The sequence below is a fragment of the Paenibacillus sp. Soil724D2 genome, from assembly GCF_001427935.1.
GTDB lineage: Bacteria > Bacillota > Bacilli > Paenibacillales > NBRC-103111 > Paenibacillus_E.
The window spans coordinates 57,672-115,342 of sequence record NZ_LMRY01000007.1 but is presented as its reverse complement, the minus strand read 5'-3'; the positions used below and the strand labels follow the sequence as shown (position 1 = coordinate 115,342).

General features: G+C 43.9%; 46 protein-coding genes (2 of these 46 cut by a window edge). 40 read left to right on the top strand and 6 right to left on the bottom strand.

The window, feature by feature from the left end; translation table 11 throughout:
- The 10 genes from ASG85_RS09655 to ASG85_RS09610 form a co-directional block, all read left to right on the top strand.
- Positions 1–593: the final stretch of a molybdopterin oxidoreductase family protein gene (locus ASG85_RS09655; protein ID WP_057305568.1), read on the top strand. Its footprint begins 1,579 nt before the window's first position; only the last 593 of its 2,172 coding nucleotides appear in the window; its start codon lies beyond the left edge, outside the window; the stop codon is at positions 591–593.
- A complete protein-coding gene (locus tag ASG85_RS09650; RefSeq protein WP_060646095.1) occupies positions 590–1,153 on the top strand; it encodes a 4Fe-4S dicluster domain-containing protein in 564 nt (187 codons plus the stop codon). Before ASG85_RS09655 ends, ASG85_RS09650 begins: the two co-directional genes overlap by 4 nt.
- 25 nt (positions 1,154–1,178) lie before the next feature.
- Positions 1,179–1,715 carry a Rieske 2Fe-2S domain-containing protein gene (locus tag ASG85_RS09645; protein WP_060646094.1) on the top strand — a complete coding sequence of 179 codons (537 nt, stop codon included), beginning with the start codon at positions 1,179–1,181 and terminating at the stop codon, positions 1,713–1,715.
- Positions 1,705–1,893 carry a hypothetical protein gene (locus tag ASG85_RS09640; RefSeq protein WP_057305565.1) on the top strand — a complete coding sequence of 63 codons (189 nt, stop codon included), beginning with the start codon at positions 1,705–1,707 and terminating at the stop codon, positions 1,891–1,893. The genes ASG85_RS09645 and ASG85_RS09640 overlap by 11 nt, the downstream gene beginning before the upstream one ends.
- Positions 1,890–3,395 carry an MFS transporter gene (locus ASG85_RS09635; protein WP_060646093.1) on the top strand — a complete coding sequence of 502 codons (1,506 nt, stop codon included), beginning with the start codon at positions 1,890–1,892 and terminating at the stop codon, positions 3,393–3,395. Before ASG85_RS09640 ends, ASG85_RS09635 begins: the two co-directional genes overlap by 4 nt.
- Before the next feature lie 13 nt (positions 3,396–3,408).
- Positions 3,409–3,750, top strand: a complete 342-nt coding sequence (locus tag ASG85_RS09630) for a hypothetical protein (protein WP_060646092.1) — start codon at positions 3,409–3,411, stop codon at positions 3,748–3,750.
- On the top strand, positions 3,747–4,037 hold the full coding sequence (locus ASG85_RS09625) for a hypothetical protein (protein WP_060646091.1): 291 nt from the start codon (positions 3,747–3,749) through the stop codon (positions 4,035–4,037). Before ASG85_RS09630 ends, ASG85_RS09625 begins: the two co-directional genes overlap by 4 nt.
- Positions 4,038–4,068: 31 nt before the next feature.
- Complete coding sequence (locus tag ASG85_RS09620) at positions 4,069–4,500, top strand: universal stress protein (RefSeq protein WP_060646090.1); 432 nt, start codon at positions 4,069–4,071, stop codon at positions 4,498–4,500.
- A gap of 355 nt (positions 4,501–4,855) precedes the next feature.
- Positions 4,856–5,224, top strand: a complete 369-nt coding sequence (locus tag ASG85_RS09615) for a globin (protein ID WP_057305561.1) — start codon at positions 4,856–4,858, stop codon at positions 5,222–5,224.
- A 117-nt stretch (positions 5,225–5,341) separates the two neighbouring features.
- Positions 5,342–6,043, top strand: coding sequence for a Crp/Fnr family transcriptional regulator (locus ASG85_RS09610; RefSeq protein ID WP_060646089.1), 702 nt, complete (start codon positions 5,342–5,344; stop codon positions 6,041–6,043).
- Between the two features lie 97 nt (positions 6,044–6,140).
- Here ASG85_RS09610 and ASG85_RS09605 read toward each other — a convergent pair whose 3' ends face one another.
- The gene (locus ASG85_RS09605; protein ID WP_060646088.1) at positions 6,141–6,656 is read right to left on the bottom strand and encodes a hypothetical protein; all 516 of its coding nucleotides are present in this window, start codon (positions 6,654–6,656) and stop codon (positions 6,141–6,143) included.
- 566 nt (positions 6,657–7,222) lie between these two features.
- On the opposite strand from ASG85_RS09605, the gene ASG85_RS09595 reads away from it, so the two are divergent.
- The 7 genes from ASG85_RS09595 to ASG85_RS09565 all read left to right on the top strand — a co-directional run bounded on the left by ASG85_RS09595 (position 7,223) and on the right by ASG85_RS09565 (position 16,655).
- Positions 7,223–8,227, top strand: a complete 1,005-nt coding sequence (locus ASG85_RS09595; RefSeq protein WP_060646086.1) for a LacI family DNA-binding transcriptional regulator — start codon at positions 7,223–7,225, stop codon at positions 8,225–8,227.
- Positions 8,228–8,312: 85 nt separating this feature from the next.
- The gene (locus ASG85_RS09590; RefSeq protein WP_082562398.1) at positions 8,313–9,227 is read left to right on the top strand and encodes an ABC transporter permease; all 915 of its coding nucleotides are present in this window, start codon (positions 8,313–8,315) and stop codon (positions 9,225–9,227) included.
- 12 nt (positions 9,228–9,239) lie between these two features.
- On the top strand, positions 9,240–10,136 hold the full coding sequence (locus ASG85_RS09585; RefSeq protein WP_156390162.1) for a carbohydrate ABC transporter permease: 897 nt from the start codon (positions 9,240–9,242) through the stop codon (positions 10,134–10,136).
- A gap of 119 nt (positions 10,137–10,255) precedes the next feature.
- Positions 10,256–11,920, top strand: a complete 1,665-nt coding sequence (locus ASG85_RS09580; protein WP_060646085.1) for an extracellular solute-binding protein — start codon at positions 10,256–10,258, stop codon at positions 11,918–11,920.
- Between the two features lie 23 nt (positions 11,921–11,943).
- Entirely contained in the window at positions 11,944–14,187 is a 2,244-nt protein-coding gene (locus ASG85_RS09575; protein WP_060646084.1) for a GH32 C-terminal domain-containing protein, read from the top strand.
- A gap of 40 nt (positions 14,188–14,227) precedes the next feature.
- The gene (locus ASG85_RS09570; RefSeq protein WP_060646083.1) at positions 14,228–15,196 is read left to right on the top strand and encodes a carbohydrate kinase family protein; all 969 of its coding nucleotides are present in this window, start codon (positions 14,228–14,230) and stop codon (positions 15,194–15,196) included.
- The gene (locus ASG85_RS09565; RefSeq protein ID WP_060646082.1) at positions 15,183–16,655 is read left to right on the top strand and encodes a glycoside hydrolase family 32 protein; all 1,473 of its coding nucleotides are present in this window, start codon (positions 15,183–15,185) and stop codon (positions 16,653–16,655) included. The genes ASG85_RS09570 and ASG85_RS09565 overlap by 14 nt, the downstream gene beginning before the upstream one ends.
- Positions 16,656–17,096: 441 nt before the next feature.
- On the opposite strand, the gene ASG85_RS09560 is transcribed toward ASG85_RS09565, so the two are convergent.
- Entirely contained in the window at positions 17,097–17,279 is a 183-nt protein-coding gene (locus ASG85_RS09560; RefSeq protein WP_060646081.1) for a helix-turn-helix domain-containing protein, read from the bottom strand.
- Between the two features lie 376 nt (positions 17,280–17,655).
- Between ASG85_RS09560 and ASG85_RS09555 the strand changes: the two genes are divergently transcribed.
- Genes ASG85_RS09555 through ASG85_RS09535 form a run of 5 tightly spaced genes read left to right on the top strand, consistent with a single transcriptional unit; the run spans position 17,656 to position 23,123 of the window.
- Positions 17,656–18,549 carry a carbohydrate ABC transporter permease gene (locus ASG85_RS09555; protein WP_060646080.1) on the top strand — a complete coding sequence of 298 codons (894 nt, stop codon included), beginning with the start codon at positions 17,656–17,658 and terminating at the stop codon, positions 18,547–18,549.
- On the top strand, positions 18,546–19,394 hold the full coding sequence (locus tag ASG85_RS09550) for a carbohydrate ABC transporter permease (protein ID WP_060646079.1): 849 nt from the start codon (positions 18,546–18,548) through the stop codon (positions 19,392–19,394). The genes ASG85_RS09555 and ASG85_RS09550 overlap by 4 nt, the downstream gene beginning before the upstream one ends.
- A 35-nt stretch (positions 19,395–19,429) precedes the next feature.
- Positions 19,430–20,812 (top strand): ABC transporter substrate-binding protein, encoded by a 1,383-nt coding sequence (locus ASG85_RS09545; RefSeq protein ID WP_060646078.1) that lies wholly within the window; start codon positions 19,430–19,432, stop codon positions 20,810–20,812.
- Positions 20,813–20,839: 27 nt separating this feature from the next.
- Positions 20,840–21,826 (top strand): N-acetylglucosamine kinase, encoded by a 987-nt coding sequence (locus tag ASG85_RS09540; protein ID WP_060646077.1) that lies wholly within the window; start codon positions 20,840–20,842, stop codon positions 21,824–21,826.
- Entirely contained in the window at positions 21,819–23,123 is a 1,305-nt protein-coding gene (locus ASG85_RS09535; RefSeq protein WP_060646076.1) for a 6-phospho-beta-glucosidase, read from the top strand. Before ASG85_RS09540 ends, ASG85_RS09535 begins: the two co-directional genes overlap by 8 nt.
- Before the next feature lie 318 nt (positions 23,124–23,441).
- Here the strand turns inward: ASG85_RS09535 and ASG85_RS36635 are convergent, their stop codons facing one another.
- Positions 23,442–25,286 (bottom strand): carbohydrate-binding protein, encoded by a 1,845-nt coding sequence (locus tag ASG85_RS36635; protein WP_156396507.1) that lies wholly within the window; start codon positions 25,284–25,286, stop codon positions 23,442–23,444.
- A gap of 297 nt (positions 25,287–25,583) precedes the next feature.
- Here ASG85_RS36635 and ASG85_RS09525 point away from each other — a divergent pair, with 297 nt between their 5' ends.
- From ASG85_RS09525 to ASG85_RS09515, 3 genes are all read left to right on the top strand, one after another.
- Positions 25,584–26,594 (top strand): LacI family DNA-binding transcriptional regulator, encoded by a 1,011-nt coding sequence (locus tag ASG85_RS09525; RefSeq protein WP_060646075.1) that lies wholly within the window; start codon positions 25,584–25,586, stop codon positions 26,592–26,594.
- Between the two features lie 253 nt (positions 26,595–26,847).
- Positions 26,848–27,819 carry a Gfo/Idh/MocA family protein gene (locus ASG85_RS09520; protein ID WP_060646074.1) on the top strand — a complete coding sequence of 324 codons (972 nt, stop codon included), beginning with the start codon at positions 26,848–26,850 and terminating at the stop codon, positions 27,817–27,819.
- Positions 27,820–28,206: 387 nt separating this feature from the next.
- On the top strand, positions 28,207–28,851 hold the full coding sequence (locus ASG85_RS09515) for an FMN-dependent NADH-azoreductase (protein WP_060646073.1): 645 nt from the start codon (positions 28,207–28,209) through the stop codon (positions 28,849–28,851).
- A 72-nt stretch (positions 28,852–28,923) separates the two neighbouring features.
- On the opposite strand, the gene ASG85_RS09510 is transcribed toward ASG85_RS09515, so the two are convergent.
- A complete protein-coding gene (locus ASG85_RS09510) occupies positions 28,924–29,532 on the bottom strand; it encodes a TetR/AcrR family transcriptional regulator (RefSeq protein ID WP_060646072.1) in 609 nt (202 codons plus the stop codon).
- A 152-nt stretch (positions 29,533–29,684) separates the two neighbouring features.
- Positions 29,685–32,003, bottom strand: coding sequence for an alpha-xylosidase (gene yicI / locus ASG85_RS09505; RefSeq protein ID WP_060646071.1), 2,319 nt, complete (start codon positions 32,001–32,003; stop codon positions 29,685–29,687).
- 130 nt (positions 32,004–32,133) lie between these two features.
- Here yicI and ASG85_RS09500 point away from each other — a divergent pair, with 130 nt between their 5' ends.
- The 6 genes from ASG85_RS09500 (at position 32,134) to ASG85_RS09475 (ending at position 39,704) form a co-directional block, all read left to right on the top strand.
- Entirely contained in the window at positions 32,134–33,057 is a 924-nt protein-coding gene (locus ASG85_RS09500) for a helix-turn-helix transcriptional regulator (protein WP_060646070.1), read from the top strand.
- A gap of 41 nt (positions 33,058–33,098) precedes the next feature.
- Complete coding sequence (locus ASG85_RS09495; protein ID WP_060646146.1) at positions 33,099–34,847, top strand: sensor histidine kinase; 1,749 nt, start codon at positions 33,099–33,101, stop codon at positions 34,845–34,847.
- Positions 34,840–35,961, top strand: a complete 1,122-nt coding sequence (locus tag ASG85_RS09490; protein ID WP_057305545.1) for a response regulator — start codon at positions 34,840–34,842, stop codon at positions 35,959–35,961. Before ASG85_RS09495 ends, ASG85_RS09490 begins: the two co-directional genes overlap by 8 nt.
- Positions 35,962–36,121: 160 nt before the next feature.
- Complete coding sequence (locus tag ASG85_RS09485; RefSeq protein WP_057305544.1) at positions 36,122–37,840, top strand: extracellular solute-binding protein; 1,719 nt, start codon at positions 36,122–36,124, stop codon at positions 37,838–37,840.
- 71 nt (positions 37,841–37,911) lie between these two features.
- Entirely contained in the window at positions 37,912–38,802 is an 891-nt protein-coding gene (locus ASG85_RS09480; protein WP_057305543.1) for an ABC transporter permease, read from the top strand.
- Positions 38,803–38,819: 17 nt separating this feature from the next.
- Complete coding sequence (locus tag ASG85_RS09475; RefSeq protein ID WP_057305542.1) at positions 38,820–39,704, top strand: carbohydrate ABC transporter permease; 885 nt, start codon at positions 38,820–38,822, stop codon at positions 39,702–39,704.
- A 599-nt stretch (positions 39,705–40,303) separates the two neighbouring features.
- Here the strand turns inward: ASG85_RS09475 and ASG85_RS09470 are convergent.
- Positions 40,304–41,665 (bottom strand): MFS transporter, encoded by a 1,362-nt coding sequence (locus ASG85_RS09470; protein WP_060646069.1) that lies wholly within the window; start codon positions 41,663–41,665, stop codon positions 40,304–40,306.
- Positions 41,666–42,047: 382 nt separating this feature from the next.
- On the opposite strand from ASG85_RS09470, the gene ASG85_RS09465 reads away from it, so the two are divergent.
- The 9 genes from ASG85_RS09465 to ASG85_RS09425 form a co-directional block, all read left to right on the top strand.
- The gene (locus tag ASG85_RS09465; protein WP_060646068.1) at positions 42,048–43,715 is read left to right on the top strand and encodes an extracellular solute-binding protein; all 1,668 of its coding nucleotides are present in this window, start codon (positions 42,048–42,050) and stop codon (positions 43,713–43,715) included.
- Positions 43,716–43,738: 23 nt separating this feature from the next.
- Positions 43,739–48,553: a glycoside hydrolase domain-containing protein gene (locus ASG85_RS09460; RefSeq protein WP_060646067.1), complete on the top strand. Its 4,815-nt coding sequence runs from the start codon at positions 43,739–43,741 to the stop codon at positions 48,551–48,553.
- A 15-nt stretch (positions 48,554–48,568) separates the two neighbouring features.
- Positions 48,569–49,468, top strand: a complete 900-nt coding sequence (locus ASG85_RS09455; RefSeq protein ID WP_060646066.1) for an ABC transporter permease — start codon at positions 48,569–48,571, stop codon at positions 49,466–49,468.
- A 17-nt stretch (positions 49,469–49,485) separates the two neighbouring features.
- A complete protein-coding gene (locus tag ASG85_RS09450) occupies positions 49,486–50,376 on the top strand; it encodes a carbohydrate ABC transporter permease (RefSeq protein WP_060646065.1) in 891 nt (296 codons plus the stop codon).
- A gap of 20 nt (positions 50,377–50,396) precedes the next feature.
- The gene (locus tag ASG85_RS09445) at positions 50,397–51,551 is read left to right on the top strand and encodes a Gfo/Idh/MocA family protein (RefSeq protein WP_060646064.1); all 1,155 of its coding nucleotides are present in this window, start codon (positions 50,397–50,399) and stop codon (positions 51,549–51,551) included.
- A gap of 156 nt (positions 51,552–51,707) precedes the next feature.
- Positions 51,708–52,676: an ABC transporter permease gene (locus ASG85_RS09440; RefSeq protein ID WP_060646063.1), complete on the top strand. Its 969-nt coding sequence runs from the start codon at positions 51,708–51,710 to the stop codon at positions 52,674–52,676.
- A gap of 14 nt (positions 52,677–52,690) precedes the next feature.
- The gene (locus tag ASG85_RS09435) at positions 52,691–53,560 is read left to right on the top strand and encodes a carbohydrate ABC transporter permease (protein WP_060646062.1); all 870 of its coding nucleotides are present in this window, start codon (positions 52,691–52,693) and stop codon (positions 53,558–53,560) included.
- A gap of 28 nt (positions 53,561–53,588) precedes the next feature.
- Positions 53,589–55,142 carry an ABC transporter substrate-binding protein gene (locus tag ASG85_RS09430; RefSeq protein ID WP_060646061.1) on the top strand — a complete coding sequence of 518 codons (1,554 nt, stop codon included), beginning with the start codon at positions 53,589–53,591 and terminating at the stop codon, positions 55,140–55,142.
- Positions 55,143–55,187: 45 nt separating this feature from the next.
- Positions 55,188–57,671, top strand: partial view of a glycoside hydrolase family 2 gene (locus tag ASG85_RS09425; RefSeq protein ID WP_060646060.1) — the 5' end (the start) only. Its footprint extends 5,349 nt past the window's final position; the window shows 2,484 of its 7,833 coding nt (coding positions 1–2,484); its start codon is at positions 55,188–55,190; its stop codon lies beyond the right edge, outside the window.

Genomic DNA, 57,671 nt, shown 5'->3' with positions numbered 1-57,671 from the left:
CAGACGAATTCCGTCTTGCCTCCAAAGGCGGATATGCCGACTATTACGGAGCCACTTGGGAGAAGATCGACAAGCAGGACGGTGTATTCTGGCCTTGCCGCGATGAAGCAGATCCGGGTACGCCGCATATGTTCCTAGATCACAAGTTCTACCATGCGGACGGCAGAGCGAAGCTATGCGCGCTTCCTTACAGACCGCCTGCCGAGGAGCCTTGCGAGCAATATCCGCTTCGTCTTACGACAGGCCGGGTTGTCTATCATTACTTATCCGGAAATCAAACAAGAAGAATTCCTTTCCTGCGTGACATGTGTCCGGAGCCTTACGTCGAAGTACATCCGGAAACAGCGGAGCGATATAACATCATACATGACGAAGTCATCAGGTTGTATACACGTCGTGGAGAAGCCTTTTATAAAGTGAAAATCATAGAAGCGATTCGTAAAGATACCGTCTTCGTTCCTTATCATTTCGGCCACGAGCAGTCGATTAATCTGCTTACGATAGCGGCGTTGGACCCCATGTCCAAAATGCCGGAGTTTAAGACTTGCGCAGCACAGATCGCAAAGCAACCTGAGAGGATGAACATCCGATGAAACAACATCTATACATTGAAATGGATAATTGCATCGGCTGTCGAAGCTGTTTGGCTGCTTGTACACAATGCGGAGGCCACGATGAACGAAATCGCAATTATGTATACGACGTTAATCCGCTTGTAACCCGCCAAACGATTCCTTTGATGTGTCTTCACTGTGTGAATCCAGCCTGTGCGAGAAGCTGTCCAGCCCAAGCCATTCAGATCACCGAAGAAGGTGCTGTGCTTTCAGCATTAGTTGAGAAATGTATCGGCTGCCAAAATTGTACCATTGCATGCCCTTATGGTATCCCTAAATTCGATGAAGAGCAGAATCTGATGTATAAATGTGATCTTTGCTATGATCGTACCAAAGAGGGCATTCCTCCCATGTGTGCATCCGTTTGCCCGACGAACACACTTCAATGGGTGACAGAGGAAGAACTAGCAGCGAAGAAAGCTCAGCATAAGCTGGGGAAATGGACGGCAAGTCATCAACCTTTCGATCCGCTAGAGGGTGAAACGAATGTGAAGATCAGCCTACCAGGCATTCTGCAAGGGAAACAAAAATTGTTCTAATCTACTTGTGATGGGGTGAGCCTGTATGGAACAGGACAACAAGCAAGGCAATAATCATAGTCCTTTTAAAGAAGATAATTATACCCACAATATAAGAAAAAATGATGAAAGAAAATTAGATCGACGCGGCTTTATGAAGACGCTGGTTGGGGCAGCCGGAGTGTTCGCTGTATCCACGTTGCCCTGGGGAGCTCTTGCTGCCAAAGAACTGACGGGACTATCGAAAAAGTCCTATCCCCAGCTGAAAATCACAGACATCAGCTCGCTTGCGGTTGGAGATGCGGTTGAATTCGCTTATCCGGGCGAGCACGATTCGGCTCTGCTCATTCGCCTTGGCGAGAATGAGTACAAGGCTTATCAAAATGCGTGTACACACCTCAAATGTCCCGTGTTTTGGAGCAAAGAGAAGGATGAGATGGTGTGTCCTTGCCACCACGGCATCTTCGATGCCAGAACCGGGTCGCCTACAGCAGGACCACCCAAGAGACCTTTGCCAGAGGTTCTTTTGAAGAAGGAGCAAGGCGTGATTTATGCGACGGGAGTGAAACGATATGAAGCGTAGCTACGTCGGTGTAATTTTGTTATGTATAGTCTTGTTTCTTAACATCGTTTGTACACAAAAGGCAGTGAATGCTTACTATTTCGAACATTACCGTACAGTTCTTGTTTATGCTTTATTGAACGGTTTGTTATTCCCTGTTGCAGCTTGGATCTATCGTCGGGAGCGTGATGTGAAATGAATATCAAAAAAGTACAATTGCCTCTTCAAACCGTCAGTCTTGTCCTAGGTTTCATGGTATGGGTAATCCTATCTTCATTAATGCCATTTATTAAAGAGACGATTAAGTTAACCCCCTCGCAGCTTACATGGGTAACCGCTATTCCTATCTTGTTCGGTTCCGTGATGCGGGTGCCAGTGGGGTATTGGACGAATCGATATGGAGCAAGAAAGTTATTTGCTATCAGTTTTATTCTATTGCTTGCGCCTGTTTATTGGGTTAGTCAAGCTCATTCCTTCGGGGATCTGATTATTGGGGGATTTTTCCTGGGGATTGGTGGCGCTGTGTTTTCCGTGGGAGTGACCTCTTTGCCTAAATATTATCCCAAAGAACGGCATGGTTTCGTTAATGGGATTTACGGGATCGGTAATCTCGGAACAGCACTTTCCACCTTTGGAGCACCCGTCATAGCGAATCAAATAGGTTGGTCCAAAACCGTTATGCTGTACAGCATTTTACTTATTGTTATGGCGGTATTGAACTTTTTGGCCGGGGATCGCAAAGAGCCTCCTGTACAAACATCCCTTGTCGAACAAGTAAAAGGGGTTTCCGGGAATTCCAAGCTATGGTTCTTATGCTTATTCTACTTTCTTACTTTCGGTTCTTTTGTTGCTTTCACGGTTTATTTACCGAACTTTATGGTCACCAGCTTTCATTTGTCCAAAATAGATGCGGGGATGCGTACGGGTGGCTTTATCGTGCTGGCGACAGCTATGAGGCCTATCGGGGGTTACCTAGGGGATAAATTTAACCCTTTCAAAATTCTTATGTTTGTTTTTGCAGGCTTGACGGCCTCAGGTATCCTACTCTCTTTTGCCCCATCGATGACTTGGTACACAGTAGGTTGCTTAACCATTGCACTGTGCGCCGGAACGGGCAATGGTACCATCTTTAAATTGGTTCCAATGTATTTCACCAAGCAAGCAGGTATTGCGAATGGTATTATTTCAGCGATGGGTGGTTTAGGTGGATTTTTCCCGCCTCTGCTGCTTACCTTCCTATTCAAGCTGACAGGTCATTATGCGATTGGATTCATGGCCTTATCACAGGTGGCTTTGGCCAGCTTGATTCTCATTGTTTGGATGTTTTATCAGGAGAAATTAGGTCTATCCGCTAAGATTATTGAAAATACGGTAGAGGGCATCATGGTGACCGATACAAAGGGAACGATTCGTTCCGTTAATGCTGCCTTTACAGAGCTGACTGGTTATGAAGCCAAAGAAGTAATGGGTTTGACACCTAGTGTATTGAAATCAGGGAAACAGGATCGTGCTTTTTACGATACCATGTGGGATAAAATTCGCGGTCAGGGCTTCTGGCAAGGTGAGATTTGGAATCGTAAAAAGAATGGCGATGTGTATCTGGAATGGCTCACGATAAGCGCAGTCAAGAATGATGCCGGAGATGTCGTCTATTATTCGGGAATGTTTAGCGATATTACCAAACAAAGAGGCTTTAAGTAGGAGGGAAAAGACCATGCCGAGTGAGTTTACTTTGGATTTATGCTTTATTCGTGAACATACACAGTCTCCCTTCTATACGATAATTGAACGACAATTAAATGGTCTTTTCGCTGGGAAAGGAACTTGGTATATAGATCTCAGAGAAGAAGAAGGGCTCGATATTGCTGTTGCTGAAATCAAAGGGATGGCGATTTGGGAAAGTGAAGTTGAGGTACTTCGTTATATCGAAGAGTCCGCCCAGTCCGATTTGACTTCTGAATACGATTGCTGGAATCATCTTCATGGGTATCAGGTGAAGGTTTCACCAAAAGCAGATGCAGGCTGCTGCCGCTTAAAGAAGGAGGCACATGTATGAAATGGGAAGAAAAATTATCACGGTGGCTTGGCACTCAGATTGAAGTGCACATCGAGGATCAGACAGGACTCGATCCTATAGCACCTCCGAAAAAAATGAAGCTTGAGAAGATACGCATTTCCGAGGACCAAGATTTTATGCAAATGTATATGAGTGAACATCAGTTTCTGGCCATACCCTTAAGGGGAGAAGAACATACGAGCTTAATAAGTTCAGAGCATGGTACGATTCTCAGATCAGCTGACATTGCGGCGCAATTGGTGTATAAAGTCCACTTCGGTTTTTAGAAAGTATATTGTGAAACGAGGTGAATGTGAAATGTTATATTCGAAAATATTAGTAGCTTACGACGGTTCCGAAGCATCAGATAAAGCGCTCGATTCTGCATTGAAGTTAGCTAAGTTGAACCATTATTCGAAACTGGATATTATTCATATTTTTAATCTTCCCACTTATGTACTAGGTTCTTCCGTTGTCATACCACCTATTGTCATTGAAAATAATTATTTGAATTACTCCGAGCAAGTCATTGGTAAAATCAATGAAAAAATTGCTGATTTTTCGAATATTCATATTGAAGTGAGAAGCGGTTCGATTACGAAAGAAATTCTGAAATATGCAGACGAAATTCAAGCGGATCTTATTATTGTTGGCAGCAGAGGTCTTAGTAGTATTGGTGAATTTGTTCTTGGTAGTGTCAGTCACAATGTTGTTCAGCATGCAAAGCTCCCTGTATTGGTCGTAAAATAAAAGGAATTCAGCATGAATAAAAGGGGCTTTCCCATAAATAATTTCACTTAGGAATATAAAAAAATGAGGAGGCAAGGTTATATTTGCCTCCTCATTTTTGTGTGTTCTTTCGCTGGCAAGGAAAAGTCACCCGATCACTAGTTAGCAGAACGCCGACCTACATAAGGCACCTTTGGGTACGCCATAATTGGCGGGGCTTTATTTGTCTCGGGAATTTATGCACTGATTTATCGTCATTCTAATTAGAGGTTAAAATTGACAAGTGTGATTTAGGTAACAGCTTTGGTTAAAGGTATCGTGTAAACTATAGGGAGTAATTGTTTGTAGATGAATCGAAAGGGAGCTGATTACAGTCATGGAACTGTATGATTATATTGGTGGAGAAACGACAATAAGAAATATTGTGGATGCGTTTTATCCAAAAGTGTTAGCAGACCCGTTGCTTGCACCTATTTTTCCAGAAGACATAGAGCCCTTGATTGAGAAGCAGTTTCAGTTCCTAACTCAATTTTTTGGAGGTCCTTCCTTATATACAGACAAACACGGGAATCCAATGATGAGAGCACGACATATGCCTTTCCCAATTACTAGAGAACGGGCAGATGCTTGGTTGGCGTGTATGCAAAAGGCACTGGAGGAAGTGGTTCCTTCAAATGAAGTGCGTATGATTATTTTAGACCGTCTGAAAGGTCCAGCCAACTTTTTTGTAAATAAAGAAGAGTAATGAGAGAAATGTGATAGCCATCACAATCTAGAGCTCCACATTACAGGTGAGCCGGAGTAAAGCCTGGCTCTTTTTTGCTTGTTTAACACAAATATGTGTACAGGAAGGGAGATGACAATGAACGAAAAAAGCATAGATCCCGGAGTGATCCTTCGCCAAGTTCCGTTGTTTCGAGATTTGTCCGATGGGGAAATGGAAGGGCTTTGCAGGATTATGATTCAACGATCGTATCGCAAAAAAACAATCGTATTTACGGAAGGCAGTGAGAAAGAAGCCGTATATTTTATCCAAAGTGGCTTAATTAAAACGTATAAGACCGATGAGAATGGTCATCAACAAATTGTTTCTTTTCTGAAAACCGGGGATATGTTTCCGCATACCGGGTTGTTTCATACAAATCATTATCCAGCTACCGCAGAGACCATTGTGCCAACGCTGCTGCTTGCGATGCCCATCAAGCCCTTCGAAGCTTTTCTTAGTAATGCCCCCGGCATAGCGGTTAAACTCTTACGTGTGATGAGCGAGAAAATCCTTGAACTGCAGGGAAAGCTGCAAGAACTGACAGGACAAGATGTGCAAAACAGAGGACAATTATTCTTGCTTAAGCTCGCAGAGACCAATGGAAGGGTGAAAAGCGGGAAACTGCTTATCGAGATTCCAATGACCCATCAAGATATCGCCAATGCGATCGGTACAACCAGGGAGACGGTTAACCGTCTGCTTAATCAGCTCCGCAAGGAAGGTATTGTAGAAACAGATCGTTCAGGGTTTGTGATTCATGATATTGAGGCGCTCCGGCATTGGAGAGAGAATTGTTAATTGTCCCGACCAATAACATGATGAAGGATGCTGCCTCGAATATACGTTCACCTCCATAGAAGCAAGCACGGAATGTTCACAGTTGCTCCGACACAGTTTACTGCAGCCATTCCAATATGGCTGGGTACCATTCCTTCTCTATTCGATCCATGTGATTTTCAATAGGTTGAATAGTCAACATTAAGCATCGGCTTAACTCTTTGGCTTCTTTTTTGTTTGGCAATGGGGTCATACGTAGAGTCTTTTGATAAAACATTCTTAACATGGTAAGAAGATACTCAACTTCTGATTCGAACGATTCATTCGTTTCTATATTAATTTTAGCAAAAGGAACAGACATAAGTAAAAGCATATCCCCCTCTTTCTTTTCAAAGAGAGAAAGTTCATCCAATAATCCTCTGACTTCATCAAGCATCTTTTTGATGAAATTTATCCGCGTTACCGAAGTTTTTTCGGACTCTATGTTGCTTGCAAGTCCATTGATAATCTTCAATTTCTGATCGATATCTGAGTGAAGTCTATGTAATGAACGAAACTGATTATCCAACATCCAATGCCAATGCATGTAATTGGCAATTTCATTACTAGCGGAAGTATCTGAATAGTACCCCATATATTAAACCTCCTATGTAGAGTCTGTTAAAAGTGTATTCTTTTTAATTGAACGAGGCAGTGAGATTGATCACAAAAAATAGAACAGATCTGTGACATATCTCATAGAGTATGAATTTGAAAAGATGTACTTTAAAAGCAGCCATTAGGAATGATTAGGAGTTGATGAAGCATGATTACTTGCGAACAATGTGGTACGACGAATGGATTTAGGAAGTTAGGAAACAGTTGGGTCTGTGAAGATTGTAAAATAGGGGATGTTAAAACAACCCTGATGAACAGTGGGGGCAGAGTTACTATTATTAAAGAGAAGATAACAGGCTGTGAAGTTGAAGGTGAACCATTGTCAAGACAATAAGTTCATCTGCAACATATTTTGAAGCTTCGAACATTGCGGAGTGGAAAAAGGTGTACTAAGGATAAAAAACGAAAACCCAAATTTCCCTCAAAGTGGGATTTTGGGTTTTCGTTTCAACAAAAAAGTCATTGACAACGCAAATAACTCGACCATATAATAAAAGAAAACGGTTACGTAAACGTTTTCTCGAGAGAAGAGGGTCGAATGTTATGCGATCGGGTATTAAGCAGGTAGCCGAGCAAGCGGGCGTTTCGATAGCATCAGTGTCACATGTAATTAATAACACCCGTTATGTGTCGGATGAAGTTAAGCGCAAAGTTTATGAAGCAATGGAAGAACTCGACTACCGCCCAAATTCGGCAGCCAGGAGCTTGCGCAGTCAGAAGTCTAATACAATTGGCCTCATCGTGCCAGTTCTCCCATCAGATACCTCTAATTTCTTCTTTATGATGGTAGCACAAGGTATTCAGTATACATTGAAGCAGCATGGCTATCATTTGCTGCTGAGCAACAATACAACGGAACAAATTGAAGATGAGAAAGAACAAATTAAATTGTTTAATTCCAAGTTAATTGACGGCTTATTTATTGCTTCAATCGCTGAAGATGTCGGTTATTTAAACGATATCGTGGGTTCTAATTATCCTGTCGTGTTCATCGATCGCAATCCGACAGGTTATATCGGGGATTGTGTGTTGGCAGACGGAATTGGAGGCGCTTACGAAGCAGTAAAAACGCTCATCCTGAAAGGTCATCGCCGAATTGGGCTGTTAACCGGCGAACTCGGTATTACAACGAGTAATGAGCGCTATGATGGGTACAAAAAAGCATTAGCAGATCACGATATTCCGTTTGATTCATCCATTGTGAGGATGGCGGAATCTAACGTTGAGAGCGGATATGAGAGCGCTAAGGCGCTGCTTGGCGAGCAGAAGATTACAGCTCTATTTATTGCCAATAACGTATTGACAATGGGCGCGATGAAATACATACAAGAACGACGGATTAAAATTCCAGCCGAGCTGGCAATTATTGGTTTTGACGATTATGATTGGACACAAATTACGTGTCCGCCTTTGTCGGTCATCCGGCAGCCTTCTTACGAGATCGGCGTGAAAGCAGCAGAGATCATGTTAGAACGGATCGAGAAGCCAAGCACAAAAAGCGAAGAATACAGACTTCCTACCTCGTTAATTCTACGAGATTCCTGCTAAAAAGCTGATCTGGCTTTTTTTTGAACATCAGAAAAACGTTTACGTAAACGATTTCCCGAAAAAGAAAGGGGCTGCATCACAACGAATGAACAAGTTCAAGGAACCACTTAAACAGATCAGAACCAACTATGAGTTATACCTTCTCATTCTGCCCACCGTGATCTACTTTATCATTTTTAAATATTGGCCAATGTATGGGGTTCAAATCGCATTTAAAGATTTTATCGCTTCCAAAGGTTTCTGGGGGAGTCCTTGGGTAGGTATGGAGCATTTTCAGCGGTTCTTCGATTCTTTCAACTTTTGGACCGTCATCCAGAATACGTTAGGGCTTAGTGTTTTCTCTTTAGTGGTTTCATTTCCTGTGCCAATCCTTATAGCGTTGATGCTCAATCAGCTGCTCCATGAAAGGTACAAACGATTTATCCAGACTGTCATTTATGCTCCATATTTCATCTCAACAGTCGTCCTCGTTGGTATGTTGTATGTGTTTTTATCGCCGGGAAGTGGACTAATCAATCACATCGTTCAACTTTTTGGAGGAGAGCCGATCTACTTTTTATCGAAGGCTGAATGGTTCAAAAGCCTCTATGTGTTCTCCGGTGTATGGCAAGAAACCGGCTTTGCTTCCGTTATTTACTTAGCGGCGCTAGCAGGTATTGATCCGCATCTTCACGAGGCGGCGGTAGTGGATGGAGCTACGAAATGGCATCGGATCTGGCATATCGATATTCCTGGCATCCAGCCGACGATTCTCATTTTGTTCATATTAGCGATTGGGAATCTCATGAATGTTGGCTTCGAAAAAGCTTTTCTCATGCAAAATGACCTGAACGTTAGTTCGTCTGAGATTATTGCTACGTACGTGTACAAAATCGGCTTGCAGCGAGCGGAATACAGCTTCTCTGCAGCAGTAGGTTTGTTCAACTCCCTGATCAATTTCGTTCTATTGCTATCCGTTAATCGCATCGTCAAAAAAATAAATGGCAGCGGCCTATTTTAAAAGAGAGGAGGTATTCGCCCCATGATTACAGCTAAGAGTACCGCTGATAAATGGTTTGACGCTCTAAATATCCTAGTGTTGAGCGGCTTTGCATTGTTGATTCTGTATCCTCTTTATTTCGTCGTTATTGCTTCCATCAGCGAGCCAGATCAAATCTATGCCGGCAATGTTTGGCTATGGCCCAAAGGAATTACACTCGAAGGCTATAGGAGAATTTTATCAGATCCTCAGATCTGGTCTGGTTATGGAAATTCGATCCTTTACGCAGCTGCAAGTGCCCTAATCAGTGTTTCTTTAACGATTGGAGCGGCCTATCCGCTTTCCCGTAAGGATTTTTATGGACGCAATGTGTTTATGCTGTTCTTCGTGTTTACGATGTTTTTCTCCGGCGGCTTAATTCCAACTTACTTATTGGTCAAAAATCTGGGCATGGTGAATACGATTTGGTCGGTCATCCTGCCATCAGCAGTCGATGCTTTTGGGATTATTATTGCCCGGACGTTCTTCCAATCAACGATACCGGATGAGCTCCGAGAAGCGGCTTTCATGGATGGCTGCAGAAATACGCGCTTTCTATGGAGTGTTGTAATTCCATTATCCAAACCCATCATTGCGGTGCTTGTGCTGTTTGCGGTTGTTCGCCAGTGGAACGGATTCTTCGATGCGTTAATTTATTTGGAGAATGAAAAGCTGTATCCGCTGCAGCTGGTCCTCCGTAATATTTTGATCCAAAGCCAGCCTATCGGCGACATGGTATCGGATATTGACTCTCTTTTAGCTAAACAAAGAGTCTCTGAGCTGATCAAATATGGGGTCATCCTCATTGCAGCGGCACCACTTCTCATTTTATATCCATTTTTACAACGTTATTTCGTTAAAGGTGTTCTGATTGGATCTGTAAAAGGTTAGAAAACGGAAGGTAAATATGAAGGGTGGTGGTAGGGGTCTTTCGGCGATATCAAAAGTGTGCATCCAAGGATCAGGCATAAATCGTAATGGGCTACATACAAAGAGGAGGGTATCGACAAATGAAAAAAAGACTAACGACAGTAACGATGGTAACGATGAGCTTAAGTTTGGTATTGGCAGCATGCAGTGACAAAGCACCGGCAGCGAAAGATGCCGCATCTGCATCCCCGCAAAACAGCGAGAAAGCATCCTCCAAAAGCTTCAACGAGAGCGGTTACCCGATTGTTAAGGATAAAGTTACGCTGAAAATGGTATCGCCCAAAGCGCCGCTTGCGCCTAATTATGGAGAAATGGAAATCTTCAAACGACTTGAAGAGCAGACGAACGTACACGTGGATTGGGATAATGTCCCAGAAGCGAACTATAACGATAAGAAGAACATACTGCTTGCCAGCTCCAATTTGCCGGATGTCTTCTATGGTGCTCGTTTCACGGATAACGATTTGATGAAATACAGCAAAGACGGTACGATCATCCCTCTGAATGACCTTATCGATAAGTATATGCCTAACGTGAAGAAACTGTTTGAAAAAAGACCGGAGTTGAAAGCGTTCGTTACCGCGCCTGACGGGAAAATTTATTCGCTACCTGTGGCGGAAGAGCTGGGTAAAGGGCAAGCCGGTATCGGCTCGAATCCGGATTTTCTCTTCCTGAACAAAGCTTGGCTGGATAAGTTGAGTTTGAAGATGCCGACGACCATTGAAGAGCTGCATAATGTGCTTACTGCTTTTAAAACGAAAGACCCTAATGGGAACGGCAAGGCCGATGAAGTACCGATGTCCTTCATGAATACCTTCTGGACCGGAGATATTGGTTACTTGTTCGGAGCTTTCGGCGTCCCAGACAAAACGTATCAGCCTGGCGATAACTCGTTTATCGAGCACTTGAATGTGAAAGATGGCAAGGTGAATTACGCCGCAATAGATCCGAAATATAAAGATGCAGTCGCGTATTTCCACAAATGGGTCGAAGAGGGCCTCGTAGATAAGGATTCATTTACTTTCAATAATAATCCGGCACCTTACTTTGCAAAAGGAAAAACGAAGGATGTAACGCTTGGATCCTACCTCTGGTGGGAAGAGACGGAAATTGTTGGACCAGATCGCTCCAAGGATTATGCACTTGTACCGCCCTTTAAGGATATGGTCGTGAAATACAACAATGGTTCTCCTTGGAGTCGCGGGGGTCCTGTCATTACGAAAGTGAACAAAAATCCAGAAATCACAGCCAGATGGTTAGATTTGCAATATGAGCCAAAGATGGCCGCCCAGCTTCATTGGGGACCGATTGGCGTCGTATTCGATGAAAAAGAAGGCAAACTGGTGCAGAAACCGCTTGATGCAGGTGTAGCAGCAGGCGAATTCCGTCAAAAAGTAGCGCCGAACATGACCGGCGTCATCTTGGCGGAGGATTTCCAAAATCTCGTCGCTCCTGAACCTCGTGCCTTGGAAAGAATGAATCGGATTAAAGATACTTTTGTTCCGCAAATGGAAAAAGAGAATTACCCAAGCATTTTCTTTACACCGGAAGAGCTGGATAAAATCAGTAAAATCAAACCCGACATTGCCAAGCTCACCAATGAAAAACGCTCCAAATGGTTGATGGAAGGCGGCGTTGAGAAGGAATGGGATACTTATTTAGCGACATTGAGGAAAATGGGATTAGATGACTTATTGAAAATCTATCAGGATGCATTGGACCGTTACAATAAAGCGGCCAAGTAACGGGAAAACTGGAGGTATCGAGCATGGAACCTATTGCCTATTGGTCCTTCGATGAGGGGCAGGGGCGCATTGCGCATGATCCGTATTCGGGTAATGGGGATTCAATTCAATATGCCCTTACGAAAGGTCGGTTTCAACCGCCGCAAGATCCGGTTTGGCGTAAAGGGATCCTTGGAAGTGCGCTGTTGTTTGATGGTTATTCAACATGGCTGCAGCGCGCAGTAGACAAGAGTCCTCAGTTGTCGAGATCGTTGACGATTACCGCTTGGATTGCTCCGCGCAGCTATGACTTCGGAGATGAGCAGCGTCTTGCAGCCATCGTGAATCAACATGATAGAGAACGCTGCGAGGGGTACATATTCGGATTATCTCGTCATGGGTCTTGGTCCTTACAGCTTGCGATAGGTGAAGAGTGGGTGGAAGTTTGGTGCTATGATCATCCGCTCCCTAAGGGAGTGTGGTCCTTCGTCTGCGCTACTTACGAATCGGTAACTGGACTGCTGAAGTTATATGTAAACGGTAGTGAGGTAGCGGTAAAGCAGCATTCTCAGAAGAATACTTTGATTACTCCCAGTCAGGAAGATTTGATAATCGGGCGCAATAACAAGGGTGTTATTTTAGCAGAGTCCTTCACGATGAATATGTTCGACGGTTTGATGGATGAACTTTGTCTATATGACCTCGCGATGTCTGAGGCGGACATTGAGGGAACTTACCGGGATTATTTAACTGAACACGGCGGAGCTGCACCCGCTATTCCTTACGAAGACCTGGCCATATCTAGAGCTAACTTTGTTCAGGATCGGCATCGTCCGGTGTATCATTTAACTTCGCCGGGGCATTGGATGAACGAACCGCATGCGCCGATTTATTTCGATGGACAATACCATTTGTTCTACCAATTCAACCCAAACGGCCCATTCTGGCATTACATTCATTGGGGACATTGGGTGAGTGAAGATTTAGTTCATTGGCGGGACCTTCCGGCAGCTTTGGCGCCGGAGCCCGGCCTTGATCCGGATGGCATCTGGTCAGGAAGTGCAGCTTATGATGAACACGGTTATCCGGCATTATTTTATACAGCGGGGAATAACGCATGTTCTCCAAATCAATCGGTGGGTCTGGCTCGAACGACCTATCAGCGGGATGGAGACTTAGATTTGAAGACTTGGGTAAAGCATCCCGAGCCCATCGTGGTTCAGGAGTCTGGCGTTGGATACTTTGGTGAATTCCGTGATCCCTATGTATGGAAAGAGAATGAAGAATGGGTCATGCTCGTCGGCACGGGGATAGAGGGACATGGCGGAACCGCGATGGTCTACCGCTCTGCAAACTTGACCAACTGGACGTGTGAAGGCCCGCTGTATGTAAGTAATTATGAAAAATATCCTTACCTTGGCGTTGTATGGGAGCTGCCAGTACTGCTGCCGTTAAAGCGTAATGGTAAGGAAACAGGCAAACATATTTTGCTGATTAGCCCATGGGGGCCTGAGGCTAAAGTAGAAGTGAATTATTGGATAGGCGCATGGGATAGTGCGCGTTATCAGTTCATTCCGGATCATGAAGAGTCGGGACTTATCGATGTAGGTGATTTCCATTTCACAGGTCCGAGCGGCATGGTAGATCCCTTAACCGGAAGATCGCTTCTATTTACGATTGCGCAGGGTGAGCGTACGCCTGAAATCGATTATGATTGCGGGTGGTCGCACGGCGCTGGCATGCCGATCAGCTTGACTCTAAGGGAGGATGGGCTGCTCGGGATCGAACCCATTGAGGAAATGCGTCAACTCCGGGGGATGGAGCTTCTGAACGTACGGGATCTTAGTTTGGAAGAAGTGAATGAGAGCTTGCATCACATCCGGAGTGATACGTTTGAGATAGAGCTAACATTTGGTTCAGGGGCAGAGCACCAATACGGAATCTCGTTAAGACGAACACCAGACGGAGAAGAGGAAACTGTTCTCTTCTATGATAAGGATCGAGAGCGGCTTGGTGTAAATCGACATAAAACAACGCTAGATACGCGTGAACGAACGACTGGCATTCAAGAGGGGCTGCTTGAACTTCACGGTGAACCGCTGCAATTGCGGGTTTTCGTAGATCGTTCATTGATCGAGGTTTACGCTAACGGTCTAAAAAGCTTAACGACTCGCGCCTACCCGTCTAGGCTGGACGCGCTAGGGTTACTTTTGCACGGGGATCGAGACATTCGAATCACGTCCATGCGAATATGGGGGATAAAACCGGCATTTCAGGTGTCGGTGTAGAGAAAAAGCGGATAAACAAAATCGGGAGGTAGAGAGAGCGATGTATGATATCGTTGCATTAGGTGAAGTATTAATCGACTTCACACCAGCTGGAAACTCAGAGCTAGGTTATGCTTTATTTGAACGAAATCCTGGGGGTGCGCCAGCCAATGTGCTGGCTGCCTTAGCCAAATGGGGGAAACGAACTGGCTTCATCAGCAAAGTCGGATCGGACATTCACGGACATTATCTAGTGGATACGTTAAGGCAGTGCGGAATTGATACGCAGGGCGTAGTTATGAGCAATGAGGCAAATACGACGCTGGCGTTTGTTCAATTGGATGCGAGTGGCGACCGCTCCTTTAGCTTTTATCGTAAGCCTGGAGCCGACACCTTGCTGACGGAAAATGAGGTGCTCCTCGATATGATCGCGCAGTCGAAGTTATTTCACTTTGGCTCGTTGTCCATGACGAATGAGCCATCGGCCTCCGCGACAAGGAAAGCCCTCCTCTTCGCCAAAGAAAACGGCTGCACAATATCATTTGATCCCAATTTGCGAATTCCGCTTTGGGACGATTTGGAGCATGCCAAACGTATGATGGAATATGGCTTGGCGCATGCTGACATTGTGAAAATATCCGAAGAAGAACTCATTTTCCTAACGGGTGCTGCGGATCTTGAAGAGGGATCACGCATGCTATATGAATCCTTTGGCCCTTTTATCATTTTAATTACGCTGGCTGAAAAAGGTGCTTTTTACCGATTCGGCCAAGTAACGGGGAGCGTTAGTGGTCATACAGTAGATGCCATAGACGCTACAGGTGCGGGGGATGCGTTCTTTGGAGGCTTCCTTAACAGTTGGATGGATTCTAATCAAGACATTCAAACCATGAGTGAAACTGAAATTCGAAGGATGATCAGCTTCGCCAATGCAGCAGGCGCCTTAGCAACAACTCGAAGAGGAGCCATACCGGCGATGCCGAGCCTAGAAGAGATACGAAAGGTGACGAAGCATCATGATAACAGCTAACAATCAAACTAAATTCCGGCCGCAGCTTCATTTCACACCGAAAGATCAGTGGATGAATGACCCGAATGGGATGGTATTTTATGAGGGGGAGTATCATCTTTTCTATCAATACCACCCCGAAAGTACGGTTTGGGGACCTATGCATTGGGGTCACGCTGTCAGTCAGGATCTGGTTCACTGGGAGCATCTTCCTATAGCGCTTGCGCCTGATGAACACGGTGCTATTTTTTCAGGCAGCGTAGTGGTAGATAAGCACGATACGAGTGGCTTTTTTGGTGGTATGTCAGGTCTAGTCGCTATTTTCACACACCATGATACGAAGCCGGGGACTGATCTAACTAGGCAAAGACAAAGTCTTGCTTACAGCGCAGATCGTGGGCGAACATGGACAAAATATGCAAACAACCCTGTGCTTATAGAAGAAGCACTGCCTGATTTTCGTGATCCCAAAGTATTTTGGTTCAATCCTCAGCAAAGCTGGGTGATGGTCATTGCTGCGGGTGACGTCATTCGATTTTACAAATCACCGAATTTGATTGATTGGACCCATTCTGGTGAATTTGGGGTTGGACAGGGCTCCCATGACGGCATTTGGGAATGTCCAGATTTATTCGAACTGCCTGTAGATGGCGATACCATCAACAAGAGATGGGTGCTTATTGTTAGCATTGGAGAAGGTACCAACTTTGTGGAAGGATCACGCACGCAGTATTTCATTGGTTCTTTCAATGGGGATACTTTTGTCCCAGAAGAATCTCCGGCTCCACTTCTTTGGCTGGATCACGGGAGAGATAATTACGCGGGCGTCACATGGTCAGACGTGCCTGAACAGCAGGGAAGACGCTTGTTTATCGGGTGGATGAACAATTGGAAATATGCCAATGTGATTCCAACCTCCAATTGGAGAGGAGCGATGACGCTTCCTAGAGAGCTAACACTTACGGCGGAATTGGAGGGAGTTCGGCTCCTTCAGAAGCCTATTTGTGAGCTCCAGGCTCAAAGGCGGAGTGAACAGAATTGGGCAGCCTTTGAGCTGAGCAATTCAGAATTAACGATAACTCATGGCGATTTGCTTGAAATCATCGCTGAATTTGAGTTTGATGATGAGCTAGAATTTGGTTTGAAGCTAAGAGCCTCCGAATCAGAGGAAACAATCGTTGGATATAGCACTCATGAGCAACAGCTGTTTATTGATCGCAGTCGTTCTGGAGCTATCGATTTTCATAGTGATTTTGCTTGCAAGCACAACGCTTTATTAAAAGCGGAGACTGGAAACGTTAAACTGCATATCTTCGTGGACAGATCGTCCGTCGAAGCTTTTGCGAATGACGGGAAACTCGTCATGACTGATCAGATTTTCCCATTATCCTCGTCAACAGGCATAAAACTGTATGCGAAAGATGGGAGCGTTATGGTTAAATCCCTAACGATTTATATGCTTAATTCTATATTTGATTGATTCGCCACTCATTTTCTAAAATTTCATTTCGGGGCTAATATTTGATATACATTCTCTTTCTTATCCAGTAATGTTGTACTCTGTACAACAATAGGCAAGTTAATCCACGATATCCATGTGATTGTTGCAAAAAATACAACAATTCCAAGCCAAAGCAGCTCTACAGCTTATAATAAGGCTAAATTGTTGCACGCCATACAACATCTTCAGCTTATACAGGAGAAATCAAGGGAAATTGTTGTACATTTTACAACTTGCTTTCCTAATTCTCTACTTCTCTCAGAAGATGATAAGAGTCAGGGAAATAGGGGTAAGCTTCAGAAGTTTAGAGGAAAGGATTTTCCGATCGCGGAAAAGCCTTTTTTGCTTTATTTGTAGATCAAAACAGAAATCAGTAGTGGACTTCGTTATTTGCCGAAGAATTTCGTGAAACTACTTTTCTTATTTGTTTTTCCGGAAAGAACGCGTGGTTGAACCGACGACTTTTTTAAAGGAGCGACCGAAATTGGAAAAGCTGTTGAATCCTACTGCCTCGGATATTTCTAGGATCGGCATATTCGTATTGGTGAGCAGCCGTTTGGCGTGATGAATTCTCGTATGATTGAGCAAATAAAATGATTCCAATCAAAGTAACTCTTCAAGCAGACGGAACCGGTTCGGGAATTGCATCTATTGGTTACAGATGAGGCTGGAAACTCAGCCGTTGCAAGTGCTTATGTAGTAGTTCCACGCTAATGTTTAAGAGCTCATCCAATAGTCTACTTCACCATGACAGTTGGATGAGCTTATTAAATTTTTGTTAACAAAAACAATTGACACTTCCGCTGAATCCAATTAATATAAATATGTAAAGTATAAACGTTTATATATTTATAACTAAAAAATGCGTCGCGCATAACCGGTAAGTAAAAGTCCAATTAATCTTTTGGAAGTTGTAGGGAATAGTGGGTAATTTTTTTATATTTTAAATATAAACGCTTATATAATAAGGGGGATGTAAATGAAACGCAAACAACGAAAATTTCGAGGGAAAACCTTTTATTTTTTCATTTTTCCTTGGTTAATTGGCTCCATTGTTTTTACGCTATACCCCATATTGTCATCTTTGTATTTTAGCTTCACGGAATATGACATCACTCATCCGCCCAAGTGGATTGGTTTGGGTAATTATACCAAGATGCTGCATGATGAGCTCTTCTGGCGCGGTGTTAAGGCTACATTGATTTTCACCTTGTTTAGCGTTCCGCTGCAGCTTGTATTATCTTTGGTGTTAGCCTTACTGGTCAATCAAAAGCTTCCGTTTCAACGTTTTTTTCGCACCGTATTCTATTTTCCAAGCATGATTTCCGGTGTAGCCTTATCGTTGATGTGGCTCTGGGTATTTAACTCCAAGACGGGGATGTTTAATTATGTGCTAAGTCTGGTAGGTGTTGCTGGGCCCGGTTGGCTAGAGGATGAGAAATGGGCGCTTACGGCCATGATCATCATGACGATGTGGGGTGCCGGTGCGGGAATGGTCATATTTCTTGCAGGTCTTCAGGGAGTTCCGCCTATTATCTACGAAGCAGGTAAAATCGATGGTGTTAACCGCTGGCAATCTTTGTGGAATATTACCATCCCGATGATATCACCCGTTATTTTGTTCCAGCTCATTATGGGTGTTATTGAATCCTTTCAGGTGTTTACGCAGGCCTTTGTTATGACGAAGGGCGGACCTCATTATGCTACGCAGTTCTATGTTTATTACTTATGGCAGAACGGTTTCAAATTTTTCAAAATGGGTTACGCCTCTGCGATGGCATGGCTGCTGTTAATTGCCGTTATGTTCTTTACTTTTTTAATCATGAAATTCTCCAAAAAGTTTGTGCATTATGAAGCGGGGGATGGCGTATGAACACAGTTAAAAGCAGATCGTCCTGGTCAATCTTTCATGTAATTGTTTTCCTTATCCTGGTTGCCATAGCTGTAATCATGGTGATTCCATCTATTAATATGTTCTCTACGGCTTTGAAATCACAGTCCGATGTGCTGAGGTTTCCACCAGAGATCATTCCGAAGCATATCGCGTGGAGTAACTTTAGCGCACTTTTCAACAAATATGACTATGCACGCTGGTACCGTAATAGCTTGTTTGTGGCTTTCATAAGCGTGATCGGTACGGTGATTTCTTCTGCCTTTGTTGCATACGGATTCGCCCGTCATGATGCCAAGGCGAAAAATGCGCTATTTATCTTTTTGCTGGCGACGATGATGCTGCCTTATCCGGTCTTGATGATTCCCCAGTTTATTTTATTCAAGCAGTTGGGATGGATGGACTCCTTCCTGCCGATTACGGTACCCGCCTTTTTTGGATCCGCCTATATGATCTTTTTGATGAGGCAATTTTTTACCTCGCTTTCGAATGAATTGTTTGACGCTGCGAGAATAGATGGCTGCTCTGAGCTTCGTCAATGGTGGAATATTGCTTTGCCGCTAAGCGGACCTGTACTGGCTACGGTTGCAATTTTTTCCTTTATGGGCAGTTGGAATGATCTATTAGGGCAGGTGCTCTATCTTAGTTCTTCCGACAAATTCACGCTTACCATCGGCATGTCAGCGATGTATGGCTCAGCTACACGCCTAATTCCATGGAATTTGGTGATGGTCGCTGCCATTCTGGCCATGATTCCTGTTGTGTTTTTATTTTCAGTTGCACAAAAGTACTTTGTGGAAAGTGTTGTGCTGACTGGAGTGAAATAAATATTTCGTTACATATGACTAGGAGGGTTTAGGGTATGGGGAAAAACGGGAAAGTAGCTTGGAAACGTTCAATGGTAATGATTTCATCAATCGCATTGGTAATGACGGGCTGCACCAGTTCAAAGGATGCAACAAAGACTGACGGGACAAGCGGTGAAGTCGTCACCATTAACCAATTCGTTACGGACACCCCTGACAAAGTATATGTGGAGAAGCTAGTTCCCGATTTTGAAGCTAGTCACCCTAATATCAAGGTGAAGATCACAAAAGCGCCATATGCCGAGTTCGATTCTAAGCTTCAATCCATGATCGCCGCAGGGACAGCACCTGATGTAACCTCGCATTTCGGGCAGGCTGGCTTCATCGAGTTTTTGGATAAGGGTATGCTGCGCGATATGACGGATCTCATGGCTGCGGATCAGTTTAAAGCCTCTGATTATGGGATGCCTGACAATATGTTAGACACTTATAAGTCCGGTGGTAAAAACTACGGCATTCCGGTCTACAGCTATGTATCTCTCATGCTTTACAATAAAGACATGTTTGATAAAGCGGGAATCCCTTACCCGCCAGCGGATTATGAAGATAAGTCATGGACCTTCGACAAAATGGTTGAAATTGGGAAAAAGCTGAGCAAACCTAACACGGATATTCAAAAGGCAGAGTACGGCTTGGACTGGGGCTGGGCCGAGAAGGATATGAGACTGATCTATTTCGGACCGAAAATATATTCAGATGATACCTGGACCAATGGCGGCCATCCGACGGCATCGTATTTTAATACGCCTGAAGTGATCAAAGCGAATAATCGGGTCAATGATTTGATATGGAAAGACAAGGTTATGCCAGACAACCAGTTTAAAAAAGCGGTAGCAGGAGATGGCGGAGATCCTTTTGCAACAGGCAAAATAGGGATGTCAGTAGCTGGTGCTTGGATTTTGGCCTCCGTGAAAGAATACAGCTTCAAAGTAGGGGTTGCAGCAGTCCCGATTGGTTATAACAACAAAGCTCGCGATGTCTTGTATATCGATCCGCTCCTTATTCTTAAAGACTCCAAGCATCCGAAGGAAGCCTACGAATGGATTAAGTACCAGCTAAACAAAAGCGTGCAGGAGAAAGCAATCGAATTAAGCGGAGGCACCCCGCCGTCTAACCAACAAGCTGCCGAAAAATATTTCAATCTATTTGCGCCAGCGATCGATCCTAAGGATTTGAAGAAGGTTGTCGACGGCGGACTTAAATATGGGATCGAATCTTATAATCACTTGATTGCCAACTACACGGAAATTTTGAATATTGTTAATAACGAAATGGATCCACTTGATAATGGCAAGAAAACTGTGGAAGATGTGAGTCCGGAAATTGATAAAAAGGTAAATGCGTTGCTGAATGAAATAAATGCAAAGTATAAGAAATAAATTAACTTTCCGGATGGAGTGGCATACATGAACTACTATCTAGGTTTGGATGCTGGAGGAAGTAAAACCTTAGCGGTCATCACCGATGAAAAAGGCTTATTACTTGCAAGTGGAAATAGCGGACCCGGCAACCATCAGATCAATGTCGAGTTAGCTGAACGAAATATTCAAGAGGCGGTAAACCAAGCACTGAGCCAAGCGGGATTACAGCCGCACGAAATTGCTGTCGCTTGGTTCGGATTAGCAGGGGCAGATCGGGAGGCGGATTTCCAAATTCTGCGGCCGATGATCCAAAGGCTTCAATTTCCTCGATATAGCATTGTCTGCGACACGATGATTGCTTTGCGTGCAGGAACAACAAGGCCATCGGGTGTTGTGGTAATCTGTGGTACTGGGATGAATTGTGCAGGTGTAAATTCGCTTGGAGACACATTGCAGTGCGGAGGCTTTGGTTATCCATATGGCGATTTTGGCGGGGGGAGCGAACTGGCGGTAGAAGCCTTCCGTGCGGTCATCCGAGCCTGGGAGGGACGCGGTCAAGCGACTCTGCTAACTCCTCTGGTCCTTGAAGCGTTAGGCTATACGTCGGTGGAGCAGATGTTTCATCATTCTTTAGACCATCATAGGGAGATTCCTTCCAGTTTAACGAAGCTCTTATTTAAAGCAGCGACGAAAGGAGATCCGGTATCCCTTAACATTTTACAAAAACAGGGAACTGAATTAGGGCTATCTGCCAGAGCGGTTATCGAGAAGCTTGGTATGCATGCGGATACGTTTGATCTGGTCTTAGCTGGAAGTGTGATAACGAAAGGCGAAGGAAGCTATATTCACCCTTATATTGCTAAAGAGGTATTCAGGGTAGCGCCCGAATGCAGTTTGCAAGTGCTTACTGTAGAGCCTGTTGTTGGGGCTATTTTAAGTGCTATGGAAAACGATGGATTACTCATTTCGGATAAGATTTACGAGCAGGTCAGAAGCATTAACAACCTCAAAGGAGTTGTCACAGTTGAATAAACGCTTGAAAATCGTTGTTATTGGTGGGGGTTCCTCCTACACGCCTGAGCTGATCGAAGGCCTTATTCTTCATTATAAGGAGTTGCCCGTTACAGAAATTTGGCTGGTTGATATTCAGGAAGGGAAGCATAAGCTCGATATTGTCGGGAAATTGGCACAGCGGATGGTTGAGAAATCAGGCTTACCCATTGAGGTTCACTTAACGATTAATCGCCGAGAAGCACTAGTAGGAGCCGATTTTGTGTCTACCCAAATGCGTGTTGGACTTCTCCAAGCTCGGATATGGGATGAAACGATCCCCCTTAAATATGGCGTCATCGGTCAGGAAACTACCGGCCCAGGCGGTATGCTCAAAGCGTTTCGGACCATCCCTGCTTTGCTTGATATTTGTAAAGACATGGAAGAGCTTTGTCCAGATGCATGGATGCTTAACTTCACGAATCCAGCAGGTATGGTAACAGAAGCGGTTAATAAATACTCCAAAATTAAAGCTATCGGGCTGTGCAATGCACCTACGGGTGTATATAAATGGCTGATGGAGCTTTATAACGTTCCAGCCGAGCAAATCTATGCGGAGTTCGTTGGTTTAAATCATTTGCATTGGGTGACACAGGTTGTCGTGAATGGTCAATCCAAGCTTGAGGAGCTGCTGGGTAACAGCCAGGGATATTCAGCCAAAAATGTGCCGCAATCCGAATGGAATGAGAGCCTGATTCGTTCATTGGGGGCAATCCCTTCGTATTATTTAAAATATTTCTACCTCAAGCAGGAGATGCTTCAGGATCAACTGGAGTCGTCTGCGAAAGTAGGCACTCGCGCTGAGATTGTGAAGCAGCTGGAGGATGAATTGTTTGAGCTGTATAAGGATCCGAATTTAGCAGAGAAGCCTAAGCAACTGGAAAAGCGCGGAGGTGCCTACTATTCGGAGGCAGCAGTTCGTTTAATGAAGTCGTTGTATAACGATACGCGGGATATCCAGACGTTGAATATTCCTAATGGCCGTATTTTGGACTTCTTAGCACCGGATGCTTGCATTGAGGTTAATTGTCTCGTGACGAAGCAGGGGCCTATCCCGCTTGCTGTCTCTAACGTTCCGTTTGCTGTAAAAGGCTTAATACATGCGGTGAAAACGTATGAACAATTAGCCATTGAAGCTGCGGTAAGCGGCAATCGTGATCTTGCGCTTCTTGCGTTAGCCAATCACCCTTTGGTTCCTTCGGTGAATGTTGCCGAACCTATGCTAGCAGAAATGTTGGAGCAAAATAAAGCATTTCTGCCTCAATTTTTTCAGGCATAATATATAAACGTTTATATAAATGAAGAAGCAGGCTAGATTTGGAGCAGGTTAGAAGCTCTGAGTCTAGCCTGTTTTTATGAACACGCCAGAATTTATATGTTTGAGGTGTGGGGTAAGCAAGGATCCCCCTTATTTACTCGCGCGCTTCAGAATAAGCTCCTTTTCCGAGCTTATTCTGTATGGACGCGCCGGACAGTCTGAGGAGAAGTCGATTTCGGGCTTATTTATTTATCGTATATCCCAACCATAACGCCAAAAAGACTGTCGCTCAAGCAGCCTTAACTGCTCTCGGGACAGCCTCTGATGATTCAAGATGGATTAAGGCGTTTTGACAAAGTTCAACCAGTTCAAGTTAGGATCACCAGTTGTCAATTTAATACGAATCGTTTGATTGCCGGAGGGCAGTGTCACATTCATACTCGCTGTTTGCCAAGTTTGATAGCCGCCTGTATTCGGGATGGTAAATGTTCCAATGGTTGTGCCGTTAGAAGTGATTTGAAACTTTCCACCGCTAAACGGACTTGCAACTCGCAATTGAAGCGAATAAGTGCCAGGGTTCTGAACATTTACTTTATATTCGACCCAGCCACCTAGACCATTCCAACCGACATTTAATCCACCGCCAGTATCCGTTGTTGTTTCCGTAGAAGTGGCGGACATAGCATCATATTTCTCGGCTTCAATTTTTGCCGGCAAAGCGACTCCTGTCGCCCCTGACCCTTGCTTCGTAAAATTAAGCCAATTTAGGTTAGGGTCTCCGCTAAGAAGAGAAATCCTAAGTGTCTGTGCCCCTGCAGGTAAAGTGATGGCAGTTGTTGCTGTTTGCCATGTTTGATAGCCGCCTGTGTTCGGAATATTGAGTGAACCCAGCAGAGTACCCGCAGCATCTTTAATTTGGAAAACACCGCCAGATACGGGACTCGCTACACGGAAATCAACGTTGTAAACACCTGCTGTTTGTGCGTTAACGGCGTAATCCAACCAACCGCCTTGGCCATTCCAACCGACATCGAGTCCGCCGCCAACATCCGAAGTTGGTTCCGTCGAAGTACTAGACATAGCTTTGAAGCTCTCCGCTTCGATTTTACCTGGAATGGCTTGCCCTGTAGCCGATGTCTGTAAACCAGTGTGAATAGCACTCCAGAAATTGGCATCTTCTTCACCTAAGCAATAAACCGAAACACCCGCTAATCCGTAACTGATCGTATAATTTGTTTTTTGAGCAATACTTGTTGAATCTTCATACCAGACTTCATGGTTTTTACCATTTAACGTGTAAGTAAAATGCATAGAACCGCTCGTAGTATCTCTTACGGGTGTGGCGTGAGTATCTGAAATCAATTGGGGTATATTTTTCCAATAAATAAGTTGATTGCTGTTTCCGGTTGCGTCAGACAAATTCCAATCGTTCCCGTATGCCGGAATTCCCATTAATACTTTTTGAGGAGACACGTGAGCGACAGCATAATTTAAAGCATTCGTAATAAAAGATTTGCTTGTGACTGGACCTGGACCGCTCCAAACGCCATATTCATCATATGTCATGATTTGCAGCAAATCCGCATCCGTGCCGAGTGCCGTAAAGTTGAAAGGATATGTCCATGAATCGTTGGGGTCATCTACACTCTTGGCTGGTACAGAAACCATGGTTAACAAATTATTGGCATGCATGACAGCGGCAACATCATGAACGAAGCTAGTAAAATTAGGACCTTCCGTTCCTAACATGCCTTCAAAATCAATGTTAATACCTTTATAATTATTATTTTTCACAAGATTCAGCATATTCGTAATCAAATTGCTTCTTGCCGTAGAATTCGTCAGTACGGAATGAGCGAGGGAACTATCCCAATCATGAACGACATCGCTGTAATTGGATACAAGGGCGTATGGCACAAGTCCATTCGTATTTGCGTAAGATACAGCTGCAGTAGGCACTGTACCAATTAGATTGCCATTTACATCGGTATTAAATGTATCTGTAGAAACATGTGTAAGGTTGCTGCCATATGTATTGAGGTCATTCCCAGAATCTACGGTGTAATAGCCTAATACGAGGGGGGCTGCTGCTGCTTTCGTGGTGGGTACGCCTACAGAAACCATGACTGATAACATGAACGTGGTAACAACGGTTAAACCAAGCACTTTTCTCATCTTCATCATTGGATCTCCTTCATCAATCATATTGGACATACGGCCGAACCTTAACGCACTTCTTTAATTAGTTAAGAAGACATAGTTCCTATACATTCAAAAAGCGCCACCCCCTAAATATATAAACGTTTATACTTACAAGATAAATTTTAAATGCTGGTATTATCCTTGTCAATTGTTATTTACAGCTCTTTGTTGACACAGTTCATTTATGTTTATATAATTTTATGTATAAACGTTATAATAATTAAAATTATGGCTGTGATTTCCCTCAAATGAAATTACTGGACAGGGAGTTCGATTGAAATGAAAAAAGTGAGTATCTTAGATGTCGTTGCTAAGTCAGGTGTTTCTCTCGTTACTGTATCCAGAGTTTTGAACAATGTGGCGTCCGTGAGGGAGAGCAATCGTCAGAAAGTGCTGCAAGCCATTAAAGAATTGGATTATAGACCTAATTCCGCAGCACGTAGTCTAGCACGAGGATCAACGGGTTTAATCGGGCTTACGATGGTAACGTTAAAGGATACTGTCTTTGATGGTATAGTACATAAAGTAAATGAATGTTTGCAGGAGAATGGTTATTTTCTTGCCTTATCTGTTTTCTCTTCGACGAAAGATGACCCGGACGAACAAGAAAATTTTTTATTTCAGGAAGATCGAGTAGATGGTATTATCGTTCTCTCGCCACTGAATGAAGAACGCTATGTTATGGAGTTAAAACAGAAGAAAATTCCCTTTGTTATCATCGATAATCATGTTGAAAATACAAGAGCTTTAACCGTGAATGTAGACAATTACAACGGAGGCTATGAAGCCACCAAGCACTTGCTTGATCTAGGCCATACTCGAATTGCACATGTAAGCGGCCCTGAGCATTTTCTTAGTGTTCGGGAAAGAAAACGGGGCTATGAGAAAGCTTTGGCAGAAGCCGGGCTGTCATCTTTAACGATTTCACACACCGAATTCGGTATCCGTACCGGCTTTAATGTTGCGAAAGAATGGATAAAAAACGATATCATTCCAACAGCTGTTTTCGCAGGGGATGATGGGCTAGCACTGGGTGTTATGGAAGCTTTTCAGAGCGAAGGCTACAAGATTCCTAGTGATCTTTCTGTTATCGGTTATGATGATCAAGTGTTTGCTTCGGAAATCCATCCGAGACTTACAACCATTCGCCAGCCTATGGAGCAAATGGGCCAGCATGCTGTGCGTCTTTTACTGAAATTGATCCAAGGATCCAAAAGAAATTCTTCCGTCATTTTGCAACCCGAATTGATCGTTCGAGAGTCGACAGCGATCTGCAGGATAGGATCATGATGCGTCCTTAATAGAAAGATCTTTCTTATAAAATAGCAGATAAGAGAGCTTGTTCTTCGAATGTCGGAAGAATTAGCTCTCTTGTTTATTTCTATACGAATGCTCGATGAACACTGACCCTGTATTTATGTATGATGGTATAATAAATCGACTGGTCAGCAAGCAACTTTGCGATGCAGCGAGTGGATGGGTAGACGCGGCAGGCGGCCTATTCGGTTGTGCAAAAATATGATAAGAATAGGAGCAAGTAATCATGTTACATATCGGTATTATCGGTACAGGCGGGTTCAGTAAGATGCACGCAAAAATTTTAACCGAGATGGAAGACGTGCAGATCCAAGCGGTATGCGGGACGAGTAAGGCAAAAGCGGAGGAGTTCGCTTCAGCATACAGCATTCCCTCCAGCTATGAAAGTGTTAGTGAGATGTTGGACTCCGAACGCTTGGATGCCGTATATATTCTAGTACCGCCAATGTCGCATGGGGAATTTGAAATCGAGCTAATTGAAAGAGGCATTCCTTTTTTTGTTGAAAAGCCACTTGGTGTGAATGCTGAGCAGCCCTATCAGATTTTAACCGAATTACGCATGAAACCCCTGATTACATCCGTAGGCTATCATTTTCGTTATACAGATACAGTAAGTCAGATGAAACAATTGTTGAGCCAGCAAAATGTCGGCATGATTACAGGTAATTGGATGGGAAATATGCCCCAGGTTGCATGGTGGAGAGATCAAGAGAGATCAGGCGGACAATTCATAGAACAAAGCACACATTTGGTCGATATTCTGCGTTACTGTATTGGAGAGATTGAAGAAGTCTACGCTTTGTATGGCAATCAAGTGATGCATAAGCAATTTGATGGGGTAACGGCAGCTGATGTAGGAACGGTGACCCTAAAATTTAGCAGCGGAGTTATCGCTAATATTTCTAATACGTGTGTACTGCCTAGCGGTTTGGGCAAAGTGGGTATTATCTGCTATACGCAGGAGGGCATGCTGGAGTGGGATACGGAGCGCTTGAAATTGATCGAAGCTCATGCAACCTCTGAAATTAAAAGATTGGTTAATCCCTATTACGTAGAAAATGAAGCCTTCATCCATGCACTGAAAACAGGGGATACCGGGCGTATTCTTTCTGATTATGAGGATGCTTTTAAGACACAACAGGTAACTGTTGCTGCGCTCAAATCAGCGAAATCGGGATTGCCCGTTCGCATTGTTTAAGTGAAAAAGCATACTTAACAGTGAAAATATCATTGTTAAGTATGCTTTTTTTTGATGAAAGCCACAGTAAATCTATAGAATCGGAATCTATATTCCGTTTAATTGACGGTTAATCAAGTCGTATGATATTATCAATTTGTCATATGGAATTTTAATTCCTTTTGGGTTAATTATCATTCATGGAGGAATATTCCAATATTGTTTTGCAAAGAATATATTTAAGGATTTGGACTCTCATGATAATAATTATCATTATTGTTGTATTTCTGATTTCCGCAATCTTGCATTATAAAAAGACAATAACCGATAGAAATCTAACGCTTATTTGGCTTTTGGCAATTATTTTTGCTGGAATATTCAAATGATCATTAAGAAGGAGAGATTTTGATGAATAAAATGCTTGTTATTAATGCTCATCCCAAAGTAGATTCTACATCATCTTTTAGTCTGCAGGTTTTAAACCATTTCTTGAAGGCGTATAAGGAACAAAATCAAACGGAGACCATTGAACAAATTAATCTTTATGATGATCGTGTTCCTTCCGTTGATCGTACGGTCCTAAGTGCATGGGAGAAGTTGGCAAAAGGAGAGCAGTTAACTGACGAAGAGCAAGAGGTTACTAGTCGGATGTCCGAGATACTAAAGCAATTCAAAAGCGCGAATAAATATGTCATTGTCATGCCATTGCATAACTTTAACATTCCATCCAAGCTCAAAGATTATATGGATAATATCCTTATAGCCCGTGAAACTTTTAAATATACGGATACCGGTTCAGAGGGCTTGTTAAAAGACGGCCGCAGCATTCTTGTCATTCAAGGAAGCGGCGGGGTATATACCAATAATGATTGGTATACAGAAGTTGAATACTCACATAAATACCTCAAATCCATGTTTAATTTCATTGGACTTGAGGATTACCAAATCATTAGAGCTCAAGGAACTGCATTCCTAAATCGAGATGAAATATTAGCAAATGCTAACAAAGAAGCTGAAAAAGCTGCTGAGCGTTTATCTGGTGTTTCTGTGTAATTTAAATGGATCAAATAAGCAAAGGGTTGTCTTCAAGTAGTGATTTATCTACTTTTGAGACAGCCCTTTTTTTTATTGCTTTACAAGCCCTAATAGAATCATGTCGGAAACCGTTTCTGTAATTTTCTCCGCGGAAACATGCTCTTTTAATTTTAGAATGAGATGGGGGTTAATCATGTTGATAATGAGCAATTCCAGCAGTTTCGGATCGCCTTCTCTAAATATTCCTTCTTCTTGGCCTTGTAGAATGATATCTAGAACGCTGCCCTCTAGGGCAGTTAATAGGGAGGCTCTCATATCATCGCCCAATTCACCTATTGTTGCCAAATGGAGCCCCATACTATGTATTTTTCCATATTGTAAGTGCGAAGCTGAGAAGATATCAAATAAAAGTCGGATTTTTTGATCAGCGGGCATGTCCATTTTGACGACCTGCAATTGCTTTTCTTTAATTTTTTGGAAAATGTCGGTGACTACAGCAGTGGCTAGCACGGTTTTGTTGGAAAATCGCCGATGGACAGTTCCTACGCCTACCCCTGCTTCATTAGCAATTTCTTCGATGGTGGCGTCATAGCCTTTCATAGCGAAAATTTTATAAGCAGCAGTTAGAACTCTTAGTGTATTTTGATTGGCATCTTTACGATTGCTTGGCGTTGATAAATCCGAACCCTTTAATGGCATCTACGAGCTCCTTATCGTATGTCTGGTTAGTAACCGGAATGTGAATTCCTTATAAATTATACAGTAGTTATAGACCGGTGTATAACTGCTAATCCTTGCAGAAGTGGAAAACGGCTGACCCTGTATGAATAACAGGGCCAGCCGTTTATTTATTACAATCTTACTGCTATCTTTGATGTGCCGGGTTCGGGAGTTAGCACGATGCCATCAGCTGATCTTGTCCAAGATGCGCCTTCTACGGATGAGATTTGATTGCCTCTTAGTACAAGGGTGTAAGGTTTAGTTCCGCCTTGAATAGAGATGTCGATCAGCTCATTCATTCGGACTGCTTTTACGGTTAATTGCAGATTAGCTTGTACATCATAAATTGACGTTTCCGCGGCTGCTCCATCCCCCAGTTCAAATAAATGAAGAGATACGCCATCCGCATAATCGTAATCGGGCTTCTGCTCATTTGCTCCTATGGCAAGCAGCGTATTCGGTTTAACTAGCAAGGGCAGCGTCATATAGCCATGCGTTTCCTCCTGCCATTTCCCGCCCTCAATAACTCTTCCGTTGAAGAAATCGGTCCAACGTCCTTCGGGAACATAGTACATCACAGTTCCTTGATCATTAAAGATTGGGGCAACAAGCAGGTCATCTCCTAACATGTACTGCGTATCCAGGTGATGAGTGGACGGGTCTGATGCAAAATCCAGCACCATTGCGCGCATCATCGGAATCCCCATTTCTGTAGATTGGATAGCACTTGCAAACAGATAGGGCATTAATGAGCTTTTTAGCTTTGTAAAATGTCGAAGAACATCGACCGCTTCTTCGTCAAATAGCCATGGAACACGGTAAGATTCATTGCCGTGCAGACGGCTGTGCGAAGACAACAGTCCAAAGGCTACCCAGCGTTTATAAATATCGGGCGGGGCTGTTTTTTCAAAACCGCTAATGTCATGGCTCCAGAATCCGAAACCGGATAAACCGAGTGAAAGGCCTCCGCGAAGCGACTCCGCCATGGAGTCGTAGTTGGCCGAGCAGTCGCCGCCCCAGTGTACGGGAAATTGCTGTCCTCCAGCCGTAGCAGAGCGGGCAAATAACATGGCCTCGTTCTTGCCGAGTTTTTCTTCCAGTACTTCAAATACGGCTTTATTGTATAGGAATGTATAGTAGTTATGCATTTTCAATGGATCCGAACCGTCGTGGTATTTCACATCGGTCGGGATGCGCTCGCCGAAATCCGTTTTGAAGCAATCCACGCCCATATCGATCAGCCGTCTTAAATGACCTTTGTACCACTCTGTGGCTTCCGGATTGGTGAAATCGACAAGCCCCATGCCGGCCTGCCATAGATCCCACTGCCAAACGTGATCATCCAAGGTTTTGACCAAATAGCCCTTGTCCATGCCTTCTTGAAAGAGCGGCGATTTCTGGCCAATGTACGAATTGATCCAGACACATATTTTCAATCCCTTGTCCTTAAGCCGTCCCAGCATTCCTACCGGATCGGGGAACATATCGGCATCCCACTCAAAGTTGGTCCATTGATATTCCTTCATCCAGAAACAATCAAAATGGAACACATGCAGCGGAAGGTCTCGTTCAAACATGCCGTCAATGAAACTGTTCACGGTAGCTTCATCATAATCTGTCGTGAAGGAGGTTGTTAACCACAAACCGAACGACCATGCCGGCGGCAGAGCGGGTTTGCCGGTAAGCTTCGTGTAATTATTTAAAACATCTTTTAGCGTTTTGCCGCCAATAATGAAATACTCCACACTTTCGCCTGGTACGCTGAACTGGACTTTGGACACAACCTCAGAGCCGACTTCGAACGATACGTGTTCGGGATGATTGACGAAAACACCGTATCCTTTACTGGATAAGTAAAAGGGCACATTTTTGTAGGCTTGTTCACTGCTCGTGCCGCCATCTTCGTTCCAAATATCTACGGTCTGCCCGTTCTTCACTACATTTGTAAAACGTTCTCCCAATCCGTAAATATGCTCATTAATACCAAGCTCAAGCTGCTCGCGAAAATAAATTTCTTTGTTAGCTGTCGTAATATGCCCTGCACCCTTGCTGTTGGTGCCAGTTAAACGACGGCCTTCGAAAGAGAATTCAGCTCCCCACGTACTATGTTTGTTGGCTTTTACGCTTAATCCGCCGGATGTCATGGTCACATGATCGTTACTGTCATCGAAAGAAATAAGAGTCTGCGGATTATCGAACAATTCAAAAGCGGGTCCTTGCGAACGTTTGCCTGCATGATGAGTCCAGCGGACACGGATGATATCGGGAAGGGGCGAGCTCAGTTCACATGTCAACATCGCACCATTTAAAGTATCCCCTTTTCGCTGAATCTTCCGCGCGGCAGCATATACAGTCAGACTGCTATCTTCTTGGTGTACATCGCGAACATCGACAGGATTAAGGACGGTATATCCTTCTTTTGCCATCCAATAACCGTTAGAAAATTTCATTACCATCATCCCTTCAAAGTGTTGTAATATAATTATATTGATTTAAAAACTCCATTCCTTTCGTTATATTGTGAAATAATATCAGTATTTTGACATACACTTTGAAATTCTCTAGAGGGGGACTATCGCTATGCATCAAGCCAATTTAAAAGAGGACCGTATTCACGGTGATCCGCTTTATCCAATCCGAGTGTATGAAATCTGCTGCCAGCCAGGGGAAGAACTGCTTGAACTCCATTGGCATGATGAGCTGGAGTTTCTCATGCTTACCAAGGGTAAGGCGGTATTCCGTGTTTCTATGGATGACTATGAATTGGAAGCCGGGGAAGCGATTTTCATGAATTCCGGTCAGCTTCATTCTGGTCGTATATCCGCAAACGAAGAATGCTGCTTCACCGCCGTGGTGTTTCATTCGGATATATTGGGAGGCGAGAGGTTTGATCTCGTTCGTGAGAAATATATTAATCCGCTAATCCAGCAGAAATTTGTCGCTCCTGCCCACATCAGCCATCATACTGCAGAGGAAAGAGAGCTATTGGCGTTGTTGCTGCAAGTGTTCGATTTGAATATTAATGAAAGGCCGTTATATGAGCTTTCTACAAAAGCATTGCTTCAATTGATCATTTCAAAGCTAATTATGCTGGGAGGTCCCGCTTTTCGTGAGCTTCCGCTTTCCGTCAATCCTACGCACATAGATCGATTAAAGCTGATTATCGAATATATGCAAGTAAACTATAGCAGTCCGATTCGATTGGAGGACCTCGCGGCGATCGTTTCTTTTAGCGAGTCTTATCTCTGCCGATACTTCAAGGGTTTTACAGGAAAAAGTCCACTGGAGTACTTAAACCAAGTGCGTGCACAGCGAGCGGCTTTACTATTGAAGGATACCAACAAGAAGGTTACAGAGATTTCACTGGATGTCGGCTTTAATACCTTGAGTTATTTTATCGGTGTGTTTAAAACGCATTTTGGTCATACACCTTCAGAATACCGGAAAAGATTAAGGACAAGCGAGGGTATGGGTGGATATTCACGAATCATTGTTTCTAGTTGAATAAAGCCTGATCGGGGGAGTGATTATTGTTGTTTGTTAAAATGAAGGAGAATGTGAAGTCATTTCTGTACGATTATTTAACGTTGAAAAAGAGGATTTTTATTATTTTCTTATGCAGTACATTGATTCCGTTTATTTGTATCGTTCTTATCTCGTATTACGCGATTTATTCCATACTTACTAATAAAATTCAGAGCGGTATTCAAAGTAATTTAAAACAAGTAGAGCTTTCCTTAGAAAGCACGATAAGCAATCTAAATCATGTCTCCCAGCAGCTTGCTTTTGCAGGAAGTGTGGGCAAGAAGTTGGATCAAATGTTATCGCTTCCAGCCAGTCAATCATTCGAACGCTCGCAAATGATAAGCGAATTAAAAGATGAATTAAGCTTAGTCACCTTTACCAATCCCAATATTGGTTTAACCTTATACTATTTTCAAAATGATCATACGTATGATCTCGAAAATTCGGGCGTAAAGGAGAATTTTTCCCCTGAGAAGTTGCCATTGCTTGCAGAATACTCGGGAATTTCTTATTACGGTCCTCATTTAAGCAACAATCAATTTGATAATAATTTTGTTTTATCTGCACGAAGGAAAGTGGATTTACCGCAGCGTGATGATGTCTATGTCTATATTGAAACGGGGTTTCATCTCACGCAAAACATTCTGAATAATGATCAATTTGGCGGAACAAATTCCCATGTTTTCCTAGATAATGACGGGAGAATCGCGTATAGCGAGCTTCCCAATACATTTGTGAAAGATACGATATTTCCCAACTTTTCTAAAGAAAAAACCTTTGGCACATATAATGAATTTTACTGGTTTAGGCAGGCAAGCAACCAAGGCTGGAGTATCGTGTCTGTCATTCCAAAAGCAGATTACAACAAAGAAATGAACCAGTGGTTTGTTCAAATCATGCTGTTTTCGCTCCTTTTTCTAGGGATGAGTTTACTCATGGCTTGGCTCTTATGGAAGATGGTATATCTCCCTTTGAATGGTTTTAATAGAGAAATCAAGCAGATGGCACAAAACAGAGTCCAGACCGTTACAGTACGAACAAAAATACCGGAGTTTGATTTTCTACTGCATCAATTTAGGCAAATGAGAGAACAGATATGGAATTTATTCGCCGAAGTCGAACGGAAAGAGAAGCGAAGAGTGGATCTTGAGGTAGAGAAGCTGCTCTATCAAATTAATCCCCATTTTTTAATGAATACGTTGGATACTGTGCATTGGTTAGCTGTCATGAACGGTCAGAACGAAATCGATCGTCTTGTATCCTCATTAAATAAGCTGCTGCATTATAATTTAGGCAAGCTGGGACAGGCCTCAACCATTTATGAAGAAATAGAAGCCTTAAAGCAATATTTGATTTTACAGCAAATTCGCTATGATTTTAAGTTTGATGTTCAGATGAATGTCGATGAAGAGGTATGGAACATGCCGGTTCCTCGTTTTATTCTCCAGCCGCTTGTCGAAAATTCACTTTATCACGGGTTAAGTGATGACGGGTATATTAAGGTAGATGTCAGTTTAATGAATACGATTCAGATCTCGATTCATGATAACGGTTCTGGGATGTCGGAGGAAACGATTCATAACCTATTACACAATCCGGAAGTTGAAAACAAAAAGGTTGGTATGGGGATTGGCTTAAATTATGTTAAGCGAATGCTTGAATCCCAATATGGCGAGCAGGCGGACCTGAGTATCAAGAGTGTGATCGGAAAAGGGACAACCATCCTTGTTTCCTTACCTATTATGGAGGTGAAATCCCAGCATGATTAAAGTGATGATTGTCGATGATGATAAATTGGTTCGCAAAGGTCTTATATCAGCCATGCCTTGGCACGATTTTGACATGGAGGTAGTCGGGGAAGCAAGTAATGGCGAGAAAGCCTTGGAATTTATAGCAGCGAACGCGATAGATTTATTGCTGACTGATTTAGCGATGCCTGTTATGTCAGGGATCGAATTACTGAAAATCGTGAGAAAGCAATATCCAAGCATTTATACCGTCGTGCTAACCTTTCATCAGGATTTTGAATATATCCAAGAGGCACTGAGACTTGGTGCTATTGATTATATTGCCAAGGTTCAGCTTGAAAAGGAGCGCTTTGAGGAAGTGTTGGAGCGGATCTACACGCGGATTAAGGAGGAGCAGAAGCATGCACCTAATCTGCATGATATCTTTTATGATAATGAGTCCTCTCATGGCATAGGTTCTTCGGTTCATGAAGGGGACAATCAGCTGGTGGCAGCTCAAAAAGACTTAAACGTAGTGAAAGAGCAATGGTCAGGTCATGAATGGGTCTATCAAGATAACCTATTTACAACACATATCCATGATTTGAAGCAGCTGCGTTTACCTCAAACGAAGCTGATCGGGTTGTTATATGCGTTAATCGATAAATGGAATCTTTTATTTCATCCAGTTGATTTGGCGACAATCCAATTGCCTGATTCTTTTGAAAGCTGGCATGAGGTTGAGGAATGGTTGATGGCTACTCGTGAAATGATTCGCAAGGCGATTGATAAACCTTCTTTTTCACAAGAGGTTGTAGACTGTGTGATGAAAGCAGTTTACATCGCGAATGAAGAAATGAAAGAGCAAATTACGGCCGCGAGCATTGCGAAACGGGTTAATATGAGTAGAAGCTATTTCAGCCAGTGCTTTAAAGAAATTGTAGGCATTAATTTTAGTGAGCATTTACGTCACAAACGTATTGAGAAAGCAAAGGAGTATCTGCTTTATACGAACAAAACGATTCTCTGGATTGCTGAGAACGTTGGATATATGGATGAAAAGTATTTTAGCCGCACCTTTCGTGAGCAAACAGGCCTGTTGCCAAGCGAATATAGGCTGAAGAGTGTGACGGGTAGAGAAATGTCCGAAAATTAGAGGGTCAAATGCTGCGAATTCATGAGAAAAAGGTGATTACCTGCGAATTCTCGGTCATTTACCCCTCTAAAGCTGTAACCGTTTTCCATCCTAGCAGCGTGATGTTTCGTGATACTTTTAGGGTGTAGATAAATTCTGAAAGCGAAAGAAGGGGCTTTATATGAGAAGATCTAAAAAAAGCATGCTGCTGTTACTTGCCGGGATGCTAGTCGTACTATCCGCATGCTCAGAGAAGGCGAAGGAATCACCTAAAGCGGAGGCTACGCCTGCGCAAACGGGAGCAGCGCAAACAGCAGCTGCGCCAACAGAAGCGGGGCCATTCGCCAAATCGGCCAAACCGATTACGATTAAAATTGGTAAAGATGTAGATGCTTCCGATAAGAGCTTGCCAGCGGGAGACTCGCCTGAAAACAACCCGTATACCCGTTATATCAAAGATAACTTGAATATCGATACCAAAATTGTTTGGCAGGCTGCCAGCGGTAAGGATTACGACCAAAAAGTTAATTTATCCATTGCCAGTAACGATTTGCCGGATGCGTTGGTTGTGAAAGATACACAGTTCAGACAAATGGTGAAAAGCGGTCAACTCGCGGATCTTACCGAAGTTTATAATAAATACGCCTCACCTGCGATCAAACATATCATTGAAACGACGCAAGGGCTTGCGCTTAAAGCGGTCACCGTTGATGGAAAGATGTATGCCCTTCCTAACGTCACGACAGAATCAGATATGGTTCATATGATGTGGATTCGCAAGGATTGGTTGGACAAATTAGGCCTTCAACCGCCTAAAACAATGGACGATCTAGAAAAAGTAGCCAAAGCTTTTGTCGAACAAGATCCTGACGGGAATGGAAAAGCCGATACCATTGGCATAACAGGTCCGCAATTAGGCGGTTTACTGAATGCCGATTTTATCAATCCTAATAATAATAACTATGGTTTCGACCCTATCTTTTCTTCGTATCATTCCTATCCAGGATTTTGGTTAAAAGGTGCTGATGGCAAAACAACCTATGGCTCCCTTCAGCCAGAAACGAAGCAAGCTCTCTCGAAGCTGCGTGATCTCTATTCCAAAGGTTTAATTGATAAGGAAATGACCATTCGGAAGGATGCGCAGGAACTGATTAAGAATGGAACTTCAGGCATTTATTTTGGACTATGGTGGGCTGGCGGGTACGGTCCATTAGCCGATGCGATTAAGAATAATCCGAAGGCAAATTGGCAAGCGTATACGGCTCCATTGGATGTGAATGGTGAATTCACACCGCACATGGGGAACCCGTCCAATCAATATCTGGTTGTTCGTAAAGGTTATGAGCATCCGGAAGCCGCTATTCAAATGGAAAATCTTTTGCTGCGCGATGAATCCAAATTCGATGTCAAAGTGGCAATTGGAAACTATCCTTTACGTGTTGTTTTTGCCCCAATGGATGAGATGGATGTCACTTACAAGATGATGAAAGAGGTTCTTGCAGGCACCAAGAAACCGGAGGATCTAGATATTCCAGGATATAAATTACTAAAAGCCGATGCTGAAAAAGTGAAAAAAGTAAAACTCGAGCCTTATGACAAGAATGATATTCAATACTGGGATCCTAACGCGGATTTAGGGACATGGAAGCGTATGTACTCCACATTCGTAGGGATATCCCCGCTGCAGCAGCCGTTCAAGAAAACCTATAGCGTGACCTATTCGCAGACGAAAACCATGGAAAGCAAATGGGCTTTACTTGATAAATTAGAGAAGGAAACATTCCTCAAAATTATCATGGGAGCTGCGCCGCTGGATTCCTTTGATAAGTTCGTACAAGATTGGAAGAAGCAAGGCGGAGATCAAATTCTGACTGAAATCGATGAGAGTATCAAACAGTAAGAAAGCATGGAGGCGTCAGAGAACTCTGGCGCCTTTCCCTTACAATAGAGAGAATGGAAGTGATCGGTAGGATGGTTACGAAGGGGTTTGCCAAGCATTACTATCTCATGCTTCTTCCTGGATTTATTTGGTTGACGCTGTTTAGTATCGTGCCTATGTTCGGGATTGTCATTGCTTTTCAAGATTTTAATCCAGGTCTAGGCATGTTTCATTCCGATTGGGTCGGATTGGAAAATTTCAAGTATATGTTCACACTTAATGATAGTAAAACGGTGTTTATTAATACGTTATTTATTGCGGTTATGAAAATTATCGCGAATATGGTTGTACCGCTTATTTTCGCTTTATTGTTGAATGAATTACGCATTGCGTTTTTAAAAAGATGGGTGCAAACGATTGTTTATTTACCGCATTTTCTATCATGGGTCATTCTTTCGGGTATCTTGTTGGACGTATTGTCTTATAAAGGACCTGTTAACAGCATCTTGGGCATATTCGGTATTAGCCCGACTTTGTTTTTTGCAAAAGCGGAATTGTTCCCTTTTATCATCGTGGGAAGTGATGTGTGGAAGGAATTCGGATTTAACACGATTATTTTTTTGGCGGCTTTAACGGGAATCAATCCGGCTTTATACGAGGCGGCTGCCATTGACGGCGCCACTCGCTGGCAGCGTTTACTTCATGTCACACTGCCTGGAATTATGACAACGGTTATTTTACTTTCTGTACTCAGCCTAGGTAATGTCCTCAATGCTGGATTTGACCAAATTTTCAACCTCTATAATCCTCTTGTTTATTCGAGCGGGGATATTATTGACACATGGGTCTATCGGACAGGGTTATTGAATCTCCAGTATGGATTGGCAACGGCAATGGGACTATTAAAATCAGTCATCAGTTTTCTTCTAATTACAACCTCCTATTTCCTAGCTGCTAAGTTTGCAAATTATCGTATTTTTTAATATAAAGGAGCATGAAAATGGTCAAAGAAACAACAATCGGCTCCAGAGTATTCGATCTTTTCCTTATCGTGCTGCTGGTTGGCATAGCGTTATTATGTGTTCTTCCTTTATGGTATACCCTTGCTGTTTCGTTAAGTGATAACGCAGCAGCATCCTCGGGGCAAGTTGGCTTATGGCCGGTGGGGTTTAATTTTAACTCTTATCATGAGATCATGGGTGACAGTAAGTTTTTCAACTCGTTCTGGATTTCCATACAGCGAGTCGTGTTGGGATCGAGTCTTAACTTCGTGATTATTATTCTGATGGGTTACCCTTTATCCAAAAATGCGAAGGACTTACCATTTCGAAATGTGCTAATGTGGATATTGGTGTTTACCATGTTATTTAATGGAGGATTAATTCCTTGGTATCAAACGGTTAAATCTTTAGGCTTGATCAACAACATCTGGGCGCTTGTTCTAGGGAACAGTGTACCGATTTTCAGTGTGATTCTGGTCATTAACTATTTCCGCAATCTGCCTAAGGAATTGGAAGAGGCGGCACTTGTCGACGGTGCGGGGCCTTGGTATATGCTTATCAAAATTTTCATTCCACTGGCGGTTCCCGTGTTGGCAACTGTAACTTTGTTCAGCATCGTCTATCACTGGAATGAGTTTTTTAATGGCCTTGTGCTGATGTCGAATGCGGATCATTACCCGCTGCAAACTTACATTCAGCAATTGGTCGTTATTGTGGATGCTAATACCATGACCGCGGAACAAATACAGAAGATGAGTGAGCTTTCTAATCAGACCTTGAACGCGGCTAAAATCTTTATTGCTATGATCCCGGTTCTCGTCATTTACCCGTTTCTTCAACGATTTTTTATTCATGGGATTACGTTGGGGTCTGTTAAGGAATGATCAAGCCAGGGGCTATGCTAAGGGTTTCGGAATTTGCCCAAGGAGACGAGGAAATACCTGAATCTCAGGGAAGCGGAACGAGAGGCGAAGAAGCACTTGAAGTTGTGTAAGCGGAACGAGGAACGAAGAAGCACCCGAAGTTGTGTAAGCGGAACGAGAAGCGAAGAAGCACTTGAAATCGTGTAAGCGGAACGAGGAGGCGTTATTTGGGCGAAAACACGCGAAATCGTGGGGAAGCGGAACGTAGAGGCGTTATTTCGTATTTTTTGCCTCTGGAACGTTCAATTTCGCCCGAATAGCGTCCTCACGTTCCCTTAATTCGATTTATAGTGCAGATCTCCCGAAATAGCGCATCTACGTTCCGCGAACTAGCGGTAAAGTGGCATTCCATTGCCCATAGTCCGCAAATGAAAACAGCACTAAATAAATAACAAGGACAGTTGGGCGGGTAAAACCTGCAGCTCAGCTGTCTTTTTAATTCTCGGAATAAAAAAGGCTGTCTTCAAGTAGATTTCTACTTTTGAGACAGCCTTTGGTGTTTTCTATCCTCACCGAAAGAGAGATTAGCGCCTCTAGGGGCTTTATTTTAGATCAAGTATTCATCTGCCTTGAACTGCTTTTGTGATGGAATTACTTGGCATTATTATCGATAACGTGAGAGTTGCCAAGCTGATTAGGGCGCATACGATGGCCATAGCGTGGAGTCGCTGTGTGGTGATTTCATGACTAAAGATGGCTCCAAGTAAACTGGAGGAGAGGATCGTCCCCATAAATCTGGAGGTCATGAACAAGCCCGAAGCTATCCCTGTCTCTGCAGCGGATACATAGGAATATAAGGCTGTCTGCAATCCGAGATTTTGGAATCCGCTGCTCAAGCCGAATACGGATAGGATGGCAAATATCGCCAAGGAAGCGGAATGCTCATGAATCAGCATTATGAGCAGTGAACCCGCTATAACGATAAGCGAACCTGTGATTAGCGGTGTTTTGGAGCCGGAATTGTCAATCCATCTGCCAACCAGTGGCGTAGTGAAAATCCCTAATCCTGACAAGGCCAGCATCATCATGCCAACCTGCTGCGCATCGAATTGCCGGACTTGCTGTAAGTAAGAAGGAATGCTGAACATGATCGAGTAGAACACGATGTTGACACAAATAAACTGGATATAGACCAAACAAACGTTGAGATTTTTTTTCAAAAAGATCACATCAATAAACGGCTGGGTGCGCTTTAACTCAAACTTATAGAATACATAACTCAGCACTAAGCTGGTTAAAAGAAACCAGAAGTTGACCTTCTTTTCGAAGGAAAGAAAGAAAAATAGCCAACTGATGATTAGTGCTGCAAAAAAGGAAATGCCCCACAAATCCAGTCCGCCTTTGGCGAGTGACTTGCGCGGGCCGTCTTTCGGAAGAATTCGGATAGAAAGCAGAAAAGCAATGAGGATTACCGGAAAGTTAACAATGAAAATAGCTGGCCAATCCCCATATTGGATCAAAAACCCGCCAATAGACGGACCGAGGGCCGCCGACGTGGAAGAAAAAATCGACATCACGCTTAGTGCCCTAGCTTGATTATCTGTGATACTACTGCGAATAATCCCCATTCCGGCTGGGTATAGCGAAGATGTTCCTATCGCTTGAATGACGCGAAAGCCAATAAGCCAGCCAATGCTCGGTGCCAGCGGAGCTAGCAAGGATGACACTGTAACGAGTGCAAGTCCAATTAAGAAGATACGTTTGCGACCGAAGATATCGCTTATCTTCCCCATAATTGGTTGAGCAATAGCACTGGCCACATAATAAGTCGCGATCAGCCAAGAGATAGCACTATAAGTGACATGAAATTCGGCCTGCAGCCGTGAGAATGCAACAGAAATCATCGACGTATTCAGTGGATTTAAGAGAACTCCAAGGCCAACAGCTGTGATTAGCCAAAGCTGCTTGTTTTTATTAAGCATATCATTTCTCTCTTTCTCTTTTTTTAATTCATTATAATCCTATTTAAGTTGGACTGCTTGATAAAAATCGGTTAAAGCGTAACACCTATTTACAATGCGCAAGCGTAAAAAAATAAGAAATCTATATGATCTTAAGAAATTAAAATGCGATTCATTAAATTATTAATACTTTATGAGAAAAGAGATATATCCGGTTGTGGTTAAAGCTTCTATGATCGAAATGTAAACGCTTTGTAAAATGTCATTCATGCTTACGTGTACATGTAGGAAGAAAGGGGCTGTTATCAAAAATTATCCGAGTGTTAATCTATCTCTTCATGATAACTTTTGCTCGAGATTCCAACGGGAGTCACTTTCCTATTAAAGAAAGCGGGGATTGTGTATGGAAAAAGGAAAAAGATGGATAGTCGGACTGCTAGCTTGCATGGTTGTCCTCTCGGCTTGTTCCAAGGAAAATGATGAGAAGGATGCTAATTCAACGAAAGATAAGACTAACGCAGAGCAAAGCACTGCGACCCCAAGTATTGCTGCATCGAAAACGGATTTGTATAAAATGGCGGAGCCTGTAAATACATCTTTTATTTTGAGGGTTAACCCCGATTTAAAGCTGCCGCAAGGCGACACCATGGACAACAACCTGTTTACTCGTTATATCTCGGAGCAGACGAATATTAACTTCAAGCTGCAATGGTACGCTTCCAATACCGACTACGAACAAAAAGCGAAGCTTGCGATCGCAAGCAATGATCTTCCGGACGCTATAATTGTGGATGAGAAGCAATTCCGCGCGATGGCCGAGGGAGGTCAAATCGAAGATCTGACCGATGTGTATAACAAATATGCTTCGGACGAAGTCAAGAAGTATTACGATTCAACCAAGGGAAGAGCGCTAAAGCAGGCTACTTTCAACAAAAAGCTGATGGCCCTTCCGAATATCGTTCCGCAAGCAGACGCCTATGTGTTGACTTGGCTTCGCAAGGACTGGCTTGACAAGCTAGGACTGCCTGAGCCGAAGACGCTCGAAGACGTTGAGAAAATTACGGAAGCTTTCATCAAAAGAGATCCTGATGGAAATGGCAAAGCCGATACGGTCGGAATTACCGGCAACAATTCAACAATAACGCAGTGGTATGGACACGATTTCAGGGCCATTTTCAATGTTTATAACTCGCACCCTGGCATTTGGTATAAAGATTCATCCGATAAAGTTGTGTATGGCTCGACGACACCAGAAGCGAAGCAAGCCTTGGTTAAAGCCCGTGAATTTTATGCGAAAGGGCTGTACGACAAAGAGTTTGCCACACGCAAGGATCCGAATGAATTGGTCGTAAGCGGTCAAACGGGCCTATTTTTTCAGGCATGGTGGGAGCCGTTCTCACTTGGAGACGCGATTAAGCGCGATCCCAAAGCCGACTGGAAAGCTTATGCAATTACCGGCGTCAATAGCAAATACAATGTGTCGATGGTAGCGACAAGCAGTTCTTTCCTTGTTGTGAAAAAAGGCAATAAACAGCCGGAAGCTCTCATGAAGTATTTGAACTTTGTCACTCGTTTTTTCAAATCGCCAACCGCAAATGATCTCAAAATCGACCATGTTCAGTATGTATCCATACTGCCTCTTACGCTCAATATTGATTACGAGGACACAGCAACGAAGAAGCATGACATGCTTGTGCAAGCGAACGAAGGGAAGCTTTCACCTGATCAATTAACCCCGGAGATGAAGGGCCATTATGAACGCTGGCAGCGAGTACTCGCATCCTCTGGCAAACCAGATCCAGCGGATTGGTCTGCACCTTATGCGTATTTGTACGGCATTGGGGCATTCCCTAAGGAAGAGGCTCAGAACAAAGTCTACCCAGCGTATACAGGGACTACGCCTACAATGGATAAGAAATGGTCCAACTTGCAGAAGTTAGAGGACGAGACATTCTTCAATATCGTTTTGGGTAAAAAACCGATCGAAGCGTTCGATCAATTCGTCTCTGACTGGAAAAATCAGGGTGGTGAACAAATTACGAAAGAAATCGAGGCAGAGCTCCAAAAGTAAACTCAGGAAGAGAGGGAATAACCGTGCATAAGATAACAGCAGCTTTGGTGTTAGTTGCAAGTATTCTTTTTTCGATGGTCCCTGTCGCTGCACCTCTCGCACATGCCGAGAGCGGCGGAATTGACATGTGGGTCGTAAACCCCTTGAAAACCGTATACCGAACGAGCACTCTGCCCAGTAATCCACAAGACAATATAAGTTTGGTGTCTGCCAAAAACGAGTATGAAAGCTCGCAAATTGCTGTAAGAAGCGATGCGGAATTTGAAATCACAAAAGTTGAATTCTCCGATCTCCAAGCATCTGGGAATAAAACACTTTCCAAGGACAACATGAGCTATCATTTCGTGGAATATGAACTTAAGGATACCGTTCAACCGAATGTGCATTATCCGGATCGTGTGGGCAACCTCATTTATCCGCCATCTGATATTCCCGATCCTTTATCCAATGAAGCATCCATACACGTAGCGGCGAATTCGACGCAACCCATTTTTATAACCAATTATGTGCCTTCTGCAGCAATGCCTGGCATTTATCACGGTACCATTAAGGTAAAGACGACCTTGGGCGACTACAGCGTACCGATTCAAGTTGATGTGGAAAATGTTGAAATTCCCAAAATCACAAATGCTAATTTTGTGAATTACCAATGGACCATGACGAATGGCTTTACCTGGGATAACTATGATGTAGGGAAATATTACTACGGCGTAGAGACTTATAGTGATGAATGGTTCCAATTAATGGATAATTTCGCCAAAGTAATGGCAGATCACCGTCAGAACATGGTATGGATTAGAACCGACCTCTTTTTGAATGCGAAAGGGACGACGTACTCAGACTTCAATGACGGGATTCCACAGCATATTGATTGGTCGTTATTTGACCGGTATGTGCAAACCTTTATCGACAGGGGCATCACCAATTTCGCCAATATTCACTTGATAGGCGCGTTAAATCAAATCATGCCAAACGAAGAGAAGCAAGATGCCTGGAAGACGGATTTGCCGGATGCTCTTCCGAAGACGGATGCATTTCTGGAGCATTATCTTACTGCGTTAACCGATCATTTGAAAGCAAAAGGCTGGCTTGACGGCGATTTCACTTGGTACCAGCACATCCGGGATGAACCTTCAACCGAGAAGGATCGGAATTACTGGACCTATGTTGCTAGAAAAGTAAAACAAGTCGCTCCTAAGTTTAAGACCATGGATGCAGACCCAAATGGTGTTCTGTTGGCTAATGGAACGAAGCCCTATGTTGACGTGTGGGTACCGTTAACTCCGGCTTTTCAGGAGAAGAAGGAGCTGTATAAAGCGGAGCAGGCCGCTGGTAAAGAAATGTGGGTCTACACCTGTGAAGTCAATACGCCCCCTTGGCTTAATCGATTCTGGACGCAGCCCACTTTAACAGGAAGGCTGCTATTCTGGAATCTTAGCCAGGATGGTGTAACAGGCCATTTGCATTGGGCGTGGAATGCCTGGTACGTAGGCAGCTGGTTTGGAGATTCAACGATTGTATATCCCGATAAAAACAAACAAACGGTCAAAAGCTCGCTTCGCTACGAAGCCCAAAGAGATGGACTTGAAGACTATGAGCTGATGCACACGATCAAGCAAACGAATCCGGGATTGGCCAAGAAGATAGCCGACAATGCTGTGAGCCCGGATGATCCAAGGAAGTACACGCTTGATCCGGAGTATGTAATGACGCTTCATAACTATTTGGTCAAAGCGGCAGCAGGCGCGGATGTTGGCGAGATTCCTTCGTCCACAAGTCCATATGATGGTCAAGAAATACCAATGACGTACATGGTAGACAGCGCTAATGGCGATATTCGCTATACCGGCGAATGGTTCTCAAAGAGCAGCCAGTTTGCCTATTCGAAAAGCGTTCAAGCGACTTCGAGTAAAAATAATTCGCTGGAATATGATTTTGTCGGCTCGGGAATCGATGTCATTGTGGAGAAAAATCAGGCCTCTGGGAAAGTGATCATCTCCGTAGACAATGCAAGCCCCGTTATCGTGGATCTGTACGAGAAAGTCCAACACGACTATTTCACGATTTATAGCAAGATGAACCTTTCTGAAGGGGATCAACACACCATTAAGATTACGAACCTGGAAGGAAAAGAAATCAGCTTTGACGCATTCCGGGTACATAGGTACGCAGGACAGCAAATCTATGATGCTTCTCTGAAAAGCTTGGATCTTACTAATGCTCCTCAGTTTGAGTTTAACCATAACATCACCAATTACCGGATCATGCTGCCCGACAATGTGAACTCAATCTCTTTAACTCCGATACAAACAGACGAAAAAGGCACTTTACTCATTAACGGTAAAAAATTGAGAAGTGGTGCGACTGTCGTTGCCAACATTCCAACTGGAAAAAGCACTATCACTCTCCAATCCACCGCAAGTGATGGCGTCACTACGAAAACGTACACACTATCTTTTGTGAAGGGGGTTAAGAATGAGCCGGGCACCAATATCGCACGGAGCTATTCGGATATTACCGCTACTCTGACGCGTCCGCTTGATCAGGGCGGGGTTACGTATGGCCCGGCTAAGATGGTCGACGGCAGTTACGGCACGATGTTTGCCAGTTGGCAGGGTTACTTTGATGATCATCCATTCCCGCATGAGTTCGTCATTTCATGGGACAATAAGCAGTCATTTAACACCATTGTCATGGCGACACCATCTGGTCTCATTCAGGGAATCAATGATATTGATGTCTTGGTCTCAAAAGATGGCATCAATTATCAAACGGTCGCGCAGCGAGTTCCGATCACCTGGACGAGCAACAAAGATGATGGCGTTATGGAGCTCACTTTCGCAAATATCCCAGCAGTTTCAGATGTCACGAAGCTGAAAATCCAGATCAATAATGCTTACAACGCTACGTGGCGGATGTATGCCGTTTATGAACTTGAGCTATACAACCTACCGGAGAATGAAGTTGCTTTCGAAGGCTTAGGTAATCAGATTCAGGCAAGTGCAGGTCCTAACGGAACGATTAGCCCGAGCGGTGAAGTCGCTGTAAACGAAGGCGATAATAAAGCCTTCACGTTCTTGCCTAATCCAGGATTTGCAGTCGATAAGGTAACCGTAGACAGCAGAGAGGTAACGGTAACCGGCAATGTCTACACGTTTGATAAAGTGACCTCCAGTCATACAATCAATGTCACTTTCAAAGGAGCCGGCACCGGCACCGGTAGCAACAAAATTCAGACGGGCGCGGGTCCTAACGGAACGATTAGCCCTAGCGGTGAAGTCACTGTAAACAATGGCGATAATAAAGCCTTCACGTTCTTGCCTAATCCCGGATACTTAGTCGATAAGGTCACCGTTGACAGCTTAGAGGTAACGGTCACTGGCAATGTCTACACATTCGATAAAGTGACCTCCAATCATACGATCAATGTCACTTTCAAAGGAGCCGGCACCGGCACCGGCAGCAACAAAATTCAGGCGAGCGCGGGTCCTAACGGAACGATTAGCCCTAGCGGTGAAGTCACTGTAAATACTGGCGATAATAAAGCCTTCACGTACTTGCCTAATACTGGATATCTAGTCGATAAGTTAACCGTAGACAGCAGAGAGGTAACGGTAACCGGCAATGTCTACACGTTTGATAAAGTGACCTCCAATCATACGATCAACGTCACTTTCAAAACAAGCGGCAATGGCGGAGGAGCTTATTCGGGCAGTGCCGTAGAGGATCATACGGATAAGTATTTCGTCAAACCGGAGGAATTCGCTAAGCCTGACGGAGTAGGTAAAGTCACGATTGCGATAGGAGCCGATATCAAACAAGTCGTGCTGCCGTCCAATGTGCTTGAACTTCTGGCAGCGAATCAACTAGTCTTTCAGACGGATCAGCTATCGATTACTGTGCCGGTTGAAGTTCTAAAGCAGTTAGTCGATAAGATACCTGCAGATGAACGAAAAGACAGCCATATTGCGCTGAATCTCAATCAATTGCCGCGCTCCGAGGCAAATGTCCTACTGGCCAAGGCACATGTAACAGGCCAGACGAAAGTGACACTGGTCGGAGATCTAGTCGATCTGAGCTTGGTAGTGGTTAGAAAGGATGGGCTAACCGTTGGTGTTTCCAAATTTGATAAACCGATCATGATTCGGTTAAAAGTTGACAAGACCGCTAACCCGAATCTATCAGGTGTTTATTTTATTGCTGAAACTGGGTCGATCGAATACGTCGGAGGAAAATATGACAATGGTGAAATCGTTGCAGGAGTCGAGCATTTCAGCAAATATGCGGTGCTTGAAGTGAAGAAGTCGTTCTTGGATGTGCCTTCTTCCCACTGGGCGTTAAGCGTGATTCAAGAACTGGTTAACAAAGGAATATTGAACGGTGTCAGCGAAAACTCCTTTGAGCCGAATCGAGCCGTCACCCGCGCAGAATTTACGAGTATGCTCGTTAGAGGGCTGAAGCTTTCGGCAAAAGGAGAGCGCCTATTTAGCGATGTCGCAAGCGACGCATGGTACTCCGATGCGGTTGCTATCGCTTATCACTCGGGTATTGTGACAGGGAAAAGCGAGAGCCTATTTGATCCGAACGCTCCAATTACAAGACAAGAGATGGTTGCCATGATGATGCGGGGTTATAAGCTAACCAAGTCAAATCAGGCAAACGGGAATAAGGCTTCTTCTTTTACGGATGAATCCGATGTAGCCCCATGGGCTCTTGAATCTGTAAGGGAGGCCGCAGCACTTCAACTTATAGACGGCGTGGAGCTCAGCAAGTTTGTCCCAAACCGTGTAGCTACCCGTGCGGAAGCGGCTATGATGCTGAAGCGGGTACTCCAGTAAGGAGATGAGAACTTAATGCGGTATCGATCCATTCAGAAACATTATCACGCCATGCTGCTTCCCGGGGTTGTCCTGCTCTTTATTTTCAGCATTGTCCCGATGTTCGGAGCGCTTATTGCCTTTCAAGATTTTAAAATCGGCCTCGGTATCTGGAAATCTCAATGGGTCGGATTCGAGAACTTTCAGTATCTGTTCCAACTGCCTGACAGCAAAAGGATACTAACGAACACCTTGTTCCTCTCGATTATGAAAATCATAGCGAACCTTTGCATCCCCTTACTATTCGCTATTTTGTTGAACGAGTTGAGAAGAAAAACGTTCAAACGGTGGGTACAAACGATCGTCTACTTACCTCACTTCTTGTCTTGGGTTATTTTATCGAGCGTGATTACCGATATTCTGCAGATCAAGGGCCCAGTCAACGAGCTGCTCCAAGTATTCGGTTTCAAACCGATCCTGTTTATGATTAGCAACAGCTGGTTTCCCGGCATTGTGATTACATCCGACGTTTGGAAAGATTTCGGCTTTAACGCAGTTATTTATTTGGCTGCGTTAGCCGGAATCAATCCTTCCTTATTCGAAGCGGCTGGTATGGATGGAGCAAATCGGATGAAGCAGATTTGGCATGTGACAATTCCTTCTCTCCGACCGACGATTGTCTTGCTGGCGACATTAAGCCTGGGCAGTATACTTAACGCCGGCAATGCCGGATTTGATCAAATCTTGAATCTTTATAATCCGCTCGTTTACGAATCGGGAGACATCATTGATACGTACGTCTACAGGGCCGGTATATTGGACGGCCAGTATGGCTTAGCCACAGTGGTCGGACTTCTGAAATCCGTGATAGGTTTTATTCTCATAATGACATCGTATAAACTGGCTAGCAGATTTGCAAACTATCGTATTTTTTAACAGGGGAGATGGGGACTGTGGTGCGAAGCCAAACAATCGGGTACAAGATTTCGGCCTACTTACTCTACGTGCTGATGGGCGGTGTAGCGCTGCTTTCGCTCGCTCCAATTTGGTATACGGTCGCCATTTCATTTAGTGATAAAGCAGCGGCTGCAGCAGGAAGTGTCACGTTCTGGCCGATTGGATTCAATGTATTTTCTTACAAGACCTTATTGGGTGATACAGCGTTTTTAAGAGCATTTGTAACATCCGTGAAGCGGGTTCTGCTTGGAGGCTCGATTAACTTTCTATTGACGGTTCTCATGGCTTATCCGTTGTCCAAAGAAACAAGCGAATTCCGCTCTCGACATCTGTATATGTGGTTTCTCGTATTCACCATGTTGTTTAGCGGAGGAACCATTCCGCTCTATATCGTCGTGAAGGAACTAGGACTTTTTAATTCCATTTGGTCCTTGGTGCTGCCAACTGCCGTACAGGTGTTTAATGTCATGCTGCTGCTGAATTTTTTTCGGAGTATTCCAAAGGAGCTGAATGAAGCAGGTGAAATGGATGGGGCTGGCCCTTGGTATATGCTGGTCAAGGTATCCCTGCCCCTATCCGTACCAGCGCTTGCCACGATAACTTTATTCAGTATCGTCAACCACTGGAATGCGTTTTTCGATGGCATGATTTATATGCGCAGCTTTGACAAATATCCGCTTCAGGCCTACATTCAACAGCTAGTCGTGCAAGTGAATATGAAGGAAATGTCCAGCGATCCCAATCAGTTGGATCTGCTGGCGAAAATGTCTAATAAAACGTTAAATGCATCGAAGATCGTCATTTCGATGCTGCCGATTCTGTTGATTTATCCATTTCTACAAAAGTATTTCATTCACGGTATTATGTTGGGATCTGTCAAAGAGTAATGCGAACGGGAGTGTGTGTCATGGCGAATGTGGGGATTATCGGTATGGGGGAACGGGCAAGCTGGATCGCAAAGTTGCTTTTGCAATATGAACAAGGCGTTCAGATTCAAGCCATAACGGATATAGATCCGAAGCGGGCCCAATTAAAGGCTGAAGCTCGGGGAATGGACACGCAGAATGTGAGATTCTATACGGATGCGGACCAAATGCTCGATAGTGAAAAGCTGGATGGCATTATCATTGGGACACGATGCTCGCTGCATACGGCGATGGCAGTCAAGGTGTTAAAGCGAAATTTACCTTTATTTCTTGAAAAACCGGTATCGACTTCGATGGAGGATTGGCAGCGATTGGAGCAGGCAAGAAAGCAATCTAGAAGTGAAGTTGTCGTATCCTTCCCGCTGCGCGTCTCCGCGATGGTTAAGATGGCGAAGGAGATTGTTCAATCGGGCAAACTTGGCACCGTGGAGCATGTTCAAGCGATTAATAATGTGCCGTATGGCTATGATTACTATCACACCTGGTATCGGGACGAAGAGGAGACCGGCGGGTTATTTCTACAAAAGGCAACGCATGATTTTGATTATATCAACCATCTGCTTGACATCCGGCCAGTCCAAATCTGCGCAATGAAATCCAAACAAATTTTTAAGGGCAATCATCCAGAAGGTCTTCGTTGTGTGAATTGTGATGAATACCACACATGTCCTGAAGGGCCTTACGTAAAAAAACACTTTCGCGGTGAAGCGCTAGTAGAGAACAGCTTATGCTGCTTTGGCGCAGATACCGGCAATGAGGATTCAGGCAGCGCCATCATTCAATATGAGACGGGGATGCACGTGTCTTATTCGCAAAATTTTTTTGCGCGGAAGAAAGCAGCTGCCCGGGGAGCAAGGATGCTCGGATACAAAGGCACTTTGGAATTTGATTGGTATACCCAAGAGTTACAAGTATTCATGCACCACACCTCACGAGTGGAGAAATACGAGATAAGTACGGAAGACGGCCATGGTGGCGGAGATGAAGTGTTGGCACTGAACTTCATTCATGTCATGAAGGGAACAGAAAGGTCAGTTGCTCCATTGGAGGCTGGGTTGCTTAGTGCTCTGATGTGTTTGAGTGCCAAGGAATCTGCAGCGAACAGCATGTTTATCACCTTTCCGGAAAGTCGTTAAGAAATTAAGAAATTCATATCATATTAAATATTTAAGTGGTCAATCATAAGATTTTAATACTTTAAGCAGAATGCGATATAGGCAATTCGGGTTTAAAATCTTATGATCATCATGCAAAGTAAAGCGTTTACAATATGGTGGAAAGGAGCGAATCCATTGAGTCAGGTAACAACTTTAACATCGAGAACTGGTTATCAAGTAAAGAAATCAAGAAAAGGTTTTTTTTATGAGCTTTGGAAAAATGGATGGTATTATATGATGGCACTGCCGGGCTTACTATTTTTTATTATCTTTAGTTACTTGCCTTTGCCTGGGATTATCATTGCATTCAAAGATTACAGATTCGCAGACGGCATTTTCGGAAGTAAGTGGGTGTGGTTTGATAACTTTAAATTTTTCTTTAACGGCGAATACGCATGGAGGACGACGTTCAACACGTTGTTCATTAATGCGAACTATATCATCTTTGGAACACTTTTTGCCGTTGCTTTTGCGCTTCTTTTAAATGAAGTTAAAAATGGGCTCTTAAAAAGGTTATATCAAAGCTTCATGTTTCTACCTTATTTCTTCTCTGCGATTGTAGTCGGTGATTTTGTTTATTTAATCTTCAGTACAAAATTTGGCGTTGCGAACCAATTGCTGACGCTTGCCAGTAGATCTCCGATTGATTGGTACTCCAGCTCACAATATTGGGTTTCCATCTTAGTGGGTGTGTTCATCTGGAAAAATACAGGCTATGCGGTTGTAATGTATCTGGCAACCATCGTAGGCATTGACGACGAGCTGTATGAAGCGGCCGCACTAGACGGTGCTAGCAGATGGCAGATGATACGCTACATCACGTTGCCATTGTTAATTCCAACAATTATTATACTGACCCTTTTATCCATCGGTAAAATGTTCTACGGTGATTTCCAAACCATTTATTCCATCGTAGGCGATAATGGCTTGTTATTTACAACAACAGATGTCATTGACACCTATGTGTTTAGGGCTGTCAAATCGGTAGGGGATATCAGCATGCCAGCTGCTGTTGGGTTATATCAATCCGTTTGCGGGTTTATCACCGTTATCGTGTGCAATTGGGCAGTTAAAAAATATAACAATGAACACTCGTTGTTTTAGTCAGGGGTGGAGTAGTGAGCAACCAAGGAAGAGCTTCGCAAGTTCTATTCCACATCATCTTTATCGTATTTTGTTTATTTACCACAATTCCCTTTATTCTTACGATGATCGTGTCAGTGTCGGACGAGAACTCCGTCGTAAAGAATGGCTATCGATTCATTCCTGACCACTTTTCGTTAGACGCATTTAGGTTAATTTTCGCATCAAGCGAGATCTATAAAGCCTACAGCGTATCCATAATCGTTACCCTGGTAGGCACAGGACTTAGTTTGCTTGTGACCACAATGCTGGCCTATGCGATCGCCGTACCCAAAGTAAAATACAGAAACGTGATCGCACTTTGCATTTTTATTCCCATGATTTTCAACGCAGGACTTGTCCCGTGGTATATATTTATTACAAAGTATTTGCATCTAAAAAATTCCATCTTCGCCTTGATTTTACCGATGCTAGTAAGCCCATTTAATGTATTCCTGGTTCGGAACTACTTTAAATCATTACCTCCGTCTTTGGTGGAATCGGCAGAGATTGAAGGGGCGAATCCGCTGTACATTTTCGCCAAGATTATCCTTCCACTTTCCACGCCCATCACTGCGACCATTGCTTTATTCTACTCCTTGGCTTATTGGAATGACTGGAACTTGGCGCTCTGGTTAATTGATAAGCGAGAATTATATCCTCTGCAGTTTATGCTGTTCAAGATTCAATCCATGATTAACTTCATGAGTTCAGGCGGCAATTATGGTGTAGGCAACACGACGCTGCCATCTGTCACTGCGCAAATGGCGATGGTTTTGGTAACGATCGGTCCGATCGTTCTTATGTATCCTTTTGTTCAAAAGTATTTTATTAAAGGCATCATGATTGGAGCAGTCAAAGGTTAAACCAAATAATGAAACGGGAGGAATAACATTGAAACAATTACATGTAAAAGCAACGGGCGTCACTTTGGCGCTCACGATGATGATGAGTTTAATGGTTGCTTGTTCGAAGGATGAGGGTAAAAAGCAATCGCCACAAGCGACGGGGGATGCAAACGCTACAGCATCGACTAAATCGGCTGCAGTGAAACCCAAAGCTGAAGGAACGGTGAAATTTGTTTTGCCAGGTGATGCTCCCAAAGATTTGGCAGGCGTTCAGAAAGCTATGGAAGAAAAAATGAAAACGGACGGTTTGAACATCAAGCTGGAATTCACGTATTTCCCTTGGGACCAGTACAATAACAAGCTCAATCTCATTGCTGCTTCCGGTGAGAATTACGATCTTGCCTGGACGCATGTCAGCTGGTTGTCCCAAATCGCAGCTAAAAATGTCATTATGCCACTGAACGATTTAATTGAGGAGCAGGGTCAGCAGCTAAAAACGAGTATTCCGGCTGCAAGTTTCATGAGCTCGTCTATTGACCAGAAAATTTACGGGATTCCGACTCTGGTCCCTTCCGCCGAAAACAATAACTTTTTTGCTATTCGGGGTGATTTAAGGGAGAAATACAAACTAGCTCCGATTAAGACATTAGCCGATTTCGAAAATTACCTGGATACAATCAAAAAAAATGAACCGAATATGGTACCGATTGCCAATGACAATACACGCGGTCTCTTGAGAGAGTTTGGTGATATTTATCTGCCAATTGGCGACTATGGCGGAGGACCGGCTTACATAGATCCGGCGGATAAAAGCCTTCAGGTTAAAAACTTTTTCGAGTCCGACATCTTTAAAAATATCGTTATGACCAAAAGAAAGTGGTATCAGAAAGGCTGGTTACCTAAAGATGCCCAAGAAATAAAAGATTCAGAAGCCGCTTTGAACAATGGGAAAATCGCTGCCACCTGGTCTAATGTGCTGAAGACATCTGAGCGAATTGACGCCTTTAAGACAACCCTTCCCAACGGGACGCTTGAAGATGTATTTTTAAATCCGGAAAAGCCGAAATACGTCTTCGACGCTGCTTCTAACTTATTGTCCGTCTTTTCAACAAGCAAGAACAGCAAAGCTGCCATGGCATTTGTTAACTGGACCAGAAGCAGTAAAGAAAATTATGATTTGTTTTCCTATGGTGTGAACAATGTCAACTATAAGCTGGATGGCGAGGCGATTTCTACGCAAGGGATTGCCGATCGTTCTACCTATAATCAAGTTAACTGGGCGTGGGATGATATTCGAATGAAACGTTTCAGCAAGAATGTTAGCCCGAGCTACATTGAAAAACTGAAAGTATGGGATAAAGATTCGATTGTTGCGCCAATGCTTGGCTTCAGATTTAATGCAGAACCCGTTAAGTCGGAAATCGCGCAGATTGATGCGGTTGGGCAAGTATATGTCGGAGCAGCTTACTCCGGATTTACCGATTATGACGCCTTTTACCCTGAATTTAAAACGAAGTTGAAAGCCGCCGGGATCGATAAAGTAATTGCTGAGATACAGAAACAATTGAACGAATTTGTGGCAAAAAAGGCTGCAAAATAAGTGGAATTCGTGTGAAATCAAACCATTTGAAGGAGGAAAGTGTACATGCGGAATGGCAAGATGTTCCTTCACATCCTATTGTGTCTGGCGATCGCATGCAGTAATTTCATGATGCTGTATCCAGATACAAACCGTGCTTCCGCTGCTGCGGATAACGGGAATGTAGCTTTAGGCAAGACAGTGACCGCGAGTAGCTCGTTATCGCAGCATAAACCCAGCTATCTGGTCGATGGCTCCATGGATACGATGTGGTCGACAAGCGATACAGGCTGGCAATCAAGTCCTGTTACGGACGAATGGGCGGTTGTCGACCTAGGAACCAATTACGATATTTCCAGATGGGTTGTCAGGCATGCAGCTACCGGTGTTTTAACGACAAGCGATTTTCAATTGGAGTATGGATCAGGCACCGAAGGGCCTTGGCTTACGGCGGATACGGTAACAGGCAATACGTATACGGTAACAGACCGCATGCTAACCCAATCTATCCAAACCAGGTATGTACGGCTTCATGTGACGAAGAAAACGTCTGGTGGCGATTGGCCGGCGGTAAGAATCGGCGAGTTGGAGTTGTATGGGGCTGAAGTGATCGTTCCGGAGCTAATGGCTGATCCGGGATCCGGCACCGTGAAGAAAGGGACGAAAGTAACGTTAAGCAGTTCACTGGCAACGGCAGCCATCTATTACACGTCAGATGGCAGCGATCCGACAACTTCGGCAAGTAAACAGCTTTACACCGAACCGATTGCGATTGATCGGGATGTCGTTTTGAAAGCTGTTGCGGTTGATCCGGTGAAAGGCGGAACTAGCCAGATACAAATTCTAACGTATACGATTTCTAAGGTTCCGGTCACGGGGAATTTGACGTTAGGAAAGAGCGTGACAGCGAGCAGCGCGCTATCGCAGCATCAGCCTAGCTTTCTGTTTGATGGCTCCATGGATACCATGTGGTCGACTAGCGATACGGGGTGGCGAACAAGTCCGATTACGGATGAATGGGCGGTTGTGGACCTTGGAGATAACTTCGATATTGCCAGGTGGATCGTTAAGCATGCCGCTCAAAACGACTTGGCAACGAAGGATTTTCAGCTGGAATATAGTGCAAGCGGTGGGGATGGCCCTTGGCAAACAGCGGATACCGTGACAGGGAACATGTCCAAGGTAACAGATCGTGTACTGCCCCATGCCATTAACGCTAGATATGTGCGGCTGCATGTGACGAAGAAAGCTGCGGAGGGATCAGACTGGCCGGCGGTAAGGGTTGGCGAGTTCGAACTGTATTCGGAAGCAGCGATTATTCCTCAAATTATGGCTTCGCCGGGTTCGGGTACTGTGCTCAAGGGGAGAACCGTAACCCTTAGCAGCACGTTACCTTCCGCGTCGATCTATTACACGATCGACGGAAGCGATCCGAAGTCTTCGCCAAGCAAAATTATATATAGCGAACCGCTGGTCATTAATCGTGACATCAGTATTCGTGCAGTTGCCATCGATGAAGTAGGTGGAGGCATTGGAGAAACTCAGACGTTCACTTATACAATTCCTACGGATGACTTAACCCAATATACGAATCTCGCACTTGGTGCTGCCGCAACGATGACATCTGAAGCGGGTTGGGGCAACGTTGCAAGCAGGGCGATTGATGGCGATATCACGACATATGCACAGCCAGAGAAATCTGGCCTTTGGGATCTTATCCTAGACTTAGGGAAGAAACAGGCCATTAATTACGCGATATTGCGTAAAAGTCCAAATCACCAAAATTATATCACCCAATATACGGTAGATACATCAGACGATGGGAATAACTGGTCTGCCGCCGTTACGGAAAATAATAATACGGATTTGGAGGATCAAGTTTATCAATTCCCTGTCACGAATGCACGTTATGTGAGATTGCACCAGATCGCGACTGTGGGGTCTCCGGCTGCCGTATATGAGTTTAATCTGTACAATACTTCCGTTGCCTTACCGGTTGTTGCCGATCTGCAGCCAATGGTGGTGTCTGAAGGAACCTTAGTCGGATTGTCAACGCAAGAGCCTAATGCGCAAATTTACTACACAACGGACGGCACTGATCCCAAAACATCGGGCACTAGCCGGTTATACTCAGGGCGGATTCCGCTTGCGGGTGCTTCCGTTGGTTCAACAATCACGCTCAAAGCTTACGCGAAAGCGGCAGGAAAAATGGATAGCGACGTAACCTCTTTTGCCTATCAAGTTGTGGCTATTGCTGCAAATCCGTCCTCAGGAATTGTAAATGAGAAGACGGACGTTGTGTTATCCAGTTCCATTGGAAGCGCAACCATTTACTACACGACAGACGGAACAGATCCCAAAACTTCTGGAACCAAACAGCCATATGTGAAGCCGGTTACGATTGTGCAAGATACGGCAATTCGAGCATATGCGGTTAAAGGATCACAAGAAAGTACGACCATCACGTTTGCTTACTCGATTGCAAGAGGAGATGAGACGAATGTAGCGCTAGGGAAAAGCGTGATGTCATCTTCAGAGGATTCATCGAGC

What these genes read in the sequence shown, in the direction of transcription:
- ASG85_RS09635 (WP_060646093.1), top strand. Translation starts at nt 1,890, where the DNA reads ATGAATATCAAAAAAGTACAATTGCCTCTTCAAACCGTCAGTCTTGTC.
- ASG85_RS09510 (WP_060646072.1), bottom strand. Translation starts at nt 29,532, where the DNA reads ATGCCATTAAAGGGTTCGGATTTATCAACGCCAAGCAATCGTAAAGAT.
- ASG85_RS09615 (WP_057305561.1), top strand. Translation starts at nt 4,856, where the DNA reads ATGGAACTGTATGATTATATTGGTGGAGAAACGACAATAAGAAATATT.
- ASG85_RS09480 (WP_057305543.1), top strand. Translation starts at nt 37,912, where the DNA reads ATGGTTACGAAGGGGTTTGCCAAGCATTACTATCTCATGCTTCTTCCT.
- ASG85_RS09565 (WP_060646082.1), top strand. Translation starts at nt 15,183, where the DNA reads ATGATAACAGCTAACAATCAAACTAAATTCCGGCCGCAGCTTCATTTC.
- ASG85_RS09575 (WP_060646084.1), top strand. Translation starts at nt 11,944, where the DNA reads ATGGAACCTATTGCCTATTGGTCCTTCGATGAGGGGCAGGGGCGCATT.
- ASG85_RS09515 (WP_060646073.1), top strand. Translation starts at nt 28,207, where the DNA reads ATGAATAAAATGCTTGTTATTAATGCTCATCCCAAAGTAGATTCTACA.
- ASG85_RS36635 (WP_156396507.1), bottom strand. Translation starts at nt 25,286, where the DNA reads ATGATGAAGATGAGAAAAGTGCTTGGTTTAACCGTTGTTACCACGTTC.
- ASG85_RS09580 (WP_060646085.1), top strand. Translation starts at nt 10,256, where the DNA reads ATGAAAAAAAGACTAACGACAGTAACGATGGTAACGATGAGCTTAAGT.
- ASG85_RS09640 (WP_057305565.1), top strand. Translation starts at nt 1,705, where the DNA reads ATGAAGCGTAGCTACGTCGGTGTAATTTTGTTATGTATAGTCTTGTTT.
- ASG85_RS09590 (WP_082562398.1), top strand. Translation starts at nt 8,313, where the DNA reads ATGAACAAGTTCAAGGAACCACTTAAACAGATCAGAACCAACTATGAG.
- ASG85_RS09520 (WP_060646074.1), top strand. Translation starts at nt 26,848, where the DNA reads ATGTTACATATCGGTATTATCGGTACAGGCGGGTTCAGTAAGATGCAC.
- ASG85_RS09550 (WP_060646079.1), top strand. Translation starts at nt 18,546, where the DNA reads ATGAACACAGTTAAAAGCAGATCGTCCTGGTCAATCTTTCATGTAATT.
- ASG85_RS09570 (WP_060646083.1), top strand. Translation starts at nt 14,228, where the DNA reads ATGTATGATATCGTTGCATTAGGTGAAGTATTAATCGACTTCACACCA.
- ASG85_RS09545 (WP_060646078.1), top strand. Translation starts at nt 19,430, where the DNA reads ATGGGGAAAAACGGGAAAGTAGCTTGGAAACGTTCAATGGTAATGATT.
- ASG85_RS09525 (WP_060646075.1), top strand. Translation starts at nt 25,584, where the DNA reads ATGAAAAAAGTGAGTATCTTAGATGTCGTTGCTAAGTCAGGTGTTTCT.
- yicI (WP_060646071.1), bottom strand. Translation starts at nt 32,003, where the DNA reads ATGAAATTTTCTAACGGTTATTGGATGGCAAAAGAAGGATATACCGTC.
- ASG85_RS09485 (WP_057305544.1), top strand. Translation starts at nt 36,122, where the DNA reads ATGAGAAGATCTAAAAAAAGCATGCTGCTGTTACTTGCCGGGATGCTA.
- ASG85_RS09500 (WP_060646070.1), top strand. Translation starts at nt 32,134, where the DNA reads ATGCATCAAGCCAATTTAAAAGAGGACCGTATTCACGGTGATCCGCTT.
- ASG85_RS09455 (WP_060646066.1), top strand. Translation starts at nt 48,569, where the DNA reads ATGCGGTATCGATCCATTCAGAAACATTATCACGCCATGCTGCTTCCC.
- ASG85_RS09650 (WP_060646095.1), top strand. Translation starts at nt 590, where the DNA reads ATGAAACAACATCTATACATTGAAATGGATAATTGCATCGGCTGTCGA.
- ASG85_RS09445 (WP_060646064.1), top strand. Translation starts at nt 50,397, where the DNA reads ATGGCGAATGTGGGGATTATCGGTATGGGGGAACGGGCAAGCTGGATC.
- ASG85_RS09475 (WP_057305542.1), top strand. Translation starts at nt 38,820, where the DNA reads ATGGTCAAAGAAACAACAATCGGCTCCAGAGTATTCGATCTTTTCCTT.
- ASG85_RS09620 (WP_060646090.1), top strand. Translation starts at nt 4,069, where the DNA reads ATGTTATATTCGAAAATATTAGTAGCTTACGACGGTTCCGAAGCATCA.
- ASG85_RS09465 (WP_060646068.1), top strand. Translation starts at nt 42,048, where the DNA reads ATGGAAAAAGGAAAAAGATGGATAGTCGGACTGCTAGCTTGCATGGTT.
- ASG85_RS09555 (WP_060646080.1), top strand. Translation starts at nt 17,656, where the DNA reads ATGAAACGCAAACAACGAAAATTTCGAGGGAAAACCTTTTATTTTTTC.
- ASG85_RS09605 (WP_060646088.1), bottom strand. Translation starts at nt 6,656, where the DNA reads ATGGGGTACTATTCAGATACTTCCGCTAGTAATGAAATTGCCAATTAC.
- ASG85_RS09610 (WP_060646089.1), top strand. Translation starts at nt 5,342, where the DNA reads ATGAACGAAAAAAGCATAGATCCCGGAGTGATCCTTCGCCAAGTTCCG.
- ASG85_RS09490 (WP_057305545.1), top strand. Translation starts at nt 34,840, where the DNA reads ATGATTAAAGTGATGATTGTCGATGATGATAAATTGGTTCGCAAAGGT.
- ASG85_RS09495 (WP_060646146.1), top strand. Translation starts at nt 33,099, where the DNA reads ATGAAGGAGAATGTGAAGTCATTTCTGTACGATTATTTAACGTTGAAA.
- ASG85_RS09470 (WP_060646069.1), bottom strand. Translation starts at nt 41,665, where the DNA reads ATGCTTAATAAAAACAAGCAGCTTTGGCTAATCACAGCTGTTGGCCTT.
- ASG85_RS09595 (WP_060646086.1), top strand. Translation starts at nt 7,223, where the DNA reads ATGCGATCGGGTATTAAGCAGGTAGCCGAGCAAGCGGGCGTTTCGATA.
- ASG85_RS09645 (WP_060646094.1), top strand. Translation starts at nt 1,179, where the DNA reads ATGGAACAGGACAACAAGCAAGGCAATAATCATAGTCCTTTTAAAGAA.
- ASG85_RS09630 (WP_060646092.1), top strand. Translation starts at nt 3,409, where the DNA reads ATGCCGAGTGAGTTTACTTTGGATTTATGCTTTATTCGTGAACATACA.
- ASG85_RS09540 (WP_060646077.1), top strand. Translation starts at nt 20,840, where the DNA reads ATGAACTACTATCTAGGTTTGGATGCTGGAGGAAGTAAAACCTTAGCG.
- ASG85_RS09625 (WP_060646091.1), top strand. Translation starts at nt 3,747, where the DNA reads ATGAAATGGGAAGAAAAATTATCACGGTGGCTTGGCACTCAGATTGAA.